Genomic DNA, 57,671 nt, shown 5'->3' on the forward strand with positions numbered 1-57,671 from the left:
CTGCGCGAGAAGTTTCGAAGAATCTACGCGTTCCCGCTTGATGCAGGCGCTGAGCGTTAAACAGTGTTCCGTTAACCAGCTTTTCATTGCCGCGGGGGTATGCAGAGAAGAAAGCGCATTTAAAAAGTCCATATCTTTTCCAAAAATATCTTCCGGAGAGATGGCATAATCGTGTGTGATTTTCATGAGAGTCGTGATGATCTCCATAATGTAAACCTGATACTGTGTCATCGAAAGCGGCTGTTTTTCCAGTTTGGAAAATAAATAGTTGAGCACCTCACGAATTTCATTGTCACCGCCAAGCTTGATAGCACTGATCACAGTGCGCTCTTCTTCTTCGCCAAATTGCAGTTGGATTGAAGTGTTCGGTTCTACGTCTTTAATATAATTTGCACGGCTGTATCCGTGAATACAGCCATAGTCCAAAGCATTTTGAGCTTCCCGATAAGAAAAATGGAGATTAAAAAGACTATAGGGACTCCCGATTCCGGCAAAAATCCGCATACCCAGAATCGATTCGCCTCTTTTGCAGATTTCATTTAATCGGCTGACGGCGATCCCGATGGAACCGGGTTCAGAAAAATCGAAGAGCAGTGCGACGTCTTCAGAATAAAGAAAAGATTGAAATTGACAATAGGAGCCCAGAATTTCTTCGGCGGTACGCAGCAACGAAATCGGAACCAGTTCCTCTTTTCCATGCAGTGCAGAAGGGATATTGTTTTCTGTATGGTGAGAATTGAGATCAGCATGAATCAGACCGACTGCCCAGCAGGAGCGGTCGGTAGAAAGCTGAAATAGCTTCGCCTGCGATTGAAGCCGTGATTTCGAAACGCGGCCTTCCAAAAGGCTTACAAAAAACTGCTCCTTAATGACCGGAAGGCTCTCTTCATAATGGCGGCGCAGCGCTTCTACATCCCGCCGGCTTGCGGATTCTTCATCCAGACGAATTTTTAAACGCTGTAAAACTTTTGTAAGATCGGTAGCGTTTACCGGCTTTAAAAGATATTCCACTACGTTTAGCTGAATCGCTTTTTGTGCGTATTCAAAGTCATCATAACCGGACAGAATGATAAATTTGACAGAAGGGAGCAAAGCTGCCGCCTTAGCAGCCATCTCCAATCCGCTCATAAAAGGCATACGAATATCTGTTAAAATAACATCCGGATGCAGTCGCTCCGCTATTTCCAATGCTTCCAGGCCGTTTTCTGCGGCGCCGGCGATCTCAAATCCAAGAGACTGCCACGCAATTTTCCGAATAATACCTTCCCGGATCTCTTCTTCATCATCCGCAAGGATAATACGATAATATGACATTTTCAGTCTCCTAATAATGTATAAAAAATTCAGTCAGAAAAGTTTATTTTTCTTTATTTTATCATTAGTCTTTCCTTTCTGCAACTGTAGCTTTTCTTATCAATTCATATAAAAAATAAAAAGGCGAAGCCAAAGCTTCGCCTTTTAAGAGATTTTTGAAAAAGAGGAAAAGATTATCTTCTGCGATATTTGCCCATATCGATTGCAACAGCAACGGCAATGATAATGCCTTTGATGACTTGCTGCCACATAGGGCTGACACCGATGAACTGAAGACCATATTGAATAACGGTGAAGATCAGAACGCCGGAGACAATGCCGCCGATTTTTCCGATGCCGCCGTTTAAGGATACGCCGCCAACCACGCAGGCGGCGATTGCATCCAATTCGTAGCCATTGCCGTAGTTATTGGTAGCGCCTGCTGTACGAGCGGCTTCCAGAACGCCTGCAATGCCATAGAGGAATGCAGCCAAAATGAAGATCAGCATAATGGTTTTAAAAACATTTACGCCGGAAACTACAGCGGCTTCACGGTTGCCGCCGACTGCATAAACATTTTTGCCAAATACTGTTTTGTTCAGAACGAACCAAATGATTACACAGGTAATGAGTGCGATGGGAATCAGTACTGAAATGCCTGCAAAGGTACTTCCACCAATATTTTGCAAATACTTTTTTTGGCCGATTACAGTAAAGTCCGGACGAACACCACCGATTGGCTGAGAGTTATTCGGAGGCATATCGAAATAAAGGCTACATGCACCATAAATCATAACCTGGGTAGCTAGTGTTGCAATGAAGGGGTGCATATCGAATTTTGCAACAAGGAATCCGTTTAAAACACCGAACAAAACGCAGGCAGCCACCGCAGCCAGAATTGGTACGATAATGGGAAGCGTCGGCAGGTTCGGGAAAAAGCGGTTTGCATAAGTTGCGGTCTGCAGCATCGAGGTGGAAAGCACAGCGGCTAAACCAACCATACGGCCTGCAGAAAGGTCGGTACCTGCAATTAATAAGGTAAAGCAGATGCCTAATGCGATGATCAGACGAGGGGAAGCCTGTGTCATGATATCAAGCAGAACCTGATATTTCATGAAACGAGGTTCCTTGATCATGATAAATACGACTAGTGCCAGAAGAGCAATCATAATCGCATTATTTGTCAGGAATGTTTTTGCGTTTGATCTGGAGAATTCAACAGGAACACTGTGCTGTTCTTTTCGTATCAGCTGAGATATTCCATATGCGCTGGTAGCAATGCCAACCAGCAAAATGTACATCCAAAGATCATAAACTTGATCTTTTGGCGCGGCAACTGCAACAATGATAGAAATTAGAATCAGTGCAGCACCTATTGACGCAAAAATTGTTGCATATTTTTTGCGAGTGATTGTGTTTGTGGCTTTCGCGGTTGCTCCCATATTGGACCTCACTTCCCTTTCCATTTTGTGCGATGGGAAATCACAGAAATTTTACATGAACTTTGTTGCAAGTTCCATTACTTTTACGGAATCGCACTCACCGGCGTTCACAATTCCTGTTACACGTCCCTCACACATAACCATGACCCGGTCGGACATACCAAGCAACTCCGGCATTTCGGAGGAGATCATGATTACCGATTTTCCTTCTTTAATTAACTGTTGCATAATCGTGTAAATTTCATATTTTGCACCGACGTCGATTCCTCGAGTAGGCTCATCCAGAAACAGAATATCCGGATCGGTCAGAAGCCACCGGGCTATCAGAACTTTCTGCTGGTTTCCGCCGGAGAGATTCTGCATCTGCTCTAGCATGCTCGGAGTTTTTGTACGCATAGAAGCATTGCTGTCCGTTGCGGCTTTTTTGCGCGCAAAGTCATCAATTATGCTGTGATGAACCAATTTTCCTTCATTTTCTGTAGCAATTACAGTATTGTCCAATACCGAAAGAGTGGGGAAAATTCCGGTAGCGCGGCGCTCTTCTGTCAAAAGTGCAAAGCCGTGCTTCATGGCATCTCGTGGACTTTTAATTTTGATCTCTTTGCCGTCTTTGTAAATCGTTCCGGAAGCAATCTGACGCAGTCCAAAAATTGCCTCTACGGTCTCGGTACGCTGTGCGCCAACAAGGCCGCCGATCCCAAAGATCTCACCGCGATGAACTTCAAAGCTGACATGCTGAAACGAGCGCGGCAGAGGGGAGCAGATATCATCGACTTTAAAAACAACATCTGTACCCGGAGTATACTCCTTAGGTGGAAAACGATTGGTCATATCACGGCCGACCATTCGGCTGATAATCAGATCAGTAGTTAGTTCGTTTGCAGGCCAAGTACCAACGCATTGACCGTCTCGCATAATGGTTACTTCGTCGGAAATTTTTAAAATCTCTTCCATCTTGTGCGAGATATAGATGATCGCGCGACCTTCCGATTGAAGCTTTTTAATGATCTTGAACAAATGCGCCGTTTCGTTCTCCGTTAAGGAGGAGGTGGGTTCATCCATGATGATGATTTTTGAATTATAGCTGACTGCCTTTGCAATTTCAACCAACTGCAGCGTCGAAGCAGAAAGATTTCCTGCCAAGGTTTTGGGGTCTACATCCAGATCAACTTCTTTAAAAAGTTCCTTGGTTTTTTCATACATTGCTTTATGATCAACCGCAGGTCCTCTTTTTGGGAAGCGTCCCAGCCAGATATTTTCCATAACCGGCCGAAACCGGATTGGATGCAGCTCCTGGTGGATCATAGAAATCCCGAGGTCCAGCGCCTGCTTGGAGCTGTTGATCTTTTGGGGCTTTCCGTCTAGAATGATCTCTCCGCTGTCTTCTGCATAGATACCAAATAGGCATTTCATCAATGTGGATTTTCCGGCTCCGTTTTCACCCATTAGTGCGTGTACACTGCCGGGATGGACTTTTAAACTGACGTTATCCAACGCCTTTACTCCGGGGAACTCTTTGGTGATATTGTTCATTTCCAGTACATATTCACCCATCAGCGATCCTCCTTTTCTTATAAAATAACGGGGAACGGAAAGCGCCTGCTTTCGCGTTCCCCGTGGACAGACTTAGGATAGAAAATTCAGTCAATCACTGAAAGTTAGATGTAATCTTTGTAGTTGTCAGTAGTAACCTTTACGTAGTTAATCCAAACGTAATGGCCATCTGCTTGCTCTTTGCCGGTAGCATCATAGAGTTTGTAGCCAACGTTCTCTTCGTTGATCGGTTTACCCTGTGCAGCAGCAGCAGCAATGTTAACAGTTGCTTTTGCCTGGTTCTTTGCATCATTCAGAACGGTGCCCAGCATGGAACCATCTTTCATTGCTTCCAGAGCAGGAGCAGTTGCATCGACGCCGACAACCGGGATGTACTTGGAGCTGTCGCCGGTGTTGTAGCCTTGTGCTTTCAAAGCTTCGATTGCGCCCAGTGCCATATCATCGTTGTTCGCAAGAATTGCTTCGATCTTATTAAGACCAACAGAAGTAATCCAAGTGTTCATCAGATCGGTTGCTTTTGCTTTGTCCCAGTAAGCGGTATCTTTTGCAAGAGCCTCGGTCTGGAATCCAGCAGCTTCAATAGCAGCCGGAGCGGCCTGAGAACGAAGGGTTGCATCCTGATGTCCGGGTTCGCCCTGGAGCATTACATACTGGATCTTGCCGTCGCCGTTTTTATCAGCGGATTTGTTCGCTTTAAAATAATCGGCAATAATTTCACCAGACATGGTGCCGGACTGTTTTGCATCTGCGCCGACATAGTATGATTTGTCATAAGAGGCAATATCGGTATCGGAAGGCTGACGGTTTAAGAATACGATTGGTAGGCTGGCAGCTTTTGCTTTTTCGATCAAAGGAGCAGCGGCAGTCAGGTCAACTGGGTTGATGGCCAGTGCATTAACGCCCTTAGTAATGTAGGTATCGACTTGTTCGCTCTGGGTAGCTTGTTTGTTCTGGGAGTCCACCAGATCAAGTTTTGCACCCAATTCCGTTGCGCGCGCGGTCATTGCATTACGAACGCCGGTCATAAACGTATCATCGAATTTATAGATACAAGAACCGATGTAAACGTCTTTTGCACTGGCGGTAGATGCGGCGCCGGAAGCCGCACCAGATCCGGATGCAGCTGCTGAGCTGCTGGTGCTGCTGCCACAGCCGGTTGTAGCGGCTGCGATCATGGCAGCTGCCATGAGTACTGCGAGAATCTTTTTCATACAAAAACCTCCTGTTTTTCTTTTGGCTTTTGAGAAACCACTTGTACCTTTGCACAAATATCGATGTTTCTCTGCCTTACTATTGGATAGTATAATTGGAATTGTGGACAGAATCTATAGGATTTTCTTTCGAAAAGCATCAAATATCTTTTCAAATCAGGCAAATTTAAGAAATAGAAAGGCTGATTTTTGTATAAAGTGTTCAGTTTGGCCTGCAAAGTCAAAATAAAATGATTTTTAATCAGGGGAATAAAAAGAAAAAATGAAGAGCATCGAGCTTTTTTGCGCGCCCAAAATTGGAACGATTCGAAAAACAGATCAATTTGTCGAAAAAGCCTGCTGCTTTTTCTTGACTTTTCAAAGAACATGAGTATAATTAGTATTACAAGTAATACCAAGGTAGAAAGGGGAGATTAGAATGTCAGTTTTATCGGTTTCGGGGCTTTCGAAATCTTATCCATCTTTTTCGCTGAAAAATGTTAGTTTTGAGCTGCAAGAGGGCGCTATTACCGGATTTATCGGGAGAAATGGTGCCGGAAAGACCACGACTTTAAAGTCTCTGCTCAATTTTGTCCATCCGGACAAAGGGGAGATTCAGTTTTTTGGACAGTCCTTTCAGAAACATGAATTTGAGATCAAGCAGAAAATCGGTTTTGTCTCGGGCGGAATTTCTTTTTATCCGAAAAAGAAACTGCGTACCATTACTTCGGTTACGAAAAGATTTTATTCGCAGTGGGATGAAGCGGCTTATAAAGAATATTTAAAACGCTTTGAACTGGATGAAGATAAAGTGCCGGATTCTCTTTCGGCCGGCATGAAAGTAAAATACTCTTTGGCGCTGGCACTTTCTCATCGGGCAAAACTGCTGCTCCTTGATGAACCTACCAGTGGACTGGATCCGGTTTCGAGAGATGATCTGCTGGATGTGTTTTTGGATCTTGCCGAAGAAAACGGCGTTACGATTCTGTTTTCGACCCATATCACCTCTGATTTGGAAAAATGTGCAGAAGACATTCTCTATTTAAGGAGAGGCGAAATAATTGGAAGAGGAAAACTCAAAGAATTTCAGAATCAATTTGTTCTCTGCAATTTTTCAAAAGAGCAAATGACCGAATTATTAAAACCATATCTTGCAGGATATAAGCGCGAAAAAGAAGGATTCAGTGCCCTTTTTTATAAAGATCATCTGCCAGAGGGAAATTTTAATTACTATCCGGCAGATTTGGAATCCATTATGATTCATTTGGAGAAGGGAGAATTAGCATGAAAAATTTGATTTATAAAGAAATCAAGCTTGCACTGCATCCCACAGCTCCTTTGTTTTTGCTGCTGTCAGCGCTGCTGCTGATCCCAAATTATCCTTATGAAGTCATATTCTTTTATACCTGCTTGGCCGTCTTCTTTCATTGTCTGAGCGGGCGGGAAAATCATGATATTGAATATTCATTGTTGCTGCCGATTCAAAAGAAATCTATTGTACAGGCAAGATTTTTGTTTGTGATTCTTTTGCAGATGATACAAGTTTTAGTATCAATTCCGTTTGTGTTTTTAAGGAACTATTTAATTCCAGAAGGCAATCAGGCGGGGATGGATGCGAATATAGCGCTTTTTGGGAATGTATTTTTGTTGATGGGGATTTTTAATCTCATCTTTTTTGTGCTTTATTATCGGAATCCGGATAAAGTCGGAAAAGCTTTCGGAATTTCCAGCGTCGTATTTTTTACGGTAATGGTAATTTTAGAGGCACTCGTTTTTACAGTGCCGTTTTTCCGCGATCAGCTGAATACAAGAGATCCCATTTATCTGCCCCAAAAACTGATCATGTTGGTGGTCGGGTTTGTACTTTATGTAATTTTTACAGGAATTGCTTACCGAAAATCGATTTCTACTTTTGAGAAATTAGACTTTTAAAAATGTGAAAAGCCCAAAAAGGCCCTGTGTCATTTAAAATGACACAGGGCCTTTTGATTGTTCATATTAAAAAGATTAAGGCTTGCGCAGTTTCGGAACCAGCCAAATTACCATTGCCCAGAAGAATTCATAAATAATCAGACTCATGGTGGAAATTTGCTGTAAACCGGAATAGCAGGTGAGTAATGCTACCATTATAAAACCGAGCACAACAGCGACATTTTGAAGAACAATGGCAATGGAGATGTTTCCGCGTTCCCGCACACAGGCGGTTACCAGACGCATCAGTGCCGTAGGACGTCCCTTTGTAGCAATCATGGCCGTTTTCTCGTTACATGCCTCGCGGGTGCGACTGACATAAAATGACCCTAAGCGTTCCGGCAGGACTCGAATACCATGCGGATCCAAACCGAAAAGTTCGGCGAGAAAAGCCGGGGTAATATTTGGGTCACAGTTGCGTAAAATCAAAGAAATTCCATTATTCTCCATTCGGCGCAACTCCTGAAGACGTCGGCGGTCACAACTATAGGTAATGATCAGCATGGCGATGAGTTCTCCGCCGATTGCCAGATAAACCAGTTTTTTTCCGCCTTGAATGTATTTTTGTTCAATGGCTTCTTCAGGTGGATCAATTTTATGAGCGGAAAGCAGTTCGCGGTTTCCTACAAAAACTCGATGACCGTTGATCCAACCGCTTAAGCCCTGTCCGTCTGTATAAGAAAATTTTTCAACTTCCGGAAGCTTTTTGTGCTGTGTATGAATCACTTGGTCAAACAGGGAAGAAAGCGGGGAATGAGCGGCAATCATCAGCGCTGCCGCCTCGATGAGAAAATCGTCAATGGAAGTGTTTTTAAAAGTTTTGATTCCATTTAAAGTAACCGTATTTTTCGGGAACAGATCCTGAGAATCCATCATCACTGCATTTGATTCGCAGAAATGCTGAACGGCTGGGAATCCAATCACCATGCCACCGCACTGAGAAGCAATTCGGCTGATTCTTGCAAGTGGAAGATTTACGGCCAGCAGATTCATAAAAGGAGTAGTGATGCAAGTTGCCGCTGCAAATGCCGTAAATGCGATTGCGACATCTTTCGTCAGCACTAAAGTGATAATACAGAGAATCAAACTCGCTAGAAAAGCAACAGGTGCAATCGTTTGATTGGCACGGTCGCTCGGGTCGTCTTCATAAGAAAGACGAAGAAAATGGGATAGGAAATTGGTTTCCGTCTGATAAGCGATCACCGGGGCATCCATTGTACAGCCGTCTGCTAACTGCAGGCCGGTATTATAGTCTTCAAACAACGTCACGGCATATTTTTTATCCGGCGAGACGACAAAATGAAAGTTCTTGTTAATCCGTTTGATCATGCTGAATTTTCCTAATGTATTGAGAAACAATGCAGCGGTTGCTACGCTTGCATAAAGATTGAGAGAACCGGAGGAAAAACGTGTTTGCATGAAAAACGCCATAATGGATTGAACAAGAGCGACGATTGCAGCGATCGAAACCGCACTATCTGAATTGGCATGAAACCGGAACAGTGCTTTTAGTCCGTTCCAGATTGTTGCTCCGCAGAATACAAAAGCGATCGTAGTAAAGATCACATTACAGATAAGGTAAACAGTAATGTTTAGCCGTTCGAAGCCAAGAAATCCAAATTCGCCCAGCCAGCCGAAAATCAGCAGCAGGATGGTAGAAATTCCGGTGACACCCAAACGCAAAGAAAGTTTTCTTAAATTTGCGTTTAAATCGTGAAAGACAGCAGGAGCATCATTGCTGTTGTTGTAATCTTCTACTTCTTCAGCCTCTTTGGGCGGTGTTTCTTCCGATGGATCATTTTCCGGTTCGTCCATGCCTGAAAGATGGAAAAGAGAGCGTTTTTTTTTCTTCGGTTTTTGGGGAGGCAAAGAAGCCGGATTCGATTTTTCATCCGCTTTGATAGGCTCTGTCAATTTTTGCTGGACTGGCTTTTCTTTCGGAGCTTCAGCAGATGGAGTCGGCGCAGGGGCAGGAACTTCTTTTGCCGAAGGCTCAATTGACTCAATTTTTTCTGAGCCTTTTCTGCGGGCTGATAAAAAATCAACGGCATCATCCTGCGGCAGGCCATTCTTGGAATATGTTTTAGCCGCTTCTTTTAGAGGAAAAGAAAGGTCATCAACCTCAATAAAATGAATTGGGGCGGTTTCAAAGCGGTAAGAAACTTTTTTATTAACAGGTTTAATAGCAAAATCCGAGGCAAAGAGAGGAGAGGCTTCTTCTCGTACAGGCTGCGGCCGCGTGACGGGTTCTTCTACCTTTGGGGCAGAAGACTCTTTGTGCGGCAGCGGAGGAGTTAGCGTGGGCTCTTTTACCGGAACTGGTTTTTGATTAATAACGTCGGAAGTTGTTAAGGGCATCGTCGGTTTATGAAAAACTGGCTTTTCCGTGGCGGCTATTTTGGTTTTTGCAGCTTTTTCTTCGATGGGTTTATACTGCATTTTGGAACCGCGTTTAGCAGCGGCTTCCTGAATCTCTTTCAAGCTGATTGCAGTGGTAATAGAAAAAATATCCTCTTGTTCAGGGTCCTGTACAACTTTTTCAACTCGTTTGCGGCGCTCTTGATGAAGCTTGCGGAATCTTTCTTCAAGTTCGGGATCGCGTTCTTTTGCACGTGTGGGATCGAACAAATAAGAAAAAGTCCCTGTAGCGCCCTTCGGATTTTCTTCCGGACGGATCGGTTTAAAAGACATAGTCTCTTCATATTCCCGCTGATATTCTTCGCGAGATTTTAATTTTAGGCCATAATAAATATCATTTTCATCGGAGGTGATTTTATCATTGGAATTTTTTTTCTTTTTATTTTTCTGGCTTTGCATCTCGTTTTGCTTTTCCACAGGCGCTTTTGAAGGCGTCTGTGCTGGCTTTTGAGAGGATGGTTTTTCGTTTTCCTTTGCATAAGGATTGCGGGAAATCTCTTCTAAAGGTGCTTTATGAATCGGGCTTTCTGCTTTTGGAGCAGGAGTGGCCGATCTTTTGGCGGCTTCTTTTTTAGCCGCGGTTTCTGCTAAAATTTCATCCAGGGAATAACCTGGGTTTTGTTTCTTTTCGTCCATCGTATCCCCTACTTTCTACTTGGATTTGAGGCCGGATCGCTGCCGCGCAATTTCATAACAAATAATTCCACAGGCAACAGACGCGTTGAGGGAGTTGATTTTCCCTTTCATGGGAAGAGAGACAATAAAGTCACATTTTTCTCGTACCAGTCTTCCGATACCGGCCCCTTCATTTCCAATGACAACTGCGCATGGGCCACGGTAATCAAGGGTACACCATGATTCGCCGTTCATATCCGCTCCATAGAGCCAGCAACCACGACTTTTTAGTTCTTCCAGAGTGGCAGAAAGATTGTTGACGCGTACAACCGGTACATATTCGATTGCACCGGCGCTCGATTTTCCTACTGCATAAGAGAGACCAACGCTTCTGCGTTTCGGAATAATAACACCGTGGGCTCCTGCACATTCGGCTACCCGCAGGATTGCCCCCAGGTTATGAGGGTCTTCCAGCTCGTCCGCCACAATCAAAAATGGTGGTTCGTTACGGGATTTGGCCAGCGCAAAAACATCGTCAAGTGTAGCATATTCTTTAGCGGCAGCAACTGCCACAACGCCCTGATGCACACATCCTCCGCAAAGGAAGGAAAGCTTTTTAGGGTCTGCTTCCTTAATGACGGTACCGCGTTTCTTTGCTTCGGCAATTAATGCACCAAGACTGCCGTTGTGCTCTCCGCGGGCAATGAACAGCGTATCAATTTGACGGCCGCTGTTGAGCGCTTCTTTTACTGCGTTGCGTCCGGCAATTATTCCTTCTTTTTTGGAATCATCTTTGTTGTCTATTTCTAGTTTTGCATCCGTTTTCATGGGCGCTCCTTTACCTTATCTAATAATGTCTAATAGTTTCTTTATTATAACACAAGTTGACAAACCTTGCACTTTTTTTCTATAAAATTCTCGCTTTCTACCTCTTTCCCCCTCTTTCTTCAAAAAGAACAAAGAATCTATGAATTATACAAATTGTATTTGCAAGCGTTTACATAATTTTTTAGGAAAAGCGGGGTGAAACCGGTGGAAAACCCTGTTGAAAGTGTTGATAAGTGGCTCAGATAGGGGAAAAAATTAAAAATTCATTTTGTGGAGATAATTTTTTATGTTAACAACGGTTTTGACAAGGGGAATAAACTCTCTGTATTTTAGTATACGAAGAGTAATTTTTTGCAGATTTTTGCCGAAAAGGGCATTCAACTTCCCGTATTTTTATGGTATGATTTTCTAAGAATCATACCGAAAGGAGAAAAGCGGATGACAGCTTCTGATCTCAATTTACAGCAGACGTTATTCTGTGGGCAATGCTTTCGCTGGGAGGAAAATCCAGACCACGTTTTTTCTGGAATTGCATTTGGAAAAAAATGTGTTGTCAGGCAGGAAGAAAAGGATTTTCTTACAAATGATCCAATTTGGCGAACTTATTTTGATTTGGATGCAGATTATGGACTTTTACGAAAAAAGCTTAGCTGCATCAGTCCGGTTTTAAGGGAAGCAATTCAGTATGCGCCCGGCATCCGAATTTTGCGGCAGGATTTTTGGGAGGCGCTCGCTTCCTTTATCATTTCTCAAAACAACAATATTCCCAGAATTCGCGGGATTATCGATCGACTGTGCGAAAATTTCGGAGAAAAATTCAACGACGGATATGCGTTTCCCCAACCACAAAAGCTTTTAGGCCTTTTACCAGAAGATCTTTCGAGCCTTCGATGTGGATTTCGTGCGCGTTATCTTCTGGATGCTGCACAAAAAGTCTGTGCAGGAGAGATTGACCCTGTTTCTCTTCAAAAAATGCCGCTGGAAAAAGCAAAGGCTCAGCTGATGACGATTTGCGGCGTTGGACCCAAAGTGGCAGACTGTGTTTTGCTTTATGGATTGCACAGAATGGAAGCCTTCCCGATGGATGTCTGGATGAAACGAGCGATGAAGACACTTTTCCCTGGAATGAAACCGGAAGATTTCGGAGAAGGCGCAGGACTTGCTCAACAGTATATTTTTTATTATTCCCGGCAGCATCCGGAACTGTTTTTGGAGAAAAAATCTTTGGAGTTATCAGATCCGAAGAAATTCCCCTCCGGAAGAAAACTTTAAAAATACGTTCTTTTTGTTTCTTTTTTTATTTAGATGCGTTATAATATCAAATACAGAAATTTTAAAACGAAGGATTGGAGAGTGATTATCCATGCCATTAGTTAACACAACGGAAATGTTTAAAAAAGCCTATAATGGCGGTTATGCAATCGGCGCGTTTAACGTCAACAATATGGAGATCATCCAGGGAATTACCGAAGCAGCAGGTGAATTAAAATCACCTGTGATTCTACAGGTTTCCAAAGGAGCTCGTGCTTATGCGAACCCTACTTATTTGGTCAAACTGGTAGAGGCGGCTGTCATTGAGCATCCGGAAATCCCGATTGCTCTGCATCTGGATCACGGTCCCTCTTTCGAAATGTGCAAAGCCTGCGTCGATGACGGATTTACCTCCGTAATGTATGATGGTTCTTCTAAGCCCTATGAAGAGAACGTGGAAGAAGCTATCCGCGTGGTCGAATATGCACATAAATATCATGTAACGGTCGAAGCAGAACTTGGCACTTTGGGCGGCGTTGAAGATGAAGTTTCAGTAGAAGCGGATAAGGCAATGTATACCGACCCCGATCAGGTACAGGACTTTGTTACCCGTACCGGTGTGGACAGCCTTGCAATTGCCATTGGAACCAGTCATGGCGCTTATAAATTTAAACCCGGTCAGAATCCAAAGCTGCGTCTTGATATTCTGAAAGAAGTCAGCGATCGGCTGCCGGGATTCCCGATCGTTCTGCATGGTGCTTCCAGTGTTCCGCAGAAATTCGTCGAATTGATCAATCAATATGGCGGAAATATGCCCGGCGCAATCGGAATTCCGGAAAGCGAACTCAGAAAAGCCGCTGCGATGGCAGTTTGCAAGATCAATGTGGATTCCGATATCCGCCTTGCAATGACCGCTTGTATCCGGCAGCATTTTGCAGAGCATCCCGATCATTTTGATCCCCGTCAATACCTTGCGCCTGCTCGTGAAGCTGTTAAGAATATGGTGGCTCATAAAATCACTGATGTGATGGGCTGCGCAGGCAAAGCTTAAAAATTTGTTTTTTTTAATTAAATACTTTTAAATCGTCTGCATCTTAAAATGCAGGCGGTTTTTTTGTGAAAATTTGAAATAATTTTGTAACTGTCTTTTGTTTTCAACATGAGGTATACTTAACTTTAGTTAACATAAACCAAGGGAGAGGCTGTTTTTATGATTCGAGGGAAAAAGATATTTGTACTGCTTTGCTGTGTGTTTTTGCTGTTACTGGGCGGATGCGGAGCGAAGGAAGTAAAACTGGATGTTGCGGCAACAGCGGATAAACTGGCTTCTGAAGTGGCGTTTAAAGATCAGCTTTCGCCCCTAAATGATAAGGCGGCTTTTAAACTTTTTGGACTGAATGATTCTACGGTTGTCAGCCAGAAAGTTTATGCGGGAACCGGCGCGACCGCAGAAGAAATCGGTGTTTGGGAATGCAAGGATGAGAATGCCGCTAAAACGGTGCAGGGTGCCGCAGAACAACGGGTAAAAGATCAGACCCAAGCGTTTGCAAACTATGTGCCCGGAGAGCTGACAAAGCTGAAATCACCATTTATCAAAACTTATGGGAAATATGTTGTTTATGTTTGCTGCGATGATACGACTCAGGTGCAGAAAGTAATAGACAGTTTCACAAAATAAAAATGATACAAATCAAAAGACCGCTTTCGCTGCAATGAAAACTGCAGTGGGAGCGGCCTTTTTTAAGATTTACTTTGTTTCAATTCCAAAAAAGCCTCTGCGAATTTTTTCGCAGAGGCTTTTAATAAGTAATAATGAATGATCAGCGGTTAGCCTTTGAGTGCTTCATAAGCGGCAACCGCACAAGCAACAGTCGCACCGACCATTGGATTGTTGCCCATACCGATTAATCCCATCATTTCCACGTGAGCAGGGACGCTGGACGAGCCCGCAAATTGAGCATCACCGTGCATACGGCCCATGGAATCGGTTAAGCCGTAAGAAGCAGGGCCTGCACCGACGTTATCCGGATGAAGGGTTCTGCCGGTGCCGCCGCCGGAAGCAACTGAAAAATAGTGCTTGCCGTTTTCAATGGCCCATTTTTTATAGGTGCCGGCAACCAGATGCTGAAAACGAACCGGGTTAGTGGAGTTCCCGGTGATGGAAACATCAACGCCCTCGTGTTTCATGATCGCTACGCCTTCCAAAACGTCATTGGCACCATAGCATTTCACTGCGGCGCGGTCACCGTCGGAATAAGCATGGGTATCGACGACTTTGAGTTCGTCATTATAAGGATCATACTCGGTTTTTACATAGGTAAAGCCGTTGATCCGGGAAATAATGAAAGCGGCATCTTTTCCGAGACCGTTCAGAATAATGCGCAAAGGCGCTTTGCGGGCACGATTTGCAGTGCGGGCAATGCCAATAGCGCCTTCGGCTGCGGCAAAACTCTCGTGTCCTGCAAGGAATGCAAAGCACTGGGTCTCGTCCCGCAAAAGACGGGCGCCAAGGTTGCCGTGTCCCAATCCGACTTTCCGGTTTTCGGCGACAGAACCCGGAATGCAGAAGGCCTGCAGACCAATGCCGATTTTTTCAGCGGCATCGGAAGCAGAAGCTGCACCTTCTTTTAAGGCGATCGCGGTGCCAAGGGTATATGCCCACGAAGCGTTTTCAAATGCGATAGGCTGAATGCCCTTTACAATTTTATCAACATCGATTCCTTTGGAAAGGCAAAGATCTCTGGCTGCTTCGAGACTTTCAATCCCGTATTTTTTCATGCAGACCTTGATCTTTTCCATTCTTCTTTCTTTTCCTTCAAATGTTACATCATTGGCCATTTTGCTGTGTCCTCCTTTATCTCTCAGATTTATTCTTCGCGGGGATCAATGTATCTGGCCGCGCCGTCAAACCGTCCATATTGTCCGATATTATCTTTGTATGCCTGATCCGGCGATTTTCCGTGGCGGATATCTTCCAGCATTTTTCCAACTTTGACGAACTGGTAGCCGATGACTTCATCATTTTCGTCCAGGGCCATCTTCAGCACATAGCCTTCGGTCATCTCCATATAGCGCACGCCTTTTGCATTCGTGCTGAACATCGTACCGACCTGGCTGCGCAGACCTTTGCCCAGATCTTCCAGACTCGCTCCGATGGGAAGTCCTCCCTCGGAAAATGCGGTCTGGCTGCGGCCATAAACAATTTGCTTGAAAAGTTCCCGCATGGCAACGTTAATTGCATCGCATACGAGATCGGTGTTCAGGCATTCCAGAATTGTTTTTCCCGGAAGAATCTCTGCCGCCATAGCAGCAGAATGGGTCATTCCGGAACAGCCGATGGTTTCTATCAGTGCTTCCTGCACAATGCCATCCTTAATATTAAGAGTCAGTTTACAGGTGCCCTGCTGCGGCGCACACCAGCCCACACCATGAGTCAATCCGGAAATATCTTTGATGTCATAAGCCTTTACCCATTTTCCCTCTTCTGGAATCGGAGCGGGGCCGTGCTTTGGTCCTTTTGCTACGGTACACATTCTTTCCACTTCTGCGGAATAGTTCATCTTCGTTCTCCTTTCAGCATCCGGCGCCCACTTTTTTTGGAGCGCCTCCCGCATGTCATTTCTATATGCTCATTATAGGTGATTCAAAAACGTTGTGCAAGCTCAAAAAAACAAAAAGATAAAAATTTAACAATCTTTTTATGACGGATAGAACTAACCGAATTCTAAAAAGATCAATGAAAAGAAAGAAGGAAAAGCCTTTTTGCAAGAATCGGTGAGGAGCAGGGACCTTTGGAAGAATTATCGGAGACGAAAATCAGAAATGAAGGAAATTAAAGTGCTTTCTTCGTACTTTTTTTCAGTTTTGGACCGTTAAGATGGAGATACAGCCTTTGAAGAGGACAGGCTTAAAAACGGAGGATTGAAATTATGACAATGAAGCGCTGGAAAAAGATATGGAATATTTTAGGTGGATTATTAGTGGCGCTGGCAGTGGCAATCTTTGTAGTGCCGAGATTTTTTGGATATGTTCCGCTGGGAATGTGCAGCGCAGGGGTTCGGTGTGAATATCCTCAGGGAAGCCTTTTATACATACAAAAAGTACAGCCTGAAAAATTACGGGTAGGAGAGCCGATCGCTTATTATAGAGGCAGTTTAAAAAGGCAGCCCGTTGTGCGCAGAATTACCCGAATCGATTATTCTAACGGTCAGTTTATGGCAAATCAGGACGACTCCGATTTTGCCGCGGATATTGTGCCGTTTTCAGATCTGTATGGAGCTCCGGTTTCCTTTTATCTGCCCGGTTTAGGAACGGCGTTTACAGAACTGCAAACACTGCCGGGAATGGTGGTCTTGTTTTTTTTGGTCGGTACTTATCTGGTGCTCAATTATTATTTTGGTGCTCTAGCGAAAGGAGAATGGCCGCCGCCGACAGAATTTCGCTGAATCTTAACTTTGCAGGAAAAAATTATGAAATGTTACAAAAATTTAAAAAAGCCTTCTTTCCACCGGAAGGCAAATATGATATAATCACTTTCGTATACTGAAATACAGGAAACTTTTAATAGAAACAAACCGGGAGTGGAAATTTCTCCTTGGTATGAGGTGGAAAACATTATGGCCAATATCCTGAAAGCACTTTTTGGAAATTACAGCAAACGAGAGCTCAAACGGGTACAACCTATTTGCGATGCTGTGATGAAACTGGAAGAAAAATATGCAGCCCTTTCGACGCAGGATCTTCAGGCGCAGACGGGCATTTTAAAACAGAGACTTAGAAACGGCGAAACACTGGATCAGATCCTTCCCGATGCTTTTGCGGTTTGCCGAGAAGCCAGCTGGCGGGTACTGGGAATGAAACATTTTCCAGTACAGATTGTCGGCGGCATTATCCTGCATCAAGGACGTATCGCCGAGATGAAGACCGGTGAAGGTAAAACATTAGTGGCAACGCTTCCGGCTTATTTGAATGCACTTTCCGGAGAAGGAGTCCATATCGTTACGGTCAACGATTATCTGGCCCGCCGCGACAGTGAATGGATGGGAAAGGTCTATCGTTTTTTGGGCCTTTCTGTAGGACTGATCGTTCACGATAAAGAAGGCGCACAACGAAAAGCTGCTTATGAAGCCGACATCACCTATGGAACCAACAATGAATTTGGATTTGATTATCTGCGGGACAACATGGTCCTTTATAAAGAAAATAAAGTGCAGCGCGGCCATCATTATGCAATCGTCGATGAGGTGGACTCTATCCTGATTGATGAGGCCAGAACGCCGCTGATTATTTCTGGTCAGGGAGATGAATCTACCCAGCTTTATACGATCGCAGACCACTTTGCTCAGACACTGAAAATGACAAAGGTAGCAGAGGTCGATAATAAGGAAGATAACGACGAAATTTATAAAGATGCCGATTTTGTGGTGGATGAAAAGGCAAAAACGGCTACATTAACTCCTTCGGGCGTTAAAAAAGCAGAAGTGTTTTTCCATCTGGATAATCTGACCGATGCCAATAATATTACGATTCAGCACCATATTAATCAGGCAATCAAGGCCCGCGGTGTGATGCAGCGCGATATCGATTATGTGGTAAAAGACGGAGAAGTTATTATCGTCGATGAATTTACCGGGCGTCTGATGTATGGCCGCCGCTATAATGAGGGATTGCATCAGGCAATTGAGGCAAAGGAAAACGTAAAGGTTGCCCGCGAGAGCAAAACACTGGCAACGATTACGTTCCAGAATTTCTTCCGTTTATATGATAAGCTTTCCGGCATGACCGGTACCGCCATGACGGAGGAAGATGAGTTCCGCGAAATTTACAAATTGGATGTTATTGAGATTCCTACCAATAAGCCCATGGTCCGTGAGGATTTAGCCGATGTCATTTATAAGACAGAACGTGCAAAATTCGATGCGGTGATTGAAGATATTATCGAGCATCATAAGCAAGGGCAGCCGGTATTGGTCGGCACGATTTCGATTGATAAATCCGAAAAACTTTCGGCGCTGCTTAAAAAACAAGGAATTCCACACGAAGTTTTGAATGCAAAGTATCATGAAAAAGAAGCTGAGATCGTTGCGCAGGCAGGCCATAAAGATGCAGTGACAATCGCCACCAATATGGCTGGTCGTGGTACGGATATCGTACTGGGCGGCAACAGCGAATTTATGGCAAAAACCGAGATGCGCAAAGAAGGATTCTCCGAAGAAGTGATCGAAGAAGCCAATGCTTATGGAGATACAGAGGATCCGGAAATTCTCAATGCGCGTAAGGTCTTCCGTGAACTGGAAGAAAAATATAAGGAAAAAACCCAGGCGGAAGCGAAAGAAGTACGCGCAGTCGGCGGCCTTTATATTATCGGAACAGAGCGCCACGAATCCCGCCGGATCGATAACCAGCTGCGCGGTCGGTCAGGACGTCAGGGCGACCCTGGTATGAGCCGGTTCTATATCTCGCTGGAAGACGATCTGATGAGACTCTTCGGCGGAGACCGAATCACTGCACTGATGGAAAAGCTCAATGTGGACGAGGATACCCCGATCGAAAATAAAATGCTCACGAATACGATCGAGTCTGCCCAGCGTAAAATTGAAGGCAGAAACTTCGGAATCCGGAAAGACGTTCTGCAGTACGATGACGTTCTTTCCCGTCAGCGTGAAATTATTTACAGTCAGCGCGATAAAGTGCTGGAGGGCGAGAGTGTTCACGAGCAGGTCATGCAGATGATTCGTCAGGCAATCGAAGCAAAGGTAAAACAGTATCTGCCGATGGATGAAAACGATCTTGACGATCCCCGTTCCGGCTGGAATTTGATGGGACTCAAAGAACACTATTACCGCTGGCTTCTTGGGGACGATGATCTCAATGATACCGCCGAAGAACAATCCCAGAAACAACCGCAGGATTATGTAGATTTCCTTTATCAGAAAGCCGAAGAAGTCTGTAATAATAGGGAAGCTCAATTCGGAGAGAAGATCTGCAGGGAACTCGAACGCGTAATTCTGCTGAAGAATGTTGATGCGCAGTGGATGGATCATCTGGATGCGATGGAGGAACTGCAGCGCGGAATCCGGCTGAGAGCTTATGGCCAGCGGGACCCAGTGGTGGAATACCGCATGGAAGGCTTCGATATGTTTGATGCCATGATTGCGACAATCCGTGAAAATACCGCGCGCATGATGCTGACAGTTCGGCTCCAGACTCGCACGGAGCCTAAGAGAGAACAGGTCGCCCAGCCGACAGCTGCAAAAGGAGCTCCTGACGGGAGCGAAGAAAAAAGTCCAACGGTCAAGGGCAAGAAAATCGGACGCAACGATCCGTGTCCCTGCGGCAGCGGATTAAAATGGAAAAAATGTACTTGTGAAAAGTATCATCCAAAAGCATAAAAAATAAAATGAAAAGAGAGTTTGTGGTTCTGCCGCAGACTCTCTTTTCATTATTATAAATATAGAAAATTAAAAAATGACGTCAAATTTATTCGTAAAAATTGAAATCCTTTTCGAAAAGGGTTGTATTTTTCGTAAATATACGCTATAATCTCATTGAAAATTAGATAAATATTAGGTAATTTGATGTCGTTTTTTGCAAATGACCGAAGGGATGCGAGCGATTTGAAACAATACCATGCAAAAGAAATTTTGAATTTGGCCATCGCCGGACACAGCGGTTCCGGAAAAACCAGCATCGCAGAGGCAATGCTCAAACTTTCCGGTGCAACCGATCGCTTGGGAAAAATCAGCGACGGAAACACGGTCTGCGATTATGATCCGGAAGAGATTCGTCGGAAGACGAGCGTTTCCGCAAGTATTGCGCCGCTGGAGTGGAAAAACCGCAAAATTAATTTGATTGATGCACCAGGGCTTCTTGATTTTGCCGGTGCCGCCACAGAAGCGTTTCGCGCAGCAGACAGCGTGCTGATTACCATCAGTGGGAAAAGTGGAGCCGCAGTCGGAACTGAAAAAGCAGTGGAAGCGGCGGATGAGGGCGGGCTTTCCAAAGTGTTTTTCGTAAACGGGCTGTGCGACGAGAGCGCACGGTTCTACCGGGTTTTTGAAGATTTAAAAGCGCGTTTTGGTCCAAGCGTCTGTCCCCTTGTGGTGCCTTACATAGTAGATGGAAAAGCAAATATTTACGTTAATGTTTTAGAGTATAAAGCTTATGATTATTCCAAAGGCGCGCCGGTAGAAGTAAAAATGCCGGATATGGGAGAGCGTTTGGAAGGTTTGCGTACTGCTATCTATGAAGCAGTCGCTGAAACCAGTGACGAGATGTTTGATAAATATTTTTCCGGAGAAGCTTTCACGCCGGAAGAAGTCATTGTTGGTGTTTCTAAAGGCGTCAAATCCGGTGCAATTATCCCGGTGTTCTGCGGGGATGCACTTTTGATGCGCGGCATGGAACAGTTTTTAAATGGACTTGTATGGCTTTTGCCAACGGCTGCCGACAAAGCAGGAGAGATTGCCGCAGATTTAGATGGGAATCCCGTGGAACTGGCCGTCAATGAAGATGCAGCGGCGGTGGCATTGTGCTTTAAGACCATTGCTGATCCTTTTGTTGGAAAAGTATCTTTTCTCAAAGTGATTTCCGGAAAAGTCGCAACCGAAGATCAGCTCTTTGATATGCGTACAGGGGCAACGGAGAGAATCGGAAAAGTTGTCAAGATGTGTGGAAAAAAGCAGGAAGAGATGAAAGTGATTCCTGCAGGAGATATTGGAGCGGTATTGAAGCTCTCTGGCGTTTCTACCGGGGATACGCTTTGCGCGCCGAGCAGAAAAGTTACATTGGATGGGATTCGTTATCCCAGATCTACTCTGCAAATGGCAATTCTCCCAAAGACGAAGGGGGACGAAGACAAAGTCGCACAGGGAATCTTTAAGCTAATGGAAGAAGATCCTACGATTTTGTTCGAAAACAATCCGGAAACCCATCAGATGGTAATCAGCGGTTTGGGCGAACAGCACCTGAATTTGGTCGTTTCGCGGCTGAAGAACCGTTATGGTGTGGAAACAATTTTACAGACGCCGAAAGTGGCTTATCGTGAAAAGATCCGGAAGAAGGTACAGGTGCAGGGACGCCATAAAAAGCAGACCGGAGGCCATGGGCAATTCGGTGATGTATGGATTGAGTTTGAACCCTGTGACAGCGAGGGACTGGAGTTTGCTGAACGCGTGGTCGGAGGAAGCGTTCCAAAAGGATTTTTCCCGGCAGTGGAAAAAGGGCTGCGAGAATGTATCCAGAAAGGTCCGCTGGCGGGGTATCCTGTGGTAGGATTGCGCGCAACCTTATATGATGGCTCCTATCATCCGGTAGACAGCTCCGAGATGGCCTTTAAAATGGCAGCAGCCGTTGCTTATAGAAATGGAATGCCGCAGGCAGACCCCGTTTTGCTGGAACCGATCGGACATTTAAAGGCAGCAGTGCCGGATACAAACATGGGCGACATTATGGGCGAAATCAATAAGCGCCGCGGTCGCGTTTTGGGCATGGAACCTGCAGAAGGTGGGAGTCAAACGATTGATGCGGAAGTCCCGGTGGCAGAGATGAGCGACTTTTCTACTTATGTGCGTCAGGTGACACAAGGGCGCGGTACGTTTCAGTTTGAATTTGAACGCTATGAGGAGTGTCCGCCTCAGATTGCACAGAAGGTCATTGATGAAAGCAAACAAGAAGAAGCATAATCTTTGGTGGAATTAGAGAGAAAAAAGGGACTTTCCGCGATATAATCCGGGAAGCCCCTTTTTGTCGAAAAATTTGCCGCTGTGTTCTTTCCGTGTTCTGTTTTTAAAAGAGATCTCATAAACTTGTTCTGACAGGGGGAGATTTTTATGCGTATGATTTCAGTGCGGTTTTCTAAGAAAAAAGGGCTGCTTTTTCTGGCCATCCTGCTTTTAGCAGTGGGACTGATCTTTGTAATGGCTTTTTTAGACGGCGCGTGGAAAAATCCCGGTGGAAAAAATGAGCAGCGGATCAGCTTTTTACGCAGCTGTGGCTGGGAGGTAGAACCGGAGCCTGTTGAAACATGTGAAATCCAAATACCGGGAACATTTTCGCAGGTTTATAAAAATTATGCACAACTTAATGAAAAGGCAGGGTTCCATTTGGAAGCAGTTGCGGGAAAAAAATGTATGCAGTACGTTTATAAAGTGAAAAATTATGATGGGCGAAATGATGTTTATGCTAATCTTTTGGTTTGCGAAGGCAGAATTTGCGGAGGGGATCTTTCTACAGCAGCATTAAATGGATTTATGGTTCCGCTGCGGATACTGGCGGAAAAAAATTAAAAATGGTATACTAATATAATAGATTAAGAAAGGAAGCCTGAAAAGAGAATCTTTTCAGCAGGAACAAAGTGGAACGGATTGATAAAATTTTATCGTCTTGTGGGACGATGAGCCGGAAAGAGGCTGGGCTGGCAGTTCGAAAAGCGAGGGTCATGGTCAATGGCAATCTTGTTCGTTCTGCCTCAGAAAAAATGAATCCCGATACAGATCAGATCATGCTGGATGGGGTCCCTTTCCTTTATCATAAGGTGCTTTGGCTGATGCTGAATAAGCCTGCCGGGGTCCTTTCGGCGGCACGAGATCCAAAACAGAGAACGGTGCTTGATCTAGTGCCGGAAGAACTGCGTCGGAAAGGCCTTTTTCCAGCCGGTAGATTGGACAAGGATACGACGGGCTTGTTGATTTTAACAAATGATGGAGAGGCGGCACATCATATGCTGGCTCCTAAGAGCCATGTGACGAAAAGGTACCGCGCTCGTCTGGATGCTCCGCTTCCTTCGGATGCAGAGGAACGCTTTGCAAAAGGAATTGCGCTGAGTGATTTCACGACGCTTCCGAGTAAGCTGAAAATTTTGGAAGAGAGAAGCCAGCCACTCTGTGAGGTTGAAATTCATGAGGGAAAATTCCATCAGATCAAACGAATGTTTTTGGCCCTTGGCTGCACAGTCATTGAACTAAATCGTATTGAGATTGGAAGTTTAGAATTGGATCCTGTGCTGAAGTTAGGCGAATGCCGACAAATGACAGAGGAGGAAGTCAAATTGGTTTTTCGGGAACCAAAGGGATAAAAAGCTTGGAGAAATGGAAAAATAATTTTAAAATGGATATTTATAGAATTCTGTTCGCTAAAAATATCGGCAAAAATCATAAAAAAAAAAATTTTTTTCGTCAAAATGGTTGATATTAAACCGAAAGATATGTAAAATATACTTAGCTTATTCTATTTTGAACTTATTTTTTGTTTAAACTTCTAAATATGAAAAGAGAGGATCAAAACTATGTCAAACAGATTGTTTCAAGGCGTGATCCATCAGATGCGTGACGCCATCGACCGGCCAGTTGGTGTGATTGATGAAACATCTACTGTAATTGCTTGTAGCGAGCTTGGAAAAATTGGGGAGAAGAGCGGCAATATTTCTCCGGAAATGATGGCCTCTCAGGAACCTTTTGTGGCAAATGGTTATACGTATTGCCCATTTGGTGGCCTTCCCCGTGCAGAATATGCCATTTTTGTTCTTGGAAATGACCAGGAGGCCGCGCACTATGCAGCCCTTTTGGCAGTTTCGCTCAACAGCATCAAGCAATACTATGATGAAAAATATGACCGCGGTAATTTTATCAAGAATATTATTCTCGATAATATTCTGCCCGGCGATATTTATCTGAAAGCCCGGGAGCTGCATTTTAATGCAGATGTTACTCGCGTTTGCATGCTGATTAAAATTGTTGCAAATACCGATGTAGCAGTCTTTGATGTGGTTCAGAACCTTTTCCCGGACAAGTCAAAAGATTTTGTTGTCAACATTAATGAAGACGATATTGCGATTGTCAAAGAGATTCAACCCGGAATCGATGCAAAAGATTTGGAAAAATTGGCCAGTTCCATTGTCGATACGCTTTCGGGAGAATTTTATGTACACTGTGTAGTTGGTATCGGCACACCGGTAGAAAGCCTGAAGGATCTTGCGCGTTCCTTTAAAGAAGCACAGGTCGCTTTGGAAGTTGGAAAAGTTTTTGATACAGAACGCAGTATCGTCAGCTACGATAACCTTGGAATTGCTCGTCTGATCTATCAGCTGCCAACGACACTCTGTGAAATGTTCCTGAAAGAAGTCTTCAAAAAGGGTGGGATCGACAGCCTTGATCATGAAACGCTCTTTACGATTCAAAGATTTTTTGAAAACAACCTGAATGTCTCAGAAACAAGCCGCAAACTTTTTGTTCATCGAAATACCCTTGTTTACCGCTTGGAAAAAATCAAGAAGATCACCGGGCTTGATCTGCGTGAATTTGAAGATGCCATTGTGTTTAAAGTGGCTTTGATGGTTAAAAAATATCTTTCCAGCAATCCAACAAAATTTTGATTGAATCAAAAAAGACGGTAACTATTTCCTTTTTCGCAAAGGTGACAAATAGTTTAAAATAGTTACAAAATAATTGCAATTTATTTCTTATTCAGAATTATAAAATTGAGGCTTGTTGGTATGATGATAACATGTCAGCAAGTCTCAATTTGTTTGTTGACATTGATTTTTGGAAATGGAGCGTGTTTTTGTGATAGAATTCGACCATGTAAGCAAAACCTATCCAAACGGCACTCATGCGTTATATGATGTCAGCCTGAATATTGAGAAAGGGGAATTCGTTTTTATCGTTGGTGCTTCCGGCGCAGGCAAAAGTACCTTTCTTAAGCTGATTACGGCAGAGGAACGTGCGGAAAAAGGACAGATTTTTGTAAACGATATTGATGTGACCCATATCAAGCGCAGAAAGGTACCTTATTTGCGCAGGACCTTGGGAACGGTCTTTCAGGACTTTCGCCTGATCCCGTCGATGTCCGTCTATGATAATGTGGCGTTTGCCATGCATATCGTCGGCATGCCGACAACATCCATCAAAAAGCGTGTGCCGTATATTCTAGGGCTTGTCGATTTGCAGGATAAAGCAAAGTGCCTGCCGGCAGAGCTTTCCGGCGGCGAGCAGCAGCGTGTGGGTCTAGCAAGAGCATTGGTCAATAATCCTTCGCTGATTATTGCCGACGAACCGACTGGAAATATTGATCCGGCACTTTCTTTTGAGATCGTTGACCTTCTCAGCGAGATCAATCTGCGCGGAACAACTATTTTGATGGTTACCCATGAACATAGTCTGGTAAAACACTTTCAGAAGCGTATTGTGGAAATTAATGATGGCCGCATCGTGGCCGATACCAAGCAACTGGAGGTGGGACAATGAAGCTGGGATATTTAATTAAGGAAGGCTTTAAAAATGTCCTGACCAAACACCGGACGATGAGCCTCGCTTCGATTGGCGTTCTGACTTGCTGTATTTTGATGACGGGTGCTGCGGTATTATTCAGTATGAATATGAACGCGGCGATGAGCACCGTAGAAGGAAATAACTCGATTAAAGTTTTTGTTAAACGAGATGTTTCTTCCCTGGACGCTATTAAGATCGGCGAACAGATCAAACAGATGGATAATATTGATACCTGCGAATACATATCAAGAGAAGATGGCCTAAAGGAAATTCAGAACATGGTTGGCGCAGAAAATTCCAGCCTGCTTAACGGCCTTTCTGATGATACCAGCTGGCTGCCGGATTCTTTTCGGATTTCGATGAAAGATCTTTCACAGTATCAGGATACTGCAAATCAGATCTTAAGCATCCAGGGCGTTGAAAAGATTACGGATTATACTGCCCTTGCGGACAAGCTGACCAGAATGGATAAAATTGTCACAAACGTCGGTTTGGCAGTCGTAATCATCCTAAGTGTCGTTTCTCTATTTATTATTGCGAATACGATTCGTGTTACGATGTATTCCAGACGTCTGGAAATTAGTATTATGAAATCGGTGGGCGCTACCAATGGGTTTATCCGAATTCCGTTTGTTGTAGAAGGAATTATTCTCGGAATTGTTTCAGGTGGACTCGCGGTTGCACTGCTTTATCTGCTTTATCAGAAGATGGTGAGCTTGATTGCAAACCTCGCCGCTTTTCAGGCGATTAATATCCACCCATACCTGCCCTGGATGATTCTTATTTTTATGGGCATTGGCGCTTTGTTTGGAACTTTAGGAAGTATGATCTCGATGGGAAGATACCTCAAAAAAGAGGGGGGTTCCATCGTTGGCTGGTAAACATTTTTGGCAGCGTGCCGCTGCCGCAGTAATAACCGCTGCTCTCATAGTAGTGCCTGCTGCGACCACAGCTTTTGCCGAGAATAGTAATTTGGATACACTCCGACAGCAGCAGAGTGATTATCAGAACCAGCAAAAAGAAAATCAAACGAAAATTGATCAGCTGAAATCAGATCAAACTCAGAAAGAAGCCTATAAAGCTGCTTTGCAGGATCAGGTTTCTAATTTACAGCATCAAATTGATACTTATAATCAGCAGATCGGGGATCTTGATCAGAATATTGTTGCAAAACAGGATGAGATCGAATCTAAACAAAAAGAAATCGATTCCGGTTTTGCACTGCTGAAAGAGCGTCTGCGCGCGCTCTATATTTCAGGAGAAGCAAGTAGTTTGGAAATCTTGCTTTCGTCTAAAAGTCTTACCGACTTGGCAGATAAAACGGAAGCGATCAAGATGGTGTCGGATCACGATAAACAGCTGATCGACAGCCTAAAAAGTCGTTTAACAGAGATTGAAGCGCAGAAAACAGAAATCGAGCAAAACCGACAGGAAGTTTCCGATGCAAAGGATGCACTGGACCAGAAGCGGACAGAACTCGACGACGTGATGGAAGAGACCCAGCAGGTCATTAATGGACTTGCCGGCTCTGCCGAAGCTTTGGAAGAAGAAAACAAGGAAATTGCGCAACAGGAAGCTGCTACCGCAGAGCAGATTGACTCTTGGTATGCTAATTATTATTCGCAGAAGCAATCTTCTTCAGATGTCGTTGTGAGCCCTTCCGGCGGCGGACAGTTTGTTTGGCCGGTTCCGTATACCACGAATGTCACTTCTGGATTTGGCCCTCGTTGGGGAACAAACCATAAAGGAATTGATATTTCTTCCGGCGGCGTTTATGGACAACCGATTGTAGCTTCTGCTTCCGGGACTGTTATTGTTGCAGATTCCGGCGGCTGGGGCGGTGGCTACGGAACTTGGGTTTCCATTGACCATGGGAATGGATTTTCTACCGTTTATGGCCATATGTCAGGTCTTTGTGTCAGCGTTGGACAGACTGTTCAGCAGGGCCAGGTGATCGGTTATGTCGGGAGTACCGGAGATAGTACCGGCCCTCATTGCCATTTTGAAGTGCGCGTAAACGGCGTTGCACAGGATCCGCTTAACTATGTTTAACTGAATTTGCTTTTAATCGGCTCGGCGTTTTTCGGGCCGATTTTTTTATGGAAATAAAATTTTTAATAGTGTCGATTTTTAAAAGTCTGTTGCTTCTATGACAAAATACGGTTGACAGAAAGCAATTACGACCCTATAATACTAACTGTATATCGAAAAAATCAGGCGAGCATTCGCCTATGAATTAAGGGATGATACCATGATAAAACAAACTGTCTTGACACAGGAAGGCCTCGATAAATTGGAAAAAGAGCTGGAACAGCTCAAAGGGGTCAAGAGAAAAGAAGTTGCTGAAAAAATTAAGGTAGCACTGAGCTTTGGCGATCTTTCTGAAAACAGCGAATACGACGAAGCTAAAAATGAGCAGGCTATTATGGAAGCTAGGATTGCCGACCTCGAAGTAACGCTGAAAAATGTAAAAGTCATCGACGAATCCGAATTGAGTAATGGTTTGGTTCATGTTGGCTCAAAAGTTCAAGTTTCTGTAAAAGATGAAAAAACTCAAAAAGTGCGGGAAATGAATCTTAAAATTGTTGGCAGTAATGAAACAGACCCGGTACAAGGATTTATCAGCGATGAATCTGCCGTTGGAAAAGCGCTGTTGGGACACGCGGTCAATGATGTTATGCAGATCGAAGTGCCTGCTGGAATAAAGGAATATACCATTCTTTCTATTTCCAAATAACACCGTCTTTTTAAGGGTGGGGTGGTTTCATCCCGCCCTCTCTTTTTGAATTTTGACAATTGAGCGAATAATTCACCGATGATAAATAAAAGGTAGGGAAAAATATGAGTGAAAAGAATCAGGAACAGCAGCCGGAACAGAATTTGGGAGAATTGCTGCAGATTCGCCGCGATAAGCTAACCGCTTTGCGCGAAGCAGGCAAAGATCCCTTTAAAATCACAAAATGTGATCAAGATAGTTTTGCGTCAGAAATTCATGAGCATTTTGAAGATTATGAGAATAAAGACGTCTGTATTGCCGGTAGAATGATGAGCCGCCGTAATATGGGAAAGGCTAGCTTTATTGATCTTTGCGATAAAACAGGCCGAATTCAGGCTTACGTTAGAATTAACGACGTCGGAGAAGAAAGCTATTCCGATTTTAAAAATTACTGGGATTTGGGCGATATTATTTGCCTGAAAGGGTTTGTCTTTAAGACTCGCCGCGGAGAAATCAGCGTCCATGCAAAAGAAATTCAGCTGCTTTCAAAATCCCTACTTCCGCTGCCGGAAAAATTTCACGGATTGAAAGATACCGATTTGCGCTATCGTCAGCGCTATCTGGATCTGATCGTTAATCCGGAGGTCAAAGAGACTTTTGTGATGCGCAGCCATATTATTACAGCAATTCGTGCTTTTATGGACAGCCATGACTTTTTGGAAGTGGAGACTCCAGTTCTGCATACAATTGCAGGCGGTGCAGCAGCAAGGCCGTTTATTACACACCATAATACGCTCGATATCGACCTTTATTTGCGCATCGCTTTGGAGCTGCACCTCAAGCGTCTGATTGTCGGTGGCTTTGACCGCGTTTATGAGATCGGGCGCGTGTTCCGCAATGAGGGCATGGATACCCGCCACAATCCGGAATTTACGCTGATGGAATTTTATCAGGCTTATACGGATTATCACGGCATGATGGATTTGATCGAGGATTTGATTCGTACCGTTTCCACAAAAGTAAAAGGTTCCTCTAAAATTACTTATGACGGGGTGGAACTCGACTTTGGCAGCCCGTTTTGCCGCATGACGATGGTAGAGGCAGTCAAAAAGTATTCCGGCGTTGACTTTAATGAGATCAAGACGCTGGAAGAAGCGCGTGCTGTTGCAAAAGAACACAATCTTGCATATGAGGAACGCCATAAAAAGGGTGATATTCTAAATTTGTTCTTCGACGAGTACTGCGAAGAAAAATTGATTCAGCCAACTTTTATTACAGAACATCCGGTAGAGATTTCGCCGCTTGCAAAGCGCAAAGAGGATGATCCTAACTATACGCAGCGCTTTGAACTTTTCGTCATGGGACGTGAACTTGCCAACGCATTTTCTGAATTAAATGACCCGATCGATCAGCGCAAGCGCTTTGAGGCACAGGCTGCCCAGAAGGCTGCCGGAGATGATGAGGCCTGCGATGTTGACGAGGATTTTCTCACAGCTTTGGAATATGGGATGCCGCCTACCGGAGGCTTGGGGATCGGCATTGATCGTCTGGTCATGCTCCTTACCGATCAGCCTTCTATTCGCGATGTGCTGTTGTTCCCGACCATGAAGCCTTTGGATAACTAAAGGCTATGAACCTCTATAACCTGGTACAATTCGATTTGTACTTTAAAAACCCGCTGAGAAATCAGCGGGCTTTTTTATTTTGGAGTTCTGAAGTAAGGAGTTGTTTTAATATGGATTACCACCAAGAAAAAAGCTTTTGAAATAAAACACGAAACGTTTATGAGTTTTCAAAAAAGCAAAAAGGATAGGCGGCCAATTTAAAAAAGAGGCCGCCTATCCTTTTTAGGAGGACAAAATGAATTTTGATGGGATCTTTTTATCAGACAGCGGAAAGGCGTTGATTGATTTCTTCCAAAGTGGGCATGGAAGGAATTGCGCCGTGCTTTTCGATGCAGCAGCTGGCGGCTGCGTTTGCAAAATGCGCATATTGAGAAAGCTCTTTCAGAGAGAGATCGTCAAGTGATTTTGAATTTTCACAGATGCGGGATAAAATACCGCTGCAAAAGCAGTCTCCGGCGCCGTTGGTATCAATGGCATGCCCGGGAACCGGCGGCGCAAAAGCGCAGCCTTCCCGGTTAAAAACGTAAGCACCGTTTTTGCCGAGGGTGATAAAAACTGCTTTTATCCCATGGTCAATCAAAAATTTTCCGGCTGCTTTGGGATCTTTTTCCGGTGTGACAAAATCGGTCTCTTCTTCGGATAGTTTGATGACGTCAACATACGGCAGTACCGAACGGATTTCTTCTTTGGCTTTTTCTTCGCTCGGCCACAAAGACGCCCGGTAATTGGGATCGTAAGAGATGATACAACCGGCTTTTTTAGCAGTTTCCAAAGCGGAAAGGGTGGCAGTACGGGAGGGTTCATTCGTCAGAGAGAGAGAACCAATATGAAAAATCTTAGTGTTCCGGAGAATATCGTCCTTTACTTCTTCCCGGCGGAGCATTGTATCTGCACCGGGTTTTCTGGCAAAAGAAAAGCTTCTCTGCCCGTCTTTTGAAAGGCTTACAAAGGAAAGCGTGGTAAAATAGTTCGGGTCGACGATCAGACCGGAAGTGTCGACGTGTTCCCTTTTTAAAACAGATTCCACAAAACGGCCGTTAAGATCGCTTCCGACTTTTCCGATAAAAGCGGTTTGAAAGTGCATCCGGCTGAGCCCTGTAAGGACGTTTGCCGGTGCTCCTCCCGGATTCTGTTCAAAAAGATGCATCCCGTTTTGAGAGATTCCGGCGTCGGTAAAATCCACCAAAAGTTCTCCTAAAGCTGCCACATCATACATTTTCATATCATCCCTTCTTTGCTTTTAAAAGTTTCTCATCAGAAAATAAATTGAAAAATTCCAGATAGGAAAATTCGTTTTTAAAAACAACACGATCAGTGGTTTTGATATCCGAGTTTCCGCTTTTGCAGGCAGTCAAATCCAACTGCCAGAAGAAGAATGACGCCTTCGACCACCATCTGAACATATTCGCTGATATTCAGAAGGACCATGCCGTTTTTGAGGATTCCCATAATGAACACGCCTGCTACAACGTTAGAGAGTTTGCCGGAGCCGCCTGAAAGGCTCACGCCGCCAAGGGCCACAGCGGTGATTACCTGAAATTCATAGCCCTTGCCTGCGGTAGGTTGGCCAGAATTGGTGCGCGCCAGCATGATAATGCCTGCGATGCCTGCAAAGAGACCGGAAAGCGAGAAAATTAGATATTTGACTCTCTTTACTTGGATACCTGCCATCTGTGCGGCGGTCTCATTTCCGCCCAATGCGTAAAAATATCTGCCGAAATAGGTTTTGTTGAGAATGAATCCGCCAATGAGAAAGATAACGATCATGACAATGACGGGAATCGGAATAAAACCAACATATCCCTGCCCGATGGTTGCAAATCCTTTCGGAAAGCCGAAAATCGGCATTCCTTTTGAAAGAATGTACGCAAAGCCTTCAAAAATCGTTTGAGAAGCGAAGGTCACGATGAGGGAGGGGATGTTCATATTAGCGACCAAAAGACCGTTTAAAAATCCGATCGCGGTGCTGGAAAGCAGGGCAATAAGAATCGCGAGCCACATATTCATGCCCATATTGACCATCAAATACGCCGCGATGATATTGACAAACGTGATAATGGAGCCGGTGGAAAGGTCAATTCCGCCGATCAGGATGACATAAGTCATACCGACGGAGGCAATTCCGAGCACGGCGATCTGCCGGGCGATGTTGATTAGATTATTGGGGCTCAAAAAGTCACTGCTTAAACATGAGAAAATAATAAACAGGGCAATGAGCGCAACATAGATTGCCCTTTCTTTTAAAATAGGAATAACCTTCTTCATGCCGATTTCTCCTTTTTCACGTTGGAAGCAAAATTCATAATCATTTCCTGACTAAAAGAATCTTTCTTCAATTCACCTGTAATTTTTCCCTCTGCCAGCACCAAAATCCGGTCGGACATTCCCATCAGTTCTTCCATTTCGGAAGAAATCAGAAGGATGGTCTTGCCCTGTTCGACGAGGTCGTTGATGAGTTTATAAATTTCATATTTCGCGCCGACATCGATTCCACGTGTCGGTTCGTCAAAAATAATGAGTTCTGAGTTGGCTGCAAGCCATTTTGCAAGAACCACTTTTTGCTGGTTTCCGCCGCTTAGGTTCTTTGCAAGCTGATGAATACTGGGAGTCTTGATCTCAATTTCCTTAACGTATTTTTTGCTGACCTCCCGCTCCTCTTTTTCGTTAATGACAGAGCCTTTTGAGAGCTGACGGTAAATTGGCATATTGATATTCTGATTGACCGAAAGTCCCAACAAAATCCCCTGCTGCTTTCGGTCTTCGGGGACCAGCGCAATTCCAAGATTGATGGCGTTGCGCGGATTTTTCGGATTAATTTCTTTTCCCTTCAAAAAAATTTGGCCGGAGGTTTTTTGTACCATGCCGAAAAGTACTTGCGCAAGCTCTGTGCGGCCTGCGCCGATGAGACCGCCAAATCCAAGAATTTCTCCCTTTTTAACCGAGAACGAAATATTCTGGTCACCGTTTCCATATAGATTTTTCACTTCAAGTAAGGTTTCGTCTTGAATGCAGTCTTTTCTGGGTGGGAATTTTTCCTGTAGCGTTCTGCCGACCATCAAATTTACTAGTTCGTCAACATTGGTTTCTTTGGTGTTGACGGTTTTTATGTAGTTGCCGTCGCGCAGGACGGTGACGCGGTCGGACAGGCGGAAAATTTCTTCCATCCGGTGAGAGATATAGATAATCGAGACCCCATAACTCTTAAGCGCGTCGATGGTTTTAAAGAGGCTTTCAGTTTCACCGTTGGTAAGCGGGGCCGAAGGTTCATCCATGATGAGCAGCTTTACATCCTGCTGGATGGCCTTTGCGATCTCTACCATTTGCTGATAGCCTACCGAAAGATTGCGCACGAGGGTGTTGGGGTTAATATGAATGTGGAGACGCTGGAATACTTTTTCGGATTCTTCAACCATCTTTTTGCGGTCAATCATGATACCGTTTCGGATAGCGCGGCCGAGAAAAATATTTTCCGCTGCGGAAAGGTCCCCAACCAGATTAAACTCCTGATAAATGATGGCGATTCCGTTTTGGATTGCAAGCCGGGGAGTCATGGAGTGAAAAGTCTGTCCGCCGGTGATGATTTCTCCGGAATCCGGGATCACAGCGCCGCTGCAGCACTTAATCAGCGTCGATTTTCCAGCGCCGTTTTCTCCAATCAGGGCATGAATTTCGCCTTTTTTGACGTCGAGGGATACGTCGTTCAGAGCGACCACGCCGGGATAGGTCTTTTTAATATGATTTAATTGCAGAACATATTCAGAATCTTCCATAAAAGCGATCCTCTTTTCTTTGACAAATCGTCATCAGTTCATGAAAACAATTTTACAGCATTTTTGCGTAAAAGTGATAGAAAAAATTAAATTTTTATGATGAAGAATGCCCCCGAAAGACACGTAAAGAGTATAAAAACGTGTTTTGTGGGGGGCATTCGTCTCCATCATCTTGCATCCGGAAAACCGGACGGACGATTAGACGTCCACTGGTTCTACCGCTGTTTTTTCAATGCACTGAGGGATTTAAGTCCGATGTATTGGCAGATTTTATTTTGAATAATACTGCGAAGCATTTTCAGCCGTTACAGGGAAGATATCTCTGTAAACATTGCGGCTGTCAAAAGTACCGCCCGTGCCGAGCTTTGTGATCAGCTGATAGCAGCTTTCACCGATAACCTTCGGAGTTCCGGTTACCATAACGGACATTCTGTTTGCTTCACCGTTCAGCATGGCTGCCAGTTCCTGGTCGGTTGCATCCGCTGCAAAAATGCCCACATTATCGGCAATTTTGTTGGCGGCTTTCAAAGCTTCGTTTGCGCCAACAGCGCCGCCGCCGCCGATGCAGCAGACAACTTTTACATCGGGATGTGCCTGAAGAATCGTCTCCATGGCGTCTTGACCTTGGGTTGCGTTAATAGCAGGCTGCTGTGCAACTACTTCTGCGTTGGGGGCTTTTTCTTTGAGCGCTGCCAGAATTCCGTTTTCTCTTTCAAGAAGGATTGCGGTCTGAGGATAATCCAGCACGGCGACTTGGCATTTGCCGTCGGTGAATTTGTCGTTGATGAATTTGCTGGCCTGCTCGCCAATCATGTAACCGAGTTTCTGGTTATCGATGACCCAGTTGATATCGGTGTTTTCCATTTCGTTATCCCAGCACATTACTTTAATGCCGGCGTCGCGTGCCTCTTTGCAGACGTTTTCGATCGCGTTCGGGTCAGAGGGGTTTACCATGATGACGTCGCATTTGCTGCTGATAAAGTTTTCGATCTGCTCAATCTGCTTTGATGAGGTATCTCCGCAGTCGGTGTAGGTCAGGGTATTTCCGTCTTTATCGGCCATGTCTTTCATGGTGGTACATGCTACGGACCAGACCTGATTGCTAAGACTCTGGACGGTGATGCCGATTTTGAGCTTCTTGCCTGCTGCCTGCGACGTGGATGTTGTTGAAGCGCCAGAAGCTGCTTGGCTGCTCGCTGTGGAGCTGCTGCCGCAGCCACCCAGCAGGGATGTGATAAGCAGAGCGCTCATCACGGTTGCTAATAACTTCTTTTTCAATGTAGTTTCCTCCCACTTATAATTTTTAAAATAATCCGCTAATCAGATTATTTTAATGACTGATTTTACAACGGTATTCTTATTGTGAACACTCTCATCCATGGCTCTTTGAATATCATCAAAGTCATAGACATTAGTAACAACACCTTTCAAATTTACTTTTCCACTGGAAACGGCGTCGATTGCGACAGGATAGATATGTCTATAGCGGAAGACTGTTTTAAAGGTGAGTTCTTTATCAAGTGCCATGCTCATGGGCAGGGTGATTTCTCCGCTCTTGCTATAGCCTACAAATACAATCGTGCTCCCCTTTTTGGCAACCTTGATCGCTTGGCGGGATGTAATTTCGGTTCCGGCTGTTTCAATCGAAAGATCAATGCCCTTCTGATGTGTCAGTTCCATAATTTTTTGAACGGCGTCCTCGTCTTTTCCGTTGATGACTTCGGTTGCACCCAATTCTTTGGCTTTATTGAGGCGGTTCTGCATCACGTCGACCACATAGACAGTGGAAACTCCCATGGCCTTTAAAGCCATCATGGACATCAGCCCAATGCAGCCTGCACCGAATACCGTTGCAGTCTGACCAAGATGGGCATTGCCCTGTTTTGCTGCATGGAACCCGACGGAGAGCGGCTCAATCAAAGCGCCTTCCATGGTATCCATGTTGTCCGGCAGCTTAAAGCACAGATCTGCTTCGTGGGCAACATATTGCTGAAAAACGCCGTTTACGGGCGGGGTGGCAAAAAAGATCACATCGGGACAAAGATTATACCGGCCGGTTTTACAAAATTCGCAGTGCCCGCAGGTCTTTCCGGGCTCCAAAGCCACCCGGTCCCCAACTTTTAGATTCGTAACATCTTTTCCTACTGCGACGACCGTGCCGCCGGCCTCATGCCCTAAAACGTAAGGCGGTTTTACGATATAATCGCCAATTCTCCCAAATTCATAATAATGAAGATCAGAACCGCAGACGCCCACGTACTCCACTTTCACAAGAGCTTCGTTATCCTTGGGTTGCGGGACATCCCGCGATTCAAATCCCATTTTTTCGATGCCCAACATAACGGCAACTTTCATTTTTTTATCCATAAAATTACTCCTCTTTTCAAGAAAATTAAAGACTTTAATAAAAAGATTTAATAATCTATTAGCAGAATACATCTACAAAATCATTTTGTCAACATCAATTTTATTAGGGGAAACGACCAATTATTTCAAATAAATTGTTCAAAATGAAAATTAATTATGAAAACAGCTTTTAAAAACAAAAAGTCATGTGGTTTTCAGAAAGGAAGATATTCATCTTTACTAAACAATTCGAAATTCTTTATTCTAAGATTGTATTTTTTTGAAATATAGAATACAATAATTTTATTAAATGGTTTTATAAAACGATTAATTAAGTGGCGGAATTTTTATTGCCATAAAAAAGAGAGCTGAATTTTGCAAAATGGAAAAAGCACCAAAGGAAATCCAGACAAAGCGAAAGAATAAAATTAAAATTGTCAATTATATCTATCGGCGCAGCCACGCTTCGAAGGTGGATATTGCAAATGATTTGGGGCTCAGTATGCCTACGGTCCTTCAGAATATCAAAGAGCTGAGCGATGCGGGCATCGTGGAAGAAGTGGGAAATTATCAATCTACCGGCGGAAGAAAGGCAAAGGCGCTGTCGATTGTCCCCAATATTTGTTATGCGGTGGGAGTTGATATTACCGCCAACCATCTAGGGCTGGTGATGATTGATGCAAAGGGCACCATGCTGTCGAATACCCGGCAGAGAATGCGGTATGAAGATACGTTCTCCTATTATCAGGAGATTTCCGAGAGGATTCAAGCCTTTATCGATGACACGCTTGAGGACCCAAAAGAGCGCGAAAAGATCGCGGGAATCGGCGTTTCCATTCCCGGAATTATCGATAAAGCGAATCATATTCTTTTAAAATCGCACGCGCTGAACGTCTCTAATATCAGCCTTTTAAAGATGAGCCAGTTTCTCCCCTATAAAGTTGTCTTTGATAACGACGCAAATTGCGCGGCCTATACCGAGATTTCTGATCCTGATAGAAATGTGATTTATCTTTCTCTCAATAATACCGTCGGAGGCGCCATCAGCTATAACGGAAAATTATATGAGGGCGATCATTTAAAAAGCGGAGAGTTTGGTCATATCATTATCGTTCCGAACGGCGAAAGATGCTATTGCGGGAAAAGAGGATGTGTCGACTGCTATTGTTCGGCCTTGCGCCTTTCTTCTCATACGGGCGGCAATCTGGAAAAATATTTTATCGAGCTAAAAAACGGCAACCACGATTTTGAAAAAATCTGGCACGACTATCTTTATACGCTCGCTTTGACCGTATCCAATCTGCGGATGGCCTTTGACTGTGATATCATTATCGGCGGGTATGTAGGCGGGTATCTTAAAGACTATCTCATCGATCTTAGTAAACTTGTGATGCAGATGAATAAATTTGATTTCGATACCTCTTATCTGCGGTGCAGTAAATATCATATGGAAGCTTCCGCTTATGGCATTGCCATGTGGCTGATTCAGAAATTTTACGATACCATCGGATAAAAAACAGCGCAGCATTAAAAAGGGACGGCACATGAGTAAAACATGTGCCGTCCCTTTTTAATGAGAAGTTTATTCTGTCATAAAATGCTTATTTTTGCTATAGAGCTCCGATGCATGAAAATGCTGCTGATCTGTGATGCCGTCACGCAGACTCTTTGATAAAAGCTGTGCTTCCGCCACATCCGGAATCCCCGAGAGCAATCGAAGCCCTTGGCGCGCATAGCTGGCAGAAGAAAAAGTCAGTAAAGTTTCCAATTCCCGATTATGCTGCTGTGTGCGTTCCAGATACTGACGGATAGCCATGCTGACAAAACAAAGGATGGCGCCCTCTAAAGGAGACTGCAGGCGGATATTGCTTTTCTGCGCATCTTTGAGACTATTGATGGCAGCTTCAGAGTTTCCATCTTGTATCTGATAATAGGCGGTAAAAGCAGCTGCTGCGGTACAGCCCCAAAGTTCTCCGGTAAGCTGAGACAGTTCGTATCCGCGCAGAAACAGCTGCTGTGCCCGCAGATGGTCTTCCATAAAGAAAGTGGTTCGCCCATAATGGATATAAACCCAAACAGCTCCTGGCCATGGGCTTTTTTCGGGACCATCCAGCGTATCTAATGCTTTTTTAAAATAGGAGCAGGCATTCGCATAGTCCTGCCGTTGGCGGAACAGCCTTCCGCAGGCGCTGTTTGCTGCGGCAAGTTGGATCCGCGCCGCAGTGGAGGGAGGCTGCTTTTCAAGTCTTTCAATGGCCTCTAAAAAATAGTATCCGCTTTTATCGTAGTCGCCCCGCAGACAGAAGCAGGCGCCCCGCAGACGCTGAAATTGTGCGGAAAGCACGGGGTCTCCGCTTTTTTGAAGAAGGCGCGTTCCTGCAGCGGTATAGCGTTCCGCAAGGCTGAGAGATTGCCGGTAAAGAGCACAGGAAGCCAGTAAGTAGCAGGCACGGATCATCACGTTGTGATTTCGGTCTTCACTACCTGTGGCACTGAGAGTTCCCAATACTGCGCTTCCTTTTTCAAAATCTCCATGGAATAAAAGCAGCCGTCCGCGGATAAGAATCAGCTGGTTCTCCAAAGCCGGCAAAACGCTTGCTCCTTGTGCAGACTGCTGAAGATCAGAGAGCTCCTGTTCGCACTGTAAAAGTTCTTCCTGAAGCTTTTCCGAGGGGACAAACGAAATTTTTTCGCAGGGAACGCAGGGAAAGGGCTCACAGCTGCGTGTGCTTTCCAAATCGAGGGCGCGAATCCGGCAGCTTAGAGAGCGAACGAAATCGCCGCCCAAATGAAAATGCCATGCAGCACGGCGGCAGATATCACTTTGCACCGGCAGTCCGTCTCCGGTAAAAAGCTGCGCAATCCGCAGATGCAAGGGGCTACGCTGAAAATAGTTGAGCCGGTCATAGACCAATTTCCGGATGCGCTCATGAAAAAACCGATAGGTAATTTCGCTGCCGTCCCGGTATTCTTCGATCAGATGGCGGCGCAGCAGCTCTTCTAATCCGGAAGAAAGGGCGGCTTCGTTGCCGCTGAGAAGTTCTAGCAGAATTTCGCAGGGAGCATCCTGCTGAAAAACAGAGATGAGTTCGGCAATGTGAATGGTGTTTTCGTCCAGCCCGGATAGACATTCCATCAGAATATCGTCAAGGCTGTTAAGCGTCTCTTTGGTGCTGCCATTGCGTAGAAAAGCACGGGACAGTTCCATCAAAAGAGAAAAATTTCCGCCGGTCTCATCATAAAAACAGCTTTGCAGCTGCAGGGCGGCTTCTTTGCCGAGTTCATTTTGGATGAGCGTGTCGGTCTGTTCCCGCGTGAGAGGGAGCAGCGAATGCTCCTGCAGAAGATCATCCGCAGCATCGCACCGAAGAGATTTCTGTAGAGAGGGACTTCCGCCGCCGCTGCAGGTTAAAATCATCATGAGGCCGCCGGTTCCGAGATGTCGCATAACGGTATCCATGAGTGAAAGACTGTCTGAGTCCATCCACTGCAGATTTTCGAGAATCAAAAGGATTTTGTACTGCCGGGTAAGCATCCCTAGCATAATCATCAGGCTGTCTTTCAGGGGTTCATCCAATTTTCGGAGCAGACGCGTAGCCCCTGCTTCTCCGCCTTCGCGGAAAACCGAAAAAGCTTGGCCGAGGTGGGCCCTTATTGGCCCTGAAAGAGAGAGATTTTCCCGCTGAATCAGTTCTGCAAGAGGAAGCATTACACGGTCCCAAGGGGCAAGCGGCATCAGCTTTTCGGATTGCAGGCAAGTACAGCGAATCACAAGAAAAGAAGATAAGTCGATACTTTGCAGCAGATAATCGATCATTTCTCCTTTTCCGGAGCCTACATCTCCCATTAAAAGCTGAGAACAGTGGTGGGCAGCCTCTAAGCGAAAAGAATCCAGCGCAGCCCGCAATTGAGCATAGATATTTTCACGGCCCACCAGAACAGGCGCAGAAGAGGAATGCTCGGGGGGAAGTGTGGTATCGTTCCATTCATTCATGATCTCATAATAAAGGACGGTAGTCGCTTCCATGGGCTCGGTGCCCAATTCCTCTGAAAGACGCTTCTTTAAATCCTGATAGATCTGGGTAGCGCGCACATATTGCTTTTCCTGCCGCTGAAGCTCCATGAGAAAAGAGCACATGGTTTCGTCGAGGGGCTCTTCCCGCAGAGATTCTTCCGCCCAGCAGATCGCCTGCTTACGGTTGCCGCATTTCAGGCAGGCCTGCGCCTGATCCGAAATCTTATGTAGATATTGTTCGTGCAGTTTATCACGGGTGCGGCTGAGCCATTCTTCATAGGAAAAAGCGTGCTTTACGGAAAAGCCCTGCAAAAAAGGCCCTGCATAAGCGGAAAAATCGCCATCCTGTATAAAGCGGTCATAGTCGCAGGTGTATTCCCAATCTGGGTTGATAATGACAAGAGATTTCTGAGGGGAGATCAGAAATTCACCTCCCAGAACTTTTTTCAGAGTATAAAGCGCATTGCGCAGATTTTTAAGCCCCGTAACGTCATCATAGCTTTCCCAAAGAAGAGCGGTCAGCTCTTGCCTGGTGGCGCTATGCTGCACGAGCATATAGTAAAGCAGTGCTTCCGCCCGCCGGTATGGGAACGTGAGCAGCTCACCGTTTAGTTCTACAGAAGGATTTTTTAAAAGAGTGGCTTTGAGCATATGGATTCCCCCCGTTTATTCTCAATATCAGTATAATAAATTAAAAGCTTTTGAGCAATAAAAGATTTTGTTTTTGTTGCAGAGAAGGGGGGTCTGCCTATATAATAGACACTATAGAAGATTATCGGAGAGGAGTGCGTTTTGATTGAAATTAGAGCAGATTATTGAATCGGTCCCAAATTTTAGCGAGGGCAGAGATCTGAGCAAAGTCGAAGAGATCGTCGATTGTTTTCGGGCAAAACCGGGCGTTAAGCTATTGGATTACTCTACAGATCCGGATCACAACCGCTGCGTTGTGACGGTGTTGGGCAATCCGGAGCCGCTTAAAAAAGCGATGATTGAGGCGGTGGGAGCGGCAGTACGTCTGATTGATATGACAAAGCATGAAGGAGCGCATCCGAGAATCGGCTGTGTGGATGTGATTCCGTTTATTCCGGTGCGCGACTGTACCATCGAGGATGCGGATCGGCTGGCAAAAGCAGTGGCAAAAGAAGCTGCCGAACGGTTTGGGCAGCCCTTTTATCTTTATGAAAAATCCGCTTCTGCTCCCTATCGTGCAGACCTTGCGGCGATCAGGCAGGGCCAGTTTGAGGGCCTTGCGGAAAAGATGAAGGATCCCCGCTGGAAACCGGATTTCGGCCCTTCCACCATGCATCCTACCGGCGGCGCCACAGCGATCGGCGCAAGGATGCCGCTGATCTGCTTTAATGTGAATCTCGATACGCCGAATGTGGAAATTGCGAGAAAGATCAGCAGAAGAGTGCGCAGCATTAACGGCGGATACCGGTTTGTGAAGGCAATGGGAATTTCTTTGGACGAACGAGGCCTTGCACAGGTTACCATGAATTTGACCGATTATACGCAAAGCTCCATGTACAGCGTTTTTGAAGCGATCAAAATGGAGGCCAGAAGATATGGCGCCCGGGTCCTTAACAGCGAGATTGTGGGGATTGTACCCATGCAGGCGCTGGTAGACTGTGCCCAGTATTATCTTCAGATCGATGATTTTTCCATTGATCAGGTTTTGGAAACCCATTTATAAGTAAAGAGGACTGCAGAATCACTGCAGCCCTTTTTTATTAGGGAGAATTGTATCTGTGGGTTTTCCAAAAATAATTTTGCGGTTTGAAAGACAATGGGAAAGTCCCGGGATAAGTGTTTCTCGTTTTTCGCAGTGGATAAAATCCGGCACTTTTTTTTTAGGGTTATCCCATTATCTGTTTTCTATGAACCGAGAGTACCTTCGAAACAATGCCCAGCGTCAAAAACTGAGCGATTCCCACTACAAAGGTCTGGACCGATCTGGTCGCTAAAAGCGGCAGATACGGCGAGGAATACCAAATGGAAATCCAGAACGAATTGAGAAAAAGACTTAAAAAAAGCTGATTTACGGCTACACAGCCCAAAATGCGAAGGGGCGTCTGCTTTTTATGCAGAAATATTGCATAGACAATTCCAGTGAGAAAGGCGGTCAGGGTAAATCCCGGGAAATAGGGCCCCACCGGAAATAGGATTGTGCCGATGATATCGCTCAGTGCTGCCACGGTGCAGGCTTCTTTCATGCCAAAAAGGATTGCCGCCACGGCTACCGGCAGAAAACTGAAGCTAATTCTGATATTCCATGCGGAGATCGAGCAGAACCGGGCGAGAAATACGGTCATTGCAATGAGAAGCGCAATCGTTGTCATGGCTCGGGTATCGAATTTTTTCACGAGAATCCCTCCCTGTGCAGATTGCTACAGCAGAGAGAAAGTTCTTGCTGATAGCAGTGGATGCGGATGCAGTATCGTGAAGCAAAATCGCTTTTTCGTTCTGCGGCGATTTTTCATCCGCAGGCACTTAACGTACTGCCCTACTCTGTCTGACTTTTTTAAAAGAGGCCGGTGATCTTTCCGGATTCGTCGATGTCGATCTTATTTGCGGCGGGAACTTTTGGCAGGCCCGGCATTGTCATGATGTCACCGGCCTGCGCCATCAAAAATCCAGCGCCGGCGTTCACTTTAAGATTTTTCACCGTGATGCGGAAACCGTCAGGTGCGCCAAGAAGTGTTGCATCGTCCGAGAAGGAATACTGGGTCTTTGCCATGCAGATCGGCAGCTTGTCAAAATGGAGATCGGTAAGGAGCTTGAGCTGCTTTTTGGCGGGGCCCGTCAGATCGACGCCGTCCGCGTGATAAATCTTTTTCGCAATGGCGTTGAGTTTGTCAGGAATCGAATCGTTTACGTCATAGCAGAACCGACACTCGCTCTTTGTTTCGCAGAGCCGCAGAACTTCTTTTGCCAGAGCTTCTCCGCCTTCTCCACCTTTTGCCCAAACTTCGCTCAATGCTACATTGACGCCTAATTCGCGGCATTTCTGCTTGATGAGGTTTAATTCAGCAGGAGTATCGGTGGGGAAGACATTGATTGCGACTACGCATGGCAGCCCAAAGACTTTTGTGATATTTTCCACATGGCGCAGAAGATTCGGCAGTCCCTTTTCCAAAGCGGTGAGATCTTCTTTTTCAAGGTCTGCCTTTTGCACGCCGCCGTGATGCTTTAATGCGCGCACAGTAGCGACGATCACCGCTGCATCAGGGGTGAATCCACCGGCGCGGCATTTGATATCAATAAATTTTTCAGCGCCCAGATCGGCACCGAATCCGGCTTCTGTCACCACATAATCGGCAAGCTTTAATCCAGTCTGTGTGGCGGAGATGGAGTTGCAGCCGTGGGCGATATTGGCAAAGGGGCCGCCGTGAATCAGTGCGGGCGTATGTTCCAGCGTCTGCACAAGGTTCGGCTTGATGGCGTCCTTTAAAAGAGCCGCCATGGCGCCTTCGGAATGAAGATCGTGGGCCGTGATGGGTTCGTCATTTCTTGTATAGGCGACCACCATCTTTGCAAGCCGCGTTTTGAGGTCGGAAAGGCTGGTAGAGAGGCACAGCACCGCCATGATCTCCGAAGCTACCGTGATATCGAAGCCGTCTTCACGGGGAACACCATTGGCTTTTCCGCCAAGGCCGCAGACGATGTGGCGAAGCTGGCGGTCGTTCATATCGACGACGCGCTTCCAGACAATCCTGCGCACGTCGATATTGAGCGCGTTTCCCTGCTGGATGTGGTTGTCAATCAGGGCGGCCAGAAGATTATTGGCAGCGCCGATGGCATGAAAATCACCTATAAAGTGGAGATTGATTTCTTCCATGGGGATGACCTGCGCATAGCCGCCGCCGGCAGCGCCGCCTTTTATGCCGAATACCGGGCCGAGGCTGGGCTCACGCAGGCAGACGACGGTGGATTTTCCGAGGCGGGAGAGGGCGTCTGCCAAACCGACGCTGGTGGTGGTCTTTCCCTCACCGGCAGGGGTGGGATTGATGGCGGTGACGAGAATCAGCTTGCCTTTTCTGGGCTTTTCTTTTAACGAATGAATGTCGAGTTTTGCTTTTCCGCGTCCGTATAATTCCAGATTGTCTTTCGAAATCCCCAGCTTTTCCGCGATCTTTTCGATCGGCTCCATAGTCGCTTCCTGGGCGATCTCTATATCGGTCTTCATAACGATAATTCCTCCTTTTGTCGGTCTCACAAATGAGTGCCGGATAAAAAATAATGAAGATAACGCCCGAGAACGAAATCATTTTCGGACCCGGGCATGGTGATCTTCTGATGAAATTGTAGAGATGATTTTTAAATCGGAGCTGAGAGCAATGTATCTATTTCGGCGATCATAAAGATGGAAGATTCACGGCTCTTTAAAAGCAGAGGCGCGGAAAATCCCGAGACCATTACAGCTTCTTTGCAGAAAAACACCTGAGAAGTCGTTCCTGCAGAGAGCGTGCCGCTGCCTTTTGTCGCATAGACAATCGTCGTATGGCGATAATCGTTTGTGCAGGGGGAAGCTGGAATGGTCATTTCTGTACTTTCGGCCAGATGTAGGCAGAAAAGATTCCCTTTGCAGGCCCCTTTTCGCAGCATCAGGTTAAAATCCACACAGGTTCCTTCCGAATGGGTGGTGCTGCCACCGTCAAACGCATGAATCTCATAGGGAGAAAGCGAGAGAACTTTTCCACCGTCATGAGAAAGATGTATTTTCCCTTTTAATAGGGAAATATAGCGGGAATAATCCGGTAGCATGGTAAAATCCGATTCTTGAACATTGACGGTGGCAGTGCTGAGACGCCAGAGAAAATCACGTTCGGCGTATTGCGTATTTTGGGGGCCAATCGCAATTTGCGAAGTGGTTCCGCCGCTCCAATTGCTGACGACGAAATCGGAGGGGAAAATATGACGGATCAGCGGTTCCATAGAAAGCCTTCTTTCCAAAAATCAATTGGTCAAAGAGAAGTTACAACGTTTAGGTAGATGCTGTCGGCTGCTTTTATGGCCTTTTCCAACAAAACTGCTCCGTTTTTGCGATAGGTATCGACAAATTCAGAGTCTTTGATTCCACCAAGATTGATGAGAACGTTGAGCCATGCGCATTGTGCAGCCGATTTGAGGCTGAGCGCGGCGCAGCCAAGGTCGCTTTTGGTGCTCGTATTGGAGCGATCCAAAATGCCGGTTACAAGATCCAGTGTTTCGCAGGCGAGTTCCATTATTTCAAAAGGGGTTTCGGTGCAGCCTTTCAGAGCCTTCTGCAGGGCTTCGCTGCGTACTGCTTTTTCATCGTCGGTATTTTTCGGCATGGCAAAAACAGCGCTGACCTTATGAAAAGCATCAGTATCCCGGTCAAGAACGTCCAGATAGCGTTCTTTGAGCACGTTAGCTTTCTGTTCGGTTTCTTTTGCCAAATCCTCAAATGCAGCGTATTTTTTCTTTCCCTGTGTCAGAGCACATACCATTGCGGTAAGAGCCGCACCCAGAGCCCCTTCGAGTGCAGCAGCGGAGCCGCCCCCTGGAGCCGGCTCGGAAGAGGCCATCAGATTGGTAAAACCGGTGACAGTATCGTCAACAAGCTTCATTTTTATGTTCTCCTTTATCGATTTAACCGTTGATGAGATGATTTTCCATGACCTGTTTGTGATAGTCAAAGTTTTCGATCTTCAGATAATATTCCGCACAGTCTACCAGGGCTTTTGCAGGGGTCAAACCGACGACTTCGCTGCCGATAATTGGAACACCCCAGCGCTGTGCTTCGGCACGAATAACTTCGAATACCCGGTAGAGCGGGGTGCCTTCGTAGTTTACCATGTTCATGGAGACCTGCGCTACATTGCGGTCTTCCAAAAGCAGGCCGATTGCTTTGCAGTATTTGAATCCGCCGGAAGAAGCACGGACAACCTTTGCAATTTTCTTGGCGATCTGTACGTCGGAAGTGCCAAGGTTCACGTTGAACGCGACCAGCGGCATCCGGGCGCCGATTGCGGTAATGCCGGCTGTCGGATGAATTTTGCGCTCGCCGTAGTCGGGCTTCCATTCGGGCAGCAGAAGTTTTTCGGGCATTCCTTCAAACTGGCCTTTGCGAACGGTGGCAAGATTTTTGCGCTCGGGCGTTGTAGCGGAATCTTCATAAAGAAAGCTGGGAATCTGCAGCTCTTCCCAAATACGTTTTGCAACGCGTTTTGAGAGCTCGACGCACTCCTCAACGGTCATGCCGATTGTCGGTACAAACGGAATGACGTCGGTAGCACCCATGCGGGGATGAGCGCCTTCATGCTTTCTCATATCAATGAGTTCCTCAGCTTTTTTGCAGAGCTCGAAAGAGACTTCTTCGATTCCTTCGGGGGAACCTACCAGAGTAAATACGGAGCGGTTATGCGTAGGGTCGGACTGCACATCCATCAAGGTGCAGCCGGGGACGCTTTTTGCAACAGCGACTAAAGCGTCGAGAACTGCCTGGTTGCGGCCCTCACTGAAATTCGGAATACACTCAACAAGTTTTGCCATTTTTAATGATCCTCCTATGATTTGGTTTTATCGAAAAAAAGTGTTTTGCAAAAGGAATCAGCCGGTGACCGCATGGACAAATGTCTTAATAAACCAGATCGTTTGCGGCTGATAGATAATGTCTACGAGGAATGCCCCGACGATCGGGACGATCATCATCGCGCGGCGGGACATTCCGTAGCGCTCGTTAATTGCAGTCATATTGACGATGGCAGACGGGGTTGCGCCAAGTCCGTGACCGCAAAGGCCGGCACACATAACAGCGGCGTCGTAGTTTTTGCCGAGAATGCGGAAGATAACAAAGTAGCTGACAAGAACCATAAAGATTACCTGGCAGATGAGGACGACCAGTACGCCGCCGACAAGATCGGCAAGCTCCCACAAACGCAGGGTCATCATTGCGATCGACAGATATAAGTTCAGCATGACGTCGCCGATGCCTTCGACCAGCGGGAAATCAAATTTGTAGAAATGAGTTTTTTCATTGAGATTGCGCAAAATGACCGCGATAAACATTGCGCCAACATAAGTGGGGAAGCTCATGCCGATCAGGCTGCCGATCCATCCGGAAACCACCATGCCGAGAGCCATGCAGACGAGAACAGCGGTTACATTTTTCATAACGTCGAGGCCATTGCGCTTTTCAGAGGTCGTAGCGTTTACTGAGGCGATGCCGGTATCAAAGTTTTCACTTTCATCGGGCTTGAGGTGATATTTTTCAATCAGTCTGCGCCCGACCGGTCCGCCAACCAGAACAGCCGAAATCAATCCGAATGTAGCGGTGGCAGCGCCGACCAAGGGGGCGGGGGCATAGCCCATCTGCGCGAATGTACTGCCATAAGCAAGCGCTGCGCCATGGCCGCCGATCATGGAGATCGCACTGGCTAATAAGGAATAGGGCGCCTGCAGGCCGATTGCAGAACCGACTGCAATACCGATAATGTTTTGAAAAATGGAAACAACGCCTGCGCAGAGCCAGTAAATGATCAGCAGCAGACCGCCTTTTTTGAGCAGTGCGAAGCTTGCACCCAATCCGACTGTGGTGAAAAATGCCAGCATGAACGGATCCTGAAAAGACGAGTCAAACTTAAAGGCGAACGTTCCGCTGAGATGGCCGAAAAAGGTGATAAACATAAACAAAAAACCACCTACCACCGGCGCGGGGATACAGTATTTGCGGAGAAAACTGACCTTGCTGTTTACAAAGTAGCCGATCAGCAGAAGAACTGCCGCCATAGCAATGGTCATAACGGAGTTGGTACTGATCTGAAGGACATTGTCGATGGTTTCAAAAGTCATTCTAAAAAATACCTCCCTACATAGTTAAAATCCCGTGTTTTGTAGACTCGGTTTTGGCAACCAACCGAAATCCACTGCTTTCTATTTGAGTATAGCAAAGGTTCGTCGAAGAAACGTCTAATTTTATCCGGGAATTCGATCTATTTAATTTTGACAGGGGCGTTTCCCTGATTTTTAATGTAAAAAAGTAGGCTCTTTTTAAGAGAGTGTAACGCTTGTTGTTTACAAGTGCTTTTTTCTTGTGCTATAATCGAAACAATAAAATTTCGGGGGTATTTTCCGAAAAAATCAAAGGAGTGTAGAACCATGAACAGTGATGCAGTCAGAAATGATATGCCTAAACGTGCGCTTTTCCATGCGCTGGGTTTAACCGATGAAGAGATTGAGCGGCCTCTAATCGGAATTGTCAGCTCACAAAATGAAATCGTTCCGGGACATATGAATCTGGATAAAATTGTGGCGGCTGTTAAAACAGGTGTTTCCCTTGCGGGTGGAACTCCTTTGGTTTTTCCGGCAATCGCGGTTTGCGACGGAATTGCTATGGGGCACCGTGGGATGAAATATTCTTTGGTTACACGGGAACTGATTGCTGACAGCACAGAAGCAATGGCTTTGGCACACGCCTTTGATGCACTGGTAATGGTGCCGAACTGTGATAAAAATGTGCCGGGACTCCTGATGGCCGCAGCACGGTTGAATCTTCCTACGATATTTGTTTCTGGCGGCCCGATGATGGCCGGCAGAGTAGATGGGCAGAAAACAAGCTTTTCCAGCGCAAGTGAAGCGGCAGGCGCTTTTGCTGCCGGAAAAATTGATGAAGCAAAGCTCAAAGATTTTGAATATCATACCTGTCCGACCTGCGGCTCCTGTTCGGGAATGTATACCGCAAATTCCATGAACTGCCTAACGGAAGTTCTCGGAATGGGATTAAAGGGGAACGGAACAATTCCGGCAGTCTATTCCGAACGCCTGATGCTTGCAAAGCATGCCGGAATGCAGGTCATGAAACTCTTAAAGAAAAATATTCTGCCTCGGGATATTATGACAAAAGAAGCGTTTGAAAACGCTTTAACAGTGGACATGGCATTGGGCTGCAGCACAAACAGTATGCTGCATTTGCCGGCGATCGCCCATGAATGCGGAATTGAGATCGACCTCTCGATTGCAAATCAGATCAGTGACCGCACGCCGAATCTTTGCCATTTGGCTCCGGCAGGTCACACCTATATGGAAGACCTTAATGAGGCAGGCGGCGTTTATGCAGTGATGAATGAGCTTACGAAAAAGAATCTGCTTCATACCGATTTGATGACGGTTACCGGAAAAACCGTCGGAGAAAATATTGCACCCTGTAAAAACCGTGATCCCAATGTGATTCGTCCCATTGACAATCCCTACAGCACGACCGGAGGAATCGCCGTTCTGCACGGCAATCTTGCACCGGAAGGCTGTGTGGTAAAGCGCTCGGCAGTGGCTCCTTCGATGCTGACGCATGAAGGACCTGCGCGCGTTTTCGAATGTGAAGAGGATGCAATGGCGGCAATTACCGGAGGAAAAATCAACGAGGGAGATGTCATTGTCATTCGCTATGAAGGCCCGAAAGGCGGACCTGGAATGCGCGAGATGCTGAATCCCACCTCTGCAATTATGGGATGCGGCCTCGGGGAAAGCGTTGCGTTGATTACAGACGGACGTTTTTCAGGCGCGACCCGCGGTGCCGCGATCGGCCATGTCTCTCCGGAAGCAGCAGTCGGCGGCCCGATTGCTCTGGTAAAAGATGGAGATCTGATTTCCATTGATATCATGAAAAATACGCTGGAAGTGCGCGTCTCAGAAGAAGAAATGGCAAAGCGCCGCAAAGAATGGCATGCACCCGAAAAAGAATTGACCGGGTACCTCAAGCGCTATGCAAAATTGGTGACAGACGGAATGCATGGTGCAGTTGTTGATTAAATAAAAAAGTAAAAAGAATAGAAAAATCCGGCTGACTCTATGAAAAAATCAGCCGGATTTTTTATCTGCTTTTATAATTTTACGTTTGGGTTTGTATTAAAATAATGACGATTATGAGAGCCCCTTTAATGCTTCCGGGTCCAAAATACAGATGGAGCGGTAGCTGCAGTGAATCCATCCTTTTTCAGAAAAGTGGCGGATCACTCTACTGACCGTTACACGGGAAGACCCGGTCAATTCTGCCAGATCCTGCTGCGTACAGGCAACACAGCCGTCCTTTCGGGGAAGCGCTAAAAGCTGCTGAGAAACGCGTGTTTCTGCAGGCATAAAACTGATGGTATCCACTTGAGAAGAAAGCATTCGTACCGTCTTTGCCAGAAATTGCAGCATTTGCAGCGCAAGATTCGGAGATTCCCGGAATCGGGCAACTAATTCCGCACGCCCGATCGGAATGACTTCGGCGTCCTCGGTCACTTTTGCAGAGGACATTCTCGGAAGACCATCCAGAAATGCCGCTTCTCCAAAAAGACTATCCGGGGAAAGCTGTGTCAGCGTTTTCTCCATGCCTTTTTCTGAAGTCAGAAAAATTTTCACCTTTCCTGATTTCAGATAGTAAAAATAAAAATCCTGCTGCCCTTGAAGATAAAGGATCTCACCTTTTTCATAAGTCTTTGCAGGAAGCCCTTTAATTAGATCCGACCAGCCGTTTTTGGGCGTTTCAAAATGGAAATCCATTCCTTCTTGCATATCAATTTCCCCCTTAAAAATTCTTCTTAAATTGTATCATAGCTTACAATTTAATCAACAAAAATCTGTTATACTCAAATCATTCAAAATAAAGGGAGGTCTTGAACCGTGGGAATGACCATGACGCAGAAGATTTTGGCGGCGCATGCCGGCTTAGAAAATGTGACTGCCGGACAACTAATTGAGGCGAAACTGGATCTGGTTTTGGGAAATGACATCACGAGTCCCGTTGCAATCAATGAATTTGAAAAATGCGGTGCACAGAGCATTTTTGATAAGAATCGCATTGCACTGGTTCTTGATCATTTTGTGCCCAATAAAGATATTAAAGCTGCGGAACAATGCCGGCAGACTCGTGATTTTGCTGGAAAATATGACATCAAAAACTTTTTTGATGTAGGCAGAATGGGAATTGAACATGCCCTTTTGCCGGAGCAAGGTTTGGTGGGACCCGGAGACTGCGTAATTGGTGCAGACAGTCATACCTGTACCTATGGCGCTTTAGGTGCGTTTTCCACCGGCGTTGGAAGCACCGACATGGCAGCCGGTATGATCAGCGGAAAAGCATGGTTTAAAGTGCCTTCTGCGATCAAGGTCGTACTAAAAGGGAAGCTTCCGCCCTATGTTTCGGGAAAAGATGTGATTTTGCACCTGATTGGAGAAATCGGTGTGGACGGCGCTCTTTATCAATCTTTGGAGTTTACAGGCGAAGGGGTCAAGGCACTCTCGATGGACGACCGCCTCTGTATCTCAAATATGGCAATCGAAGCCGGCGCGAAAAACGGAATTTTTCCGGTGGACGATGTGACTTTAGCTTATGAAAAAGGACGTTTCGAGAGAGAGCCAAAAATTTATTCGGCCGACCCGGATGCCGAATATACTCGCGAAATAACGATCGACCTTGATACACTTCGGCCGACTGTAAGCTTTCCGCATCTGCCGGAAAATACAAAGACGATCGATGAAGCGGTGGGAGTTAAAATAGATCAGGCGGTGATCGGTTCCTGTACCAATGGCCGAATGGAGGATATGCGCACAGCGGCTTCCATTCTGAAAGGCCGTAAGATCGCAAAAGGACTGCGCTGCATTGTGATTCCGGCGACACAACAGATTTATCTTGACTGCCTGCGGGAAGGACTTTTGGAAATCTTCATTGAGGCGGGAGCGGTTGTCAGCACGCCTACCTGCGGACCATGCCTCGGCGGCTATATGGGAATCCTCGGAAAAGGAGAACGCGCAGTTTCTACAACGAATCGAAATTTTGTCGGACGGATGGGGCATGTAGAAAGCGAAGTTTATCTGGCAAGCCCTGCGGTTGCGGCGGCAAGTGCGGTAACCGGAGTTTTGACTGATCCTGCTAAACTGCCTGCGGTTGACTAAAGAAAGGAGCATGTCTTTATGATTGCTAACGGAACGGTTCATAAGTATGGAGACAATGTAGACACGGATGTGATTATTCCGGCCCGATACTTGAATACAGCTTCTCATGAGGAGCTTGCAAAGCACTGCATGGAAGATATTGATGCGACATTTGTATCAAAAGTAAAGGCTGGCGATATTATTGTTGCAAATAAAAATTTTGGCTGCGGCTCTTCTCGGGAGCATGCCCCGATCGCAATTAAAGCGAGCGGAATCTCCTGCGTAATCGCCAGCACTTTTGCACGGATTTTTTATCGCAATTCCATTAATATTGGTTTGCCGATTTTGGAATGTCCTGAGGCTGCTCAAGAGATCAAAGACGGCGATGAGGTGGAAGTGGATTTTGATTCCGGAAAAATTTTAGACAAAACACTCGGAAAGACTTTTCAGGCACAACCTTTCCCTCCATTTATTCAGAATATTATTGAAAAGGGCGGCTTGCTTAATTCTTTAAAAGATCGTTGAGCCTGATTAAAAAGAAATTTCTAAGCATCAAAATTTCTTTATTGGAAATTTTGATGCTTTTTCTTTTAAAAAATCTTTCAAAAAAGCGGAAAATTTTATCTTTTTATAGAAAATTCATTACTTCTCAAAAAAAATCAAGTATAATAGAAACAATTAAAGCTTTCTCTATTGGAGGGATCAGAATGTCACAAGGAAAAATACTGGTCGTTGATGATGACCAGAATATCTGCGAATTACTCCGCCTATATATTGAAAAAGAAGATTTCGACGTTGTGATTGCAAATGATGGCCGCAAGGCTTTAGCAATGTTCGATGCACAGGCGCCTGACTTGGTGCTGCTTGATATCATGCTTCCAGAGCTGGACGGTTGGCAGGTCTGCCGTGAAATTCGGAAAAAGAGCCAATGCCCGATTATCATGATTACCGCGAAAGGCGAAGTCTTCGATAAAGTGCTTGGGCTGGAGCTTGGTGCCGACGATTACGTTGTGAAACCTTTTGAAGCCAAAGAAGTTGTTGCCCGTATTAAAGCGGTCATGCGCAGAATCGGAAAAACGGAAAATAATACCGTAAAAGAAGTGAAGTATGATAAGCTTTCTATTAATCTTACGAATTACGAATTAAAGGTCAATGGAAAAGTAATTGATACACCGCCTAAGGAGATGGAGCTGATCTATCATTTGGCGAGCAATCCAAACCGTGTCTTTACAAGAGATCAACTATTGGATGAGGTTTGGGGATTCGATTACTACGGGGACAGCCGTACGGTCGATGTGCATATTAAACGCTTGCGTGAAAAATTAGAGGGCGTTTCAGATCAATGGTCTTTAAAGACGGTATGGGGAGTCGGATATAAATTTGAAGTCAAAGAATAAATGTGGAAGCCCTTTTGGCGACCGAACGATTTTTAAAAAATATCTGCGGGTCACAATGCTGCTGATTCTTGTCAGCTTTATTTTCCTTGGCCTTGTAATGATGATGTTCGTCAGCAATAACTGGAGACAGGAAAAACGGGATATCCTTGAAAAAGGGGCCCGCAATATTGCTGATATTGCATCCAGACAGGTGACCCAAGACGAAAATGGCGATTATCAGCTTGCGACCGAAAGTGTAAATGCTTTTTTAAAGGCATTTAGCGAAAATTCTCAGTCCGATGTTTTTGTTACGGATAACAGCGGCAATATTTTGCTGATTTGCCGAGGAACTTCCGACACTTTCCAAAAACAGGCGCTTCCGGAAAACGTGATGGAACAGACTCTTTCCGGTATGTATGACGGACAATCCACTTTAGGCGGGGTTTATGAGAAGTCCTGTTATGTTGTGGGAATCCCGATTACGGTTGCTACAGAAAACGGAACAAAGGCAGTTGGGGCTGTTTTTAACTCTGTCAGCGCTTTATCACTGACCATGTACCGCATGGATATGCTTAAAATGTTTGTTTTTGCTGCACTGGCTGCTTTTTTAATCAGCTTTTGCGTCGTATGGCTATTCTCCTATAATCTCGTCAAGCCGTTGCGTGATATGGCGGCGGCAGTACGCAGCTTCGGAGAGGGAGACTTTAGTGTACGGGTACCGGTGACAACTCGCGATGAAATGGGAGAACTGGCGGTGGCATTTAATCATATGGCGGATTCACTCGCTACCGGGGAATCTTCCAGCCGCAGTTTTATTGCCAATGTGAGTCATGAGCTGAAAACACCGATGACGACCATTTCCGGATTCATTGATGGAATCTTGGACGGTACCATTCCACCGGAAAAACAAGAACATTACTTAAAGATTGTTTCTTCCGAAGTAAAACGTCTTTCAAGATTGGTGAAAAGCATGCTGAATCTTTCTCGTATTGACAGCGGGGAACTTCGACTGCGGCCGGCAACTTTTGATATCAATCAGACCGTTCTGGACGCTATGCTTTCGTTTGAAAAGCCGATCGAGGACAAAAAGCTCGAAGTTCGGGGCTTGGAAGACAGTGTCAGCATAAAAGTTGACGGAGACCCTGATATGATTCATCAGGTGGTCTATAATCTGATTGAAAATGCGGTTAAGTTTACAAATGAGGGCGGCTATATCGAAGTTCGTACGGAAGATCTAAAAGATCGGGTGGTCGTCCATATTAAAAACAGCGGCGAAGGAATTGCACCGGATGAAATCACACGGATTTTTCAACGGTTCTATAAGACAGACAAATCGCGCTCAAAAGATAAAACCGGGATGGGATTGGGTCTCTATATTGTACGTACAATTATCAAACTGCACGGCGGAGAAATTACAGTCAGTTCCATTCAAGGAGAATTCAGCGAATTTTCTTTCTGGCTGCCTAAGCAACATTACCTGGAGGAAAACCAAAAACATTCGGAAAAACGTTTGGACAAGAAAACCGATTCCAAAAAACATTCGTCTCTGAAAAAATCTAAGAACAAGAAAACCAAAACAGATTCTCACCATACAGGAGGAAATGTATGACGGATGATCAGAAAACAAAATCTCTGAATGATGAAGCAGAACAGCCTCAGGACATTTCTCCGGAAAAATCAGAAAATCATGAAAGCACACAGCCCGAAGTTCCAGAAAGCTGTTCCAAGGAAATAATGCCTGTGGAAGATCATGCGGAGACATCATCAAATGAAATAAGCTCCTCTTGTTCTAAAACATCTGGAGAAAAAGAGCATTATTCTGAAGTTGATATAGCACCGCAGGACCCAAGCCAGAGTGGGTTTGGCTATGGCACGGGTACCATTCCGCAAAAGGACACTTATGGAAACGGAGCGGCACCGCAGAATCCTAGTCAGAGCGGATTCGGTTATGGAACGGGTACCATTCCACAAAACGGGGCTTATGGAAACGGAGCGGCACCGCAGGACCCCAGCCAGAGTGGGTTTGGCTATGGAACTGGCACGATGCCGCAAAAGGACACTTATGGAAACGGGGCAGCACCGCAGAATCCTAGTCAGAGCGGATTCGGTTATGGAACTGGCACGATGCCGCAAAAGGAAGCTTATGGAAACGGAGCGGCACCGCAGAATCCTAGTCAGAGCGGATTCGGTTATGGAACTGGCACGATGCCGCAAAAGGACACTTATGGAAACGGAGCGGCACCGCAGAATCCTAGTCAGAGCGGATTCGGTTATGGAACTGGCACGATGCCGCAAAAGGACACTTATGGAAACGGAGCGGCACCGCAGGACCCAAGTCGGAATGGATTCGGCTATGGACAGGGGAACGGAGCTGGCGGGAATCCGCCGCCCCCCGGTGGATTTTATGCACCTCCGGGAGCACCAATGCCGCGTGGGCCAAGACCTAAGATGAGCACGCAGACCAAAGTGATTCTGGGAGTCTTTATTGGCTTAGCGGTCATCTTTTTGATTGTCGGAATAGGAGTGTCAATCTTTTATACGGTAAACCATACAGATTCCGGCGTGGTACAAAATTCTTCTTCTTCTGAGTCTGGAGGGAAAAACTCTTCTTCTGACAGCAGTGAATTTGAAACACCTGAACATCCTTATATTGAGGACGGAGGGACTTCCAATGCAAAAATTACAATGGCGTCTAAAACTGGCAGCCCAATGGATGCAACTGAAATTTTTCGGAAAGTTAGCCCCAGTGTTGTTGGTGTCGTTGCAGAAGTTTCTGACGGCAGCGGAAATACCGAAACCAGTCAGGGAACTGGAATCATTGCCAGCAGTGATGGTGTAATTTTGACGAATTCTCATGTGATTAATAATTCTAAAAAAACAAAAGTGAAAGTGATTTTACAGGACAGCAGCGAATATGAAGCAAGTGTAAAAGGGTATGATAAAACCAGCGATATAGCTCTACTTAAAATCAGTGCCCAAAATTTACCTGCTGCTATCTTTGGAAATGCTGACGAAATGCAGGTGGGTGAAAAAGCTTATGCAATCGGGAATCCCGGCGGAATTCAATATGCATATTCTATGACGGATGGAATTATTTCTGCATTGCATCGGCCTATTACCAGCCATTCTGAAAATGGGATTACTTATATCCAGACAAATGTTGCCATTAATCCTGGTAATTCCGGAGGGCCACTGATCAATGACTACGGACAGGTGGTTGGAATCACCTCCAATAAAATTATCGCAAGCGAAGGCATGGGCTTTGCGATCCCGATTAATCAGACTGCCGATATTATTAACCAGCTGATTTCTAATGGCTATGTGAATGGCCGTGGGCGCCTCGGGATCACCGTTAAAAATCTCAGCGGTTGGGAACAGAGTACCTATGATATTGACGGCGGTGTCTCTATCTATTCGATCAACGACGACAGCCCTCTTAAGGGTACAAAAGTAAATGCCGGAGATATTTTGTTACAAATCGATGGAACACAGGTCGACTCCGTCAGTGATATGACTAATATGATGGGAAAATATCATGCAGGAGATTCTGTTACTTTGACGGTCTTTTCGGTTAATCAAGGGGAAAATGTTGATGTGCAGGTCACTCTTTTAGAAGATAAAAGCGATAATTAGAAAGAAACTAAAAAGGCATTCTATCCAAAAGGATAGGATGCCTTTTTAGCTGATAAAAAGATATTGGAAGCGAGTCCTTATAATCAATGTAAGACAGCCAAGAAATGGGGGAAAATCTATTCATAAGAAGTCATTCCTTAACTGCACCTTGATTATACAATGAGATGCTGATATAATCAAATACATATATTTGTATATCAATTATAATAAAATGTTATGGGGCGATTTTATGTTGCAGGAAATGGCTTATGTTTATGAAGTCTATCGTGAGCGGAGTTTTTCCAAGGCTGCAAAAAATTTATATATTTCTCAACCCGCTCTGAGTACCTATGTCAAACGGGTGGAGAATCAGATCGGACAGAAAATTTTTGATCGGAATGTGACGCCGATTGAATTGACGGAAGCCGGACGAGCTTATATCGATACGGCGGAAAAAATTTTAACCGATGAAAAAGATTTGATTCGTTATTTAAACGATCTTTCTGATAT

At 45.4% G+C, this 57,671-nt stretch carries 46 protein-coding genes and 1 riboswitch (2 of these 47 cut by a window edge); of the genes, 25 read left to right on the top strand and 21 right to left on the bottom strand.

Annotated features, from left to right (window positions below):
• The 4 genes from ACVS9P_RS00850 to ACVS9P_RS00865 form a co-directional block, all read right to left on the bottom strand.
• A protein-coding gene (locus ACVS9P_RS00850) for a response regulator (RefSeq protein WP_452103765.1) crosses the window boundary here: on the bottom strand, positions 1-1,314 show its 5' portion. It extends 336 nt beyond the left edge of the window; 1,314 of the gene's 1,650 nt are visible here — the first part of the coding sequence; the start codon lies at positions 1,312-1,314; its stop codon lies beyond the left edge, outside the window.
• A 173-nt stretch (positions 1,315-1,487) separates the two neighbouring features.
• Positions 1,488-2,735 carry a galactose/methyl galactoside ABC transporter permease MglC gene (mglC, locus tag ACVS9P_RS00855; protein ID WP_452103766.1) on the bottom strand — a complete coding sequence of 416 codons (1,248 nt, stop codon included), beginning with the start codon at positions 2,733-2,735 and terminating at the stop codon, positions 1,488-1,490.
• Between the two features lie 51 nt (positions 2,736-2,786).
• Positions 2,787-4,289, bottom strand: a complete 1,503-nt coding sequence (locus ACVS9P_RS00860) for a sugar ABC transporter ATP-binding protein (protein WP_452103767.1) — start codon at positions 4,287-4,289, stop codon at positions 2,787-2,789.
• 104 nt (positions 4,290-4,393) lie between these two features.
• Entirely contained in the window at positions 4,394-5,500 is a 1,107-nt protein-coding gene (locus ACVS9P_RS00865; RefSeq protein WP_452103768.1) for a galactose ABC transporter substrate-binding protein, read from the bottom strand.
• A gap of 418 nt (positions 5,501-5,918) precedes the next feature.
• Between ACVS9P_RS00865 and ACVS9P_RS00870 the strand changes: the two genes are divergently transcribed.
• Positions 5,919-6,767 carry an ABC transporter ATP-binding protein gene (locus ACVS9P_RS00870; protein WP_452103769.1) on the top strand — a complete coding sequence of 283 codons (849 nt, stop codon included), beginning with the start codon at positions 5,919-5,921 and terminating at the stop codon, positions 6,765-6,767.
• Positions 6,764-7,411: an ABC-2 transporter permease gene (locus tag ACVS9P_RS00875; RefSeq protein WP_452103770.1), complete on the top strand. Its 648-nt coding sequence runs from the start codon at positions 6,764-6,766 to the stop codon at positions 7,409-7,411. Before ACVS9P_RS00870 ends, ACVS9P_RS00875 begins: the two co-directional genes overlap by 4 nt.
• A gap of 75 nt (positions 7,412-7,486) precedes the next feature.
• On the opposite strand, the gene ACVS9P_RS00880 is transcribed toward ACVS9P_RS00875, so the two are convergent.
• Together ACVS9P_RS00880 and rlmB are read right to left on the bottom strand one after the other, a co-directional pair.
• Positions 7,487-10,504: a hypothetical protein gene (locus tag ACVS9P_RS00880; RefSeq protein WP_452103771.1), complete on the bottom strand. Its 3,018-nt coding sequence runs from the start codon at positions 10,502-10,504 to the stop codon at positions 7,487-7,489.
• A 15-nt stretch (positions 10,505-10,519) separates the two neighbouring features.
• A complete protein-coding gene (gene rlmB / locus ACVS9P_RS00885; RefSeq protein ID WP_452103772.1) occupies positions 10,520-11,311 on the bottom strand; it encodes a 23S rRNA (guanosine(2251)-2'-O)-methyltransferase RlmB in 792 nt (263 codons plus the stop codon).
• Between the two features lie 438 nt (positions 11,312-11,749).
• Between rlmB and ACVS9P_RS00890 the strand changes: the two genes are divergently transcribed.
• From ACVS9P_RS00890 to ACVS9P_RS00900, 3 genes are all read left to right on the top strand, one after another.
• Complete coding sequence (locus ACVS9P_RS00890; RefSeq protein WP_452103773.1) at positions 11,750-12,583, top strand: DNA-3-methyladenine glycosylase family protein; 834 nt, start codon at positions 11,750-11,752, stop codon at positions 12,581-12,583.
• A gap of 91 nt (positions 12,584-12,674) precedes the next feature.
• Positions 12,675-13,613: a class II fructose-1,6-bisphosphate aldolase gene (gene fba, locus ACVS9P_RS00895; RefSeq protein WP_452103774.1), complete on the top strand. Its 939-nt coding sequence runs from the start codon at positions 12,675-12,677 to the stop codon at positions 13,611-13,613.
• Positions 13,614-13,772: 159 nt separating this feature from the next.
• Positions 13,773-14,240 carry a DUF4358 domain-containing protein gene (locus ACVS9P_RS00900; RefSeq protein ID WP_452103775.1) on the top strand — a complete coding sequence of 156 codons (468 nt, stop codon included), beginning with the start codon at positions 13,773-13,775 and terminating at the stop codon, positions 14,238-14,240.
• Positions 14,241-14,389: 149 nt separating this feature from the next.
• On the opposite strand, the gene ACVS9P_RS00905 is transcribed toward ACVS9P_RS00900, so the two are convergent.
• Both ACVS9P_RS00905 and ACVS9P_RS00910 read right to left on the bottom strand, forming a co-directional pair.
• Positions 14,390-15,400, bottom strand: coding sequence for a GGGtGRT protein (locus ACVS9P_RS00905; protein WP_452103776.1), 1,011 nt, complete (start codon positions 15,398-15,400; stop codon positions 14,390-14,392).
• A 29-nt stretch (positions 15,401-15,429) separates the two neighbouring features.
• Positions 15,430-16,122, bottom strand: coding sequence for an iron-sulfur cluster assembly scaffold protein (locus ACVS9P_RS00910; protein ID WP_452103777.1), 693 nt, complete (start codon positions 16,120-16,122; stop codon positions 15,430-15,432).
• 369 nt (positions 16,123-16,491) lie between these two features.
• On the opposite strand from ACVS9P_RS00910, the gene ACVS9P_RS00915 reads away from it, so the two are divergent.
• From ACVS9P_RS00915 to lysS, 11 genes are all read left to right on the top strand, one after another.
• A complete protein-coding gene (locus ACVS9P_RS00915; RefSeq protein WP_452103778.1) occupies positions 16,492-17,007 on the top strand; it encodes a hypothetical protein in 516 nt (171 codons plus the stop codon).
• A gap of 171 nt (positions 17,008-17,178) precedes the next feature.
• Positions 17,179-19,953, top strand: a complete 2,775-nt coding sequence (gene secA, locus ACVS9P_RS00920) for a preprotein translocase subunit SecA (RefSeq protein WP_452103779.1) — start codon at positions 17,179-17,181, stop codon at positions 19,951-19,953.
• A 225-nt stretch (positions 19,954-20,178) separates the two neighbouring features.
• Entirely contained in the window at positions 20,179-22,245 is a 2,067-nt protein-coding gene (locus ACVS9P_RS00925; protein ID WP_452103780.1) for an elongation factor G, read from the top strand.
• Positions 22,246-22,392: 147 nt separating this feature from the next.
• Positions 22,393-22,848, top strand: a complete 456-nt coding sequence (locus ACVS9P_RS00930; protein WP_452103781.1) for a DUF4830 domain-containing protein — start codon at positions 22,393-22,395, stop codon at positions 22,846-22,848.
• Positions 22,849-22,916: 68 nt separating this feature from the next.
• Complete coding sequence (locus ACVS9P_RS00935; protein ID WP_452103782.1) at positions 22,917-23,636, top strand: pseudouridine synthase; 720 nt, start codon at positions 22,917-22,919, stop codon at positions 23,634-23,636.
• Between the two features lie 210 nt (positions 23,637-23,846).
• On the top strand, positions 23,847-24,932 hold the full coding sequence (locus tag ACVS9P_RS00940) for a PucR family transcriptional regulator (RefSeq protein WP_452103783.1): 1,086 nt from the start codon (positions 23,847-23,849) through the stop codon (positions 24,930-24,932).
• Between the two features lie 190 nt (positions 24,933-25,122).
• Positions 25,123-25,803 carry a cell division ATP-binding protein FtsE gene (gene ftsE, locus ACVS9P_RS00945; protein ID WP_452103784.1) on the top strand — a complete coding sequence of 227 codons (681 nt, stop codon included), beginning with the start codon at positions 25,123-25,125 and terminating at the stop codon, positions 25,801-25,803.
• Positions 25,800-26,708: a permease-like cell division protein FtsX gene (gene ftsX, locus ACVS9P_RS00950; protein WP_452103785.1), complete on the top strand. Its 909-nt coding sequence runs from the start codon at positions 25,800-25,802 to the stop codon at positions 26,706-26,708. Before ftsE ends, ftsX begins: the two co-directional genes overlap by 4 nt.
• Entirely contained in the window at positions 26,698-27,879 is a 1,182-nt protein-coding gene (locus ACVS9P_RS00955; protein WP_452103786.1) for a murein hydrolase activator EnvC family protein, read from the top strand. Before ftsX ends, ACVS9P_RS00955 begins: the two co-directional genes overlap by 11 nt.
• 199 nt (positions 27,880-28,078) lie before the next feature.
• Positions 28,079-28,564, top strand: coding sequence for a transcription elongation factor GreA (gene greA, locus ACVS9P_RS00960; RefSeq protein ID WP_452103787.1), 486 nt, complete (start codon positions 28,079-28,081; stop codon positions 28,562-28,564).
• Positions 28,565-28,668: 104 nt separating this feature from the next.
• Positions 28,669-30,168: a lysine--tRNA ligase gene (lysS, locus tag ACVS9P_RS00965; protein WP_452103788.1), complete on the top strand. Its 1,500-nt coding sequence runs from the start codon at positions 28,669-28,671 to the stop codon at positions 30,166-30,168.
• 259 nt (positions 30,169-30,427) lie between these two features.
• Here lysS and ACVS9P_RS00970 read toward each other — a convergent pair whose 3' ends face one another.
• The 5 genes from ACVS9P_RS00970 to ACVS9P_RS00990 all read right to left on the bottom strand — a co-directional run bounded on the left by ACVS9P_RS00970 (position 30,428) and on the right by ACVS9P_RS00990 (position 36,305).
• Complete coding sequence (locus ACVS9P_RS00970; protein WP_452103789.1) at positions 30,428-31,390, bottom strand: carbohydrate kinase family protein; 963 nt, start codon at positions 31,388-31,390, stop codon at positions 30,428-30,430.
• A gap of 89 nt (positions 31,391-31,479) precedes the next feature.
• Positions 31,480-32,433, bottom strand: coding sequence for an ABC transporter permease (locus tag ACVS9P_RS00975; protein WP_452103790.1), 954 nt, complete (start codon positions 32,431-32,433; stop codon positions 31,480-31,482).
• Complete coding sequence (locus ACVS9P_RS00980) at positions 32,430-33,938, bottom strand: sugar ABC transporter ATP-binding protein (protein ID WP_452103791.1); 1,509 nt, start codon at positions 33,936-33,938, stop codon at positions 32,430-32,432. Before ACVS9P_RS00980 ends, ACVS9P_RS00975 begins: the two co-directional genes overlap by 4 nt.
• Positions 33,939-34,208: 270 nt before the next feature.
• Positions 34,209-35,216, bottom strand: a complete 1,008-nt coding sequence (locus ACVS9P_RS00985; RefSeq protein ID WP_452103792.1) for a sugar ABC transporter substrate-binding protein — start codon at positions 35,214-35,216, stop codon at positions 34,209-34,211.
• Positions 35,217-35,258: 42 nt separating this feature from the next.
• Positions 35,259-36,305: an NAD(P)-dependent alcohol dehydrogenase gene (locus ACVS9P_RS00990; RefSeq protein WP_452103793.1), complete on the bottom strand. Its 1,047-nt coding sequence runs from the start codon at positions 36,303-36,305 to the stop codon at positions 35,259-35,261.
• 361 nt (positions 36,306-36,666) lie between these two features.
• On the opposite strand from ACVS9P_RS00990, the gene ACVS9P_RS00995 reads away from it, so the two are divergent.
• Entirely contained in the window at positions 36,667-37,797 is a 1,131-nt protein-coding gene (locus ACVS9P_RS00995) for an ROK family transcriptional regulator (RefSeq protein ID WP_452103794.1), read from the top strand.
• 69 nt (positions 37,798-37,866) lie between these two features.
• Here ACVS9P_RS00995 and ACVS9P_RS01000 read toward each other — a convergent pair whose 3' ends face one another.
• Positions 37,867-40,950 (bottom strand): BTAD domain-containing putative transcriptional regulator, encoded by a 3,084-nt coding sequence (locus ACVS9P_RS01000; protein ID WP_452103795.1) that lies wholly within the window; start codon positions 40,948-40,950, stop codon positions 37,867-37,869.
• A gap of 145 nt (positions 40,951-41,095) precedes the next feature.
• Between ACVS9P_RS01000 and ftcD (ACVS9P_RS01005) the strand changes: the two genes are divergently transcribed.
• Positions 41,096-41,992 (top strand): glutamate formimidoyltransferase, encoded by an 897-nt coding sequence (ftcD, locus tag ACVS9P_RS01005; protein WP_452103796.1) that lies wholly within the window; start codon positions 41,096-41,098, stop codon positions 41,990-41,992.
• Positions 41,993-42,155: 163 nt separating this feature from the next.
• On the opposite strand, the gene ACVS9P_RS01010 is transcribed toward ftcD (ACVS9P_RS01005), so the two are convergent.
• The 6 genes from ACVS9P_RS01010 to gltS all read right to left on the bottom strand — a co-directional run bounded on the left by ACVS9P_RS01010 (position 42,156) and on the right by gltS (position 48,114).
• The gene (locus ACVS9P_RS01010) at positions 42,156-42,662 is read right to left on the bottom strand and encodes a folate family ECF transporter S component (protein WP_452103797.1); all 507 of its coding nucleotides are present in this window, start codon (positions 42,660-42,662) and stop codon (positions 42,156-42,158) included.
• Between the two features lie 52 nt (positions 42,663-42,714).
• Positions 42,715-42,812: riboswitch (THF riboswitch) on the bottom strand.
• An 8-nt stretch (positions 42,813-42,820) separates the two neighbouring features.
• Complete coding sequence (locus tag ACVS9P_RS01015; RefSeq protein ID WP_452103798.1) at positions 42,821-44,485, bottom strand: formate--tetrahydrofolate ligase; 1,665 nt, start codon at positions 44,483-44,485, stop codon at positions 42,821-42,823.
• A gap of 131 nt (positions 44,486-44,616) precedes the next feature.
• The gene (locus tag ACVS9P_RS01020) at positions 44,617-45,234 is read right to left on the bottom strand and encodes a HutD/Ves family protein (RefSeq protein WP_452103799.1); all 618 of its coding nucleotides are present in this window, start codon (positions 45,232-45,234) and stop codon (positions 44,617-44,619) included.
• 29 nt (positions 45,235-45,263) lie between these two features.
• A complete protein-coding gene (locus tag ACVS9P_RS01025) occupies positions 45,264-45,890 on the bottom strand; it encodes a cyclodeaminase/cyclohydrolase family protein (protein ID WP_452103800.1) in 627 nt (208 codons plus the stop codon).
• Between the two features lie 22 nt (positions 45,891-45,912).
• Positions 45,913-46,815, bottom strand: a complete 903-nt coding sequence (ftcD, locus tag ACVS9P_RS01030; protein WP_452103801.1) for a glutamate formimidoyltransferase — start codon at positions 46,813-46,815, stop codon at positions 45,913-45,915.
• 57 nt (positions 46,816-46,872) lie between these two features.
• Entirely contained in the window at positions 46,873-48,114 is a 1,242-nt protein-coding gene (gltS, locus tag ACVS9P_RS01035; RefSeq protein ID WP_452103802.1) for a sodium/glutamate symporter, read from the bottom strand.
• A gap of 306 nt (positions 48,115-48,420) precedes the next feature.
• Here gltS and ilvD point away from each other — a divergent pair, with 306 nt between their 5' ends.
• Entirely contained in the window at positions 48,421-50,067 is a 1,647-nt protein-coding gene (gene ilvD / locus ACVS9P_RS01040) for a dihydroxy-acid dehydratase (protein WP_452103803.1), read from the top strand.
• A gap of 111 nt (positions 50,068-50,178) precedes the next feature.
• Here ilvD and ACVS9P_RS01045 read toward each other — a convergent pair whose 3' ends face one another.
• A complete protein-coding gene (locus ACVS9P_RS01045) occupies positions 50,179-50,814 on the bottom strand; it encodes a Crp/Fnr family transcriptional regulator (protein WP_452103804.1) in 636 nt (211 codons plus the stop codon).
• Positions 50,815-50,922: 108 nt separating this feature from the next.
• Between ACVS9P_RS01045 and leuC the strand changes: the two genes are divergently transcribed.
• From leuC to ACVS9P_RS01075, 6 genes are all read left to right on the top strand, one after another.
• Positions 50,923-52,194: a 3-isopropylmalate dehydratase large subunit gene (gene leuC / locus ACVS9P_RS01050; RefSeq protein WP_452103805.1), complete on the top strand. Its 1,272-nt coding sequence runs from the start codon at positions 50,923-50,925 to the stop codon at positions 52,192-52,194.
• 18 nt (positions 52,195-52,212) lie between these two features.
• Positions 52,213-52,698 (top strand): 3-isopropylmalate dehydratase small subunit, encoded by a 486-nt coding sequence (gene leuD / locus ACVS9P_RS01055; RefSeq protein WP_452103806.1) that lies wholly within the window; start codon positions 52,213-52,215, stop codon positions 52,696-52,698.
• Positions 52,699-52,880: 182 nt separating this feature from the next.
• On the top strand, positions 52,881-53,570 hold the full coding sequence (locus tag ACVS9P_RS01060) for a response regulator transcription factor (RefSeq protein ID WP_180341655.1): 690 nt from the start codon (positions 52,881-52,883) through the stop codon (positions 53,568-53,570).
• Positions 53,554-55,158, top strand: a complete 1,605-nt coding sequence (locus ACVS9P_RS01065) for an ATP-binding protein (protein ID WP_452103807.1) — start codon at positions 53,554-53,556, stop codon at positions 55,156-55,158. Before ACVS9P_RS01060 ends, ACVS9P_RS01065 begins: the two co-directional genes overlap by 17 nt.
• Entirely contained in the window at positions 55,155-57,182 is a 2,028-nt protein-coding gene (locus ACVS9P_RS01070; protein WP_452103808.1) for a S1C family serine protease, read from the top strand. The genes ACVS9P_RS01065 and ACVS9P_RS01070 overlap by 4 nt, the downstream gene beginning before the upstream one ends.
• 229 nt (positions 57,183-57,411) lie before the next feature.
• Positions 57,412-57,671, top strand: the 5' portion of a protein-coding gene (locus ACVS9P_RS01075) for a LysR family transcriptional regulator (protein ID WP_452103809.1). Its footprint extends 709 nt past the window's final position; 260 of the gene's 969 nt are visible here — the first part of the coding sequence; it begins with the start codon at positions 57,412-57,414; its stop codon lies beyond the right edge, outside the window.

This window comes from Caproicibacterium sp. NSD3 (assembly GCF_053613275.1).

What these genes read in the sequence shown, in the direction of transcription:
- ACVS9P_RS00865 (WP_452103768.1), bottom strand. Translation starts at nt 5,500, where the DNA reads ATGAAAAAGATTCTCGCAGTACTCATGGCAGCTGCCATGATCGCAGCC.
- ACVS9P_RS01000 (WP_452103795.1), bottom strand. Translation starts at nt 40,950, where the DNA reads ATGCTCAAAGCCACTCTTTTAAAAAATCCTTCTGTAGAACTAAACGGT.
- ftsX (WP_452103785.1), top strand. Translation starts at nt 25,800, where the DNA reads ATGAAGCTGGGATATTTAATTAAGGAAGGCTTTAAAAATGTCCTGACC.
- ACVS9P_RS01025 (WP_452103800.1), bottom strand. Translation starts at nt 45,890, where the DNA reads ATGAAGCTTGTTGACGATACTGTCACCGGTTTTACCAATCTGATGGCC.
- secA (WP_452103779.1), top strand. Translation starts at nt 17,179, where the DNA reads ATGGCCAATATCCTGAAAGCACTTTTTGGAAATTACAGCAAACGAGAG.
- ACVS9P_RS00870 (WP_452103769.1), top strand. Translation starts at nt 5,919, where the DNA reads ATGTCAGTTTTATCGGTTTCGGGGCTTTCGAAATCTTATCCATCTTTT.
- ACVS9P_RS00990 (WP_452103793.1), bottom strand. Translation starts at nt 36,305, where the DNA reads ATGGATAAAAAAATGAAAGTTGCCGTTATGTTGGGCATCGAAAAAATG.
- ACVS9P_RS01045 (WP_452103804.1), bottom strand. Translation starts at nt 50,814, where the DNA reads ATGCAAGAAGGAATGGATTTCCATTTTGAAACGCCCAAAAACGGCTGG.
- ACVS9P_RS01060 (WP_180341655.1), top strand. Translation starts at nt 52,881, where the DNA reads ATGTCACAAGGAAAAATACTGGTCGTTGATGATGACCAGAATATCTGC.
- ACVS9P_RS00915 (WP_452103778.1), top strand. Translation starts at nt 16,492, where the DNA reads ATGACAATGAAGCGCTGGAAAAAGATATGGAATATTTTAGGTGGATTA.
- gltS (WP_452103802.1), bottom strand. Translation starts at nt 48,114, where the DNA reads ATGACTTTTGAAACCATCGACAATGTCCTTCAGATCAGTACCAACTCC.
- ACVS9P_RS00940 (WP_452103783.1), top strand. Translation starts at nt 23,847, where the DNA reads ATGTCAAACAGATTGTTTCAAGGCGTGATCCATCAGATGCGTGACGCC.
- ftcD (WP_452103801.1), bottom strand. Translation starts at nt 46,815, where the DNA reads ATGGCAAAACTTGTTGAGTGTATTCCGAATTTCAGTGAGGGCCGCAAC.
- ACVS9P_RS00975 (WP_452103790.1), bottom strand. Translation starts at nt 32,433, where the DNA reads ATGAAGAAGGTTATTCCTATTTTAAAAGAAAGGGCAATCTATGTTGCG.
- ACVS9P_RS01015 (WP_452103798.1), bottom strand. Translation starts at nt 44,485, where the DNA reads ATGAAGACCGATATAGAGATCGCCCAGGAAGCGACTATGGAGCCGATC.
- ACVS9P_RS00905 (WP_452103776.1), bottom strand. Translation starts at nt 15,400, where the DNA reads ATGGCCAATGATGTAACATTTGAAGGAAAAGAAAGAAGAATGGAAAAG.
- ACVS9P_RS00970 (WP_452103789.1), bottom strand. Translation starts at nt 31,390, where the DNA reads ATGAAAATGTATGATGTGGCAGCTTTAGGAGAACTTTTGGTGGATTTT.
- ACVS9P_RS00890 (WP_452103773.1), top strand. Translation starts at nt 11,750, where the DNA reads ATGACAGCTTCTGATCTCAATTTACAGCAGACGTTATTCTGTGGGCAA.
- mglC (WP_452103766.1), bottom strand. Translation starts at nt 2,735, where the DNA reads ATGGGAGCAACCGCGAAAGCCACAAACACAATCACTCGCAAAAAATAT.
- lysS (WP_452103788.1), top strand. Translation starts at nt 28,669, where the DNA reads ATGAGTGAAAAGAATCAGGAACAGCAGCCGGAACAGAATTTGGGAGAA.
- ilvD (WP_452103803.1), top strand. Translation starts at nt 48,421, where the DNA reads ATGAACAGTGATGCAGTCAGAAATGATATGCCTAAACGTGCGCTTTTC.
- ACVS9P_RS01070 (WP_452103808.1), top strand. Translation starts at nt 55,155, where the DNA reads ATGACGGATGATCAGAAAACAAAATCTCTGAATGATGAAGCAGAACAG.
- rlmB (WP_452103772.1), bottom strand. Translation starts at nt 11,311, where the DNA reads ATGAAAACGGATGCAAAACTAGAAATAGACAACAAAGATGATTCCAAA.
- leuD (WP_452103806.1), top strand. Translation starts at nt 52,213, where the DNA reads ATGATTGCTAACGGAACGGTTCATAAGTATGGAGACAATGTAGACACG.
- greA (WP_452103787.1), top strand. Translation starts at nt 28,079, where the DNA reads ATGATAAAACAAACTGTCTTGACACAGGAAGGCCTCGATAAATTGGAA.
- fba (WP_452103774.1), top strand. Translation starts at nt 12,675, where the DNA reads ATGCCATTAGTTAACACAACGGAAATGTTTAAAAAAGCCTATAATGGC.
- ACVS9P_RS00910 (WP_452103777.1), bottom strand. Translation starts at nt 16,122, where the DNA reads ATGAACTATTCCGCAGAAGTGGAAAGAATGTGTACCGTAGCAAAAGGA.
- ACVS9P_RS00930 (WP_452103781.1), top strand. Translation starts at nt 22,393, where the DNA reads ATGCGTATGATTTCAGTGCGGTTTTCTAAGAAAAAAGGGCTGCTTTTT.
- ACVS9P_RS01020 (WP_452103799.1), bottom strand. Translation starts at nt 45,234, where the DNA reads ATGGAACCGCTGATCCGTCATATTTTCCCCTCCGATTTCGTCGTCAGC.
- ACVS9P_RS00900 (WP_452103775.1), top strand. Translation starts at nt 13,773, where the DNA reads ATGATTCGAGGGAAAAAGATATTTGTACTGCTTTGCTGTGTGTTTTTG.
- ACVS9P_RS00880 (WP_452103771.1), bottom strand. Translation starts at nt 10,504, where the DNA reads ATGGACGAAAAGAAACAAAACCCAGGTTATTCCCTGGATGAAATTTTA.
- ACVS9P_RS00860 (WP_452103767.1), bottom strand. Translation starts at nt 4,289, where the DNA reads ATGGGTGAATATGTACTGGAAATGAACAATATCACCAAAGAGTTCCCC.
- ACVS9P_RS00875 (WP_452103770.1), top strand. Translation starts at nt 6,764, where the DNA reads ATGAAAAATTTGATTTATAAAGAAATCAAGCTTGCACTGCATCCCACA.
- ACVS9P_RS00995 (WP_452103794.1), top strand. Translation starts at nt 36,667, where the DNA reads ATGGAAAAAGCACCAAAGGAAATCCAGACAAAGCGAAAGAATAAAATT.
- ACVS9P_RS00980 (WP_452103791.1), bottom strand. Translation starts at nt 33,938, where the DNA reads ATGGAAGATTCTGAATATGTTCTGCAATTAAATCATATTAAAAAGACC.